Source organism: Marinitoga lauensis, assembly GCF_004135675.1.
GTDB lineage: Bacteria > Thermotogota > Thermotogae > Petrotogales > Petrotogaceae > Marinitoga > Marinitoga lauensis.
Window position 1 is genome coordinate 399,515 of the sequence record NZ_QHLX01000001.1, and the last position, 57,671, is coordinate 457,185.

The window sequence follows — 57,671 nt, forward strand, 5'->3', positions numbered from 1 at the left end:
ATAAAAAAATTAGGAGGAATTTTATGTATTTCAATGATGATTTTGATAATTTTGAAGAAATTGATGATTTTGATAAACTATTTGAAAAAATGAACACGGTCGAACAACAATGCCCCACATGTATACAATGCGGATATTGTTGCAAACATACTCCATGTTATTATGGAAAATGGAATGAAGAAAAACAACAATGTGAATATCTAACAGAAGACAATAAATGTAGTAAATACGATGAAATTGTTGAATATGAAAATAGTATAAACTTAAAGGTAAAAATGTTTGGAAGTGGATGTTGTCTTAATTATTTAAATCCCGTTAGACTAAAAATATTACGTGAAAAAAAGTGAGCAAATTTGCTCACTTTTTTATATTAATCGTCTTACTAATTTTATAGCATCTTGTGGACAAACTTCATGGCAGACATAGCATCTAATACACTTTGAATAATCAATAAATTTATTATTGTCGATATCAATAGCCTGTGCTGGGCATCTATTCTCACAAATTTTACATGCAACACATTTATTTTTATTAATTTTTGGAACCCTTTCAAAGATTCTTGTAAGATTTGTTACTGTCTCAAAAATTGGAGCAGTTAAAGGTAATTTTATTTTCCCTCCTTCCCAATCGCTTTCTAATTCATAATGTGGAATTAAACCTCTTTTCATTGCTTCTTTTGTAATATAAACATACTTTTCTTTTATATTTAAAGCTTTTATTATTGCGTGATCTAAAACATAAGCATTTTCTGAAACACCTATAACATTAAACCTTTTTATAAAACCATTAGCTGGACCATTTCCTTCCATACCAAGAATACCATCAATAACATTCAAAGTAGGATTTACAATGTTATGTATATCAATTAAAACATTAGCAAAATTTGTATTTGTTTTTGCTCTAAAATGCCATGCGGATTTTTCCTTACCTACAACACATCCAAAGGTATTTTTTACTGCTAAAGTCATAATCATTTGCACATGTGTTTTTAACTTTGCAACATTAATGATTTTATCTGCTTCCAATACCTTTTTTGAAATCATAATACCTTTATAATTTTCTCCATCTACTTTAACTGGCTCATCTAATTCAACCAATGGAACATCATATTTTTTGCATATATCATAAATACCATTTGCTTTTGCCGCCTCTAATGCGGTACTTGTTGCAGGACTATCTCCTAAGTATGGTTTAGTACCAAGATCAAGCAGAAATTTTAAAATTACTTCAATAATCTTTGGATGAGTTGTTATCCCTGTTTCTGCCTGTCTTGGAGACAAAAGATTTGGTTTAACCAATACTTTTTCACCTGTTTTGAATTTATCGGAATATTTTTTCAAAAGAGGCAATAATACTTCTTCAGCCTTATTATAATCGGTACATCTTTTTAAATATACATTCATTATTTCTCACCTCTTATTCTTTCAAAAAAGTTAGTGTTTTTCTCAGGATATATTTTCTTAATAAAAATGATGATAAATGTCCTGTTGGAATAGAATACAGTTCTTTTTTCGCATTTATAATATTATATAAATCCATAGTAGAATTTTTTGGTATAAAAATATCAAACAAAGCTCTAAACATAATTGTTGGTGTTTTAATAAACTTTGCGAAAGTCATTGGATCATATTCGAAACAAGCAATTGGGGCTTTGTCTAATTCAATATCTGGTTTATTTAAATTCTTCAAATATTCTGGATATTCATTTTTATGATAGAGCAGACACTTTTCCGGGTTACATTCTTTATTTTCTTCATATTGAACCCTCAAAACACCAGTTACAAAGCTCTTCCACGTAATATGATAAAAATTTCCACCAGTAACAGCCAAAGACAATCCCTTAATATCATTTCTTAAAGAAGTGGCTATTGTTGAAACCATACCTCCAAAACTGAAACCCATTAAATATAAATCTCCTTTAAATCTTTCCTTTAAATAGTTTAACGTGGTTAAAATATCTACAACCGAATGTTCAAAACGGGATCTTAAAATATAGTTATCTGTCGTTGACAAAAACAACTCACCACTTTTATGACCTTTTGGTGTTCTATCAAAATGGTATGGCAAAATCATTAAAGCACTATTATAACCATTTCTAGCAAAACTCTCTGGAAACCATTTTAAGTATTTCAAATTTCTTGTTCCTAATCCATGAATAAATAATAATGTTTTATTGGAATTTGCATTATAAATATATATGGGAATTTTGGAAGATTCAGGATACTCACATGGATAATTAGATTTTAAAACTACAACATTGTCAAACTCTTTCAATACTTTTGGATTATTATCATAATTTTTTGCAAATATCATGTTACACCTCACAAGTTATAGTATTTGTGATAATAATAACTACAATATATAGAAAAATTTAAAGAAAAATAAAGATAAGATACATATTTTTAATATATAATATATTATACCACTTTTGGAGGGGATTATATGGAAAAAATTGCAGAATATTTTAAAGATAAAAATGTCAGAATAAACATCGAAGGAAATATTGGAAGTGGAAAGACAACTTTAGCAAATGCCATTTTTTATAAAATTAATGCTGATGAATTAATACTGGAAGAGTTTGAAAACAACCCATATTTGCCATTATTATATAAAAATGAAGATGTTGGTTTTCAAACTGAAATGTTTTTTTTGGTATCAAGATATAAGCAATACCATAAAAATACATCTTCAAAATTGGTTGTTTCAGACTATGATATGTTAAAAAACAAAATTTTCGCAGATATAACAATTACTAAGCCCAAAGAAAAAGAAAAATTCCTAAAAATCTATGATATATTAACAGAAGATATATCAAAACCAGATGTATTAATATATATAGATACAGACGTTGATACTGTAGTTGAAAGAATAAAAAAGAGAAATAGGGATATGGAAAAAACAATTGCCAGAGAATATCTGGAAATGGTTGATAAAGGTTATAAAAAATATTTTTCCAATTTAAATGACTATATATACATAGATGGAAATAATTTTAATGTTTTTGATGAAAATCAATTAAAAGAATTATTAGAAAATATAGTAAATTATTTGGAGGGGAAAATATGGGTAAAATGATAGTTTTGGCAGGAAATGTGGGGCAGGGAAATCCACTTTTACAAAGGTATTATCAGAAAGATTGGATTTTACACCATATTATGAATCAGTAAGTGATAATCCTTTTTTAGAAGATTTTTATAAAGATCAAAAAAAATGGTCATATCATTTACAAACATTTTTCTTATTTCACAGATTTAACAGCATAAAACGAATTATAGATTCTGATGATAATGCCATCTTAGATAGATCAATATATGAAGATGCAGAAATATTTGCCAGAAATTTATATAATAATGGAAAAATGAGTGAAAGAGAATTCCAAACATATAGACAAATATTTTATACCATGCTCGAATATCTTAAAAAGCCAGATTTATTAATTTATATAAAAACAAGTGTAGATACCGTAGTAAAAAGAATCAAAAAAAGAGGAAGAGATATGGAAATGGCTGTTCCAATAGAATATTGGAAACAATTGGATGATTTATACAGAGATTGGATAAAGGATTATAATCAATCAAAGGTTTATATCGTTGATGGAGATGAAATAGATATTGTTGAAAATCCAGACTATATTGACAAAATAGTTCAGGATATATCAGAATTGTTAGAATTAGAAAATGTAAAATAAATAATATGAATAGCCGCATCACGCGGCTATTCATATTATCTTAAAATTAATCCAAACATTTCTTTTATAATGACAATATGGTTTTTTGCCAGTTTTTTCATAATAATCCTGATGATAATCTTCAGCTAAATAAAATTCTTTTGCTTCTTCTATAAAAGTTTCTACAGTATATTTTTCTTCTAAAATCTTTTTCAATTTTTCAGCAATTTCTTTTTGTTTTTCATTAGTATAAAAAATAACGCTTCTATACTGAGTTCCAACATCTGGCCCCTGCCTATTATACTCAGTAAAATCATGTATTTCAAAAAAATATTTAATTAGTTCCTCTTCAGAAATTTTATCTTTATCAAAAACAACTTTAACAGTTTCTGCATGTCCTGTTCTTTCTGTACATACATCTTCATATGTAGGATTTTCCATTTTTCCACCCATATAACCAACTTCTGTATCAATAACGCCATCTAATTTTTTAAATAAATGTTCTACACCCCAGAAACAACCTGCAGCAAAATAAATAATATCTTTATTCATAAATATCACCTCTATATTTATTATAAAATCAAAATATGTTCTTTTTATTTCTTTAATTTGAATATAATTTATCCTATTTTGTGTGTTATAATCAAAATAGAATATTTCAGGAGGTGGAGAAAATGAAAAAATGCGGAAGAGATGTATTAAAATCAAACTGGAAAATGTTAGAAGTTGAAAAACCAGATAGAGCAAAAAAAATACCTATTCCTCCATATATTAAACCATATAGTGAAAATAGTGAATTTATAGATCTTATACCGCCAGAAGACATATCTTTAGGCAAAGTAGATTTAAAATCCGTTCTAAATAATAGAAAAAGTAGAAGGGTTTTTGAAGATAAGCCATTAAATTTAGAAGAATTATCTTATTTATTATATTACACACAGGGTGTAAAAAGCATTTTAAAAAACAAAGTAACCTTTAGAACAGTTCCTTCTGCAGGAGCAACACATCCATTAGAAACATATTTAATAATTTTTAATATTGAAGGAATTGAAAAGGGAATATATAGATATATTCCAACAATACATAAATTACAATTATTAAAAAAAGGAGATTTTTCAGAAGATGTAATTAAAGCAACATTAGGACAAACGTTTATTGGAAAAAGCGCAGTTGTTTTTGTCTGGACAGCTATTCCGTATAGAACAGAGTGGAAATATTCATTTGAATCACATAAGACAATAGCAATTGATGCAGGACATACATGTCAAAATCTTTATTTAACTGCAGAATCTATTAATTGCGGCACATGTGCAGTTGCAGCATATGATCAGGAATTAATGGATGAATTAATTGGTGTTGATGGTCAAGATGAATTTGTCGTATATTTAGCACCAGTTGGAAAAATAAAATAGAACAAATATACTCTCTTAAAAATCCAGGAATATTTTATTCCTGGATTTTTTATTTATATTAATTAATCTAAGATATATTAATAATATGTAAAAAAAATTTATTTATATAACTATCATATTTGATTTGTTCTTATTAAGTGATATAATTTAAATAAGAGGTTAAAATATCAAAAATAACTACAGTAGTTTTTATGGAAGAGAAATAATTATATTTATATTTTCAATTTTATCCGCATTTTTTATGATAATTTCATAAAAAGTGAAATAAAAAATATCTTGAAGTTTAAATATAATTGGGAGAGCATTAGAATTATTACTAACAAAGCTTAAATAAGAGGTGATATCTTGCTTGGTTTTATTACTAAATTAATTATAGGATTTATGGCTTATAATTTAATTTTAGTAACTGCTTTCGCCTTGTTATATTTATTTTTAAAACCATTTGATAATCTTAATAGCAAAATTTATTATTATATTATTATAATTATATTTTCTTTATTATTCCTATATTTATGGACTTTATGGTCTGCATATTGTAGTACGTTAGTTATTGTTTACTCAAATTTTAGCACTCATAAATGGTTATATATTATATTAGGATATTTAGGTATTATGAGTATATATAATTTGGATTTTGAAGATGATTATTTTAGCACTCCAAAAGGAGAAAAATATAGAAATTTTATAATTATTTTCTTTAGAATATATTTACTTTTTTCATATATAGTATTTCTTAAAAATAATGATTTGGCTAAGTTAGTATCTGGAGATTTATTCAAATATTTTGGATTGTAAATAGCAAAACAGTGGGTTCAAGCAATTACGATTATTAATAATTGGGGGATAATTTATGAAAAAGAACATTTTATTAAAGTTCATTATTTGGGGAATATTAATTTTAGATTTAATTTTTGTTTCTTTTTTATTTTATAAAATAAGTGTTGAAGATGAAGGATTATTCAATTCATATATAAGTCTTTTTTTAAATTATATTCCACCATTAATAACAATTTCTCCATTTATTATTAGTCAACTAATTAATGCATATAAAATAAAAAAACAAATGAAACCCATATTATTTTTAAAAATTCATTCTCAAGAAAAAGAAAATATAAACTTTATGGTATTTAATTATTCTAACAATCCTGCTTTTAATATTGAGGTAGAGATTTTAAAGAACAAGAATGTTGTAAATGCATTAAACAGCTTTAAAAAGCGAAAAAAGAAATTTGAAAAAGCTTTAGAAAAGTTATATAAAAACACTATTTCTCAAGATAATAAATATTTTATTGATGTTGTCGCTAAAGATTTTCCTCATAAATATATTCAAATTAGTATGAGAGATTTGCTAGATTATTTAAAAGCATATTTATATGATTTAATCAATGAAGAAGATTTATTCTTTCCAATTAAGTTCACATATCATAACGAAGATCAAATTATTTTCAAGGAGTTGTTTAAAATATATTTCGAATTTGAATTTTCTGGTAAAAATAATACACCAAATAAAAAAGAAATAATTCATTTAATAGAAAACGAAAACATTTCTTTTAATTTAAAAATAAAAAAAATTTTGAAGGTTGAGTTAAATATGTAGAAGAGGTTTGTAATGATTATATTGAATTTAATAAAAAGATATTAAAAATAATAAAATAGTGGAATAGCTGAGCTATTCCACTATTTTATTAATTCTTTCTATGAAGAAATCTCTGTCTATTGGGGTGAATATTTCTTGAGGGTAAAGATATATGTTGGCGAATATTTCATCAATTGGGTCAATTACTAATTTTATATTTGTGCCATTTATATAATCCACAATTTCTTTAAGAAGTTTTATAGAATCTTTGTTATCTGTGTTTATTTTGAATTTCCATGTTTCTATTTTTTCTCCTTTTATTTCAAGGACTTCCATTTCAAATTTTTCCACAAAATCACTCCTTCAATATGCTGTATACTTCATCTATATTTTCTTTGAATGTAGCTATTATTTCTCCTTTTGAAATATCAAAATCTTTTTGAGATATGCTATATATTTCCATCCCGGATTCTTTAGCAATTAATACACCTGCTGCTAAATCCCATGACCCTAATCCGTATTCCCAATAACCATCAATTTTCCCTTCGGATAACATACACAGTTCTCCTGCTGCACTGCCTAAAATTCTTACTTCATGAATATGTTTTTGAACTTTAGCTATTGTTTCATATGCTTTTTTGAATAATTCTTCTTCATATGGCCAACCAGTTACAAACATAGACTCTGATAATTTTTTATAATCATTTCTGTATAATCTTACTCCATTTAAATATGAACCCTTATCTTTTTTGCATAATATAATTTATTTGTTTCTGGTAAATAAACAACACCGTATTTTACTTCACCATCATCCATCATTGCTATCGAAATGGAATAAAAATCCATTCCATGTACATAATTTAAGGTCCCATCAAGTGGATCAATAACAAAGACTTTTTTTCCGTGTTTTAATATCCTCTTATCGCCATTCCATGTTTCCTCAGCGAGTATTATAGCATCTGAAATTTCATTTAATATAGTATCTACAATTAATTTTTGCGATTCTATATCTGCTTCGCTTACCAGGTCAGATGAAGACTTTTTTGTTTTAACGTTCTTTAATTTCTTCTTTTTTGTTAATAATATATCCCCAGCATCTTTTGCAGCTTTTATCATTACCTGCAAAGTATCCATAATATCACCCGATATTTCCATTTTTATTTTTTGTGAATAAATGTGAGCTAATCTTGTTGGTTCAGGTATTTTATATTTAGAAGTAAATTTTAGTGTTATTTCCTTTGATTCTTCAATGGTAACATAATTACCTGGAGAAACAAATACAGGTTTTATCTTTTCTCTTGTTCTTAATACCACACCTATTTTTTCTTTATTTTTGCCGTATAGATAAGAATAACAGCCTTTTTTAATACATGGTTCATCATATGTACCGTATAATCTTGATTTTGCTATTCCTATTGTAGGTATGTTTATGAAAAAAGAGCCATGTGTTGCAATTCCCATTTTTCTTGGATGTGCTATTCCCTGGCCATCGAAGAATACTAAATCAGGTTTTGTGTTTAATTTTTTCCAGGCTTCTAAGAAAACAGGTAATTCCCTGAATGCTAAAAGTCCTGGAATATATGGAAATTCTATTTTTTGATAATGATATACCAAATCTATTAATTTAAATGTTTCATCAATAACCACAATTATAGCAATACCAAGGTCATTTAAAAAAGATAAATCTACTCCTGCAACAATTTTAGGAGTTTTTTTTAATGGGAATAATTCTAATTTTTCTATTAAATTCTTTTGAATTTCAATACATTGTTTTGGTGTTAAATTATTAAAATCATGTATATTATATATTTTCATTTTTTATTAAAACAACTGCATATGCTTCAATGCCTTCATTTTTCCCGCCGATGCCCAAGCCATTACCCGATTTACCTTTTATGTTTATCTTAGATTCATCGATATTCATTAATTCTGCAAGAACCTTTTTCATTTGTTTTTTGTATGGATTTAATTTTATATAAGATAAGAGGTTATTACTGTGGAGTCTATATTAATTATTTCGATATTTTTCAATTTCTCCATTGTTTTTTTTAGCAGTATTTTACTGTCGATATTTTTATATTCTTCAGTTTCAGGGAATAATTCTCCTATATTTTCCATTCCCATAGCTCCTAATAATGCATCAATAATAGAATGAATAAGGACATCCCATCAGAATGTCCTTTTAATCCTTTATTAGAAGGTATTTCAATACCACCTATATATAGTTTTTTATTTTCTTCAAAAGGATGAACATCATATCCAAATCCTATTCTCACTATTTTAACCTCACTGGCATAACGATATACATGTATGAATCATCACCAACTGGTTTAATCATTGTTTGAGAACTTTCACTTGTAATGTTAAATTCGACTTCAGATGTACCTATATGATCTATTGCTTCTCTTAAATATTTTGGTGAGTATGCTATGATTATATCTTCACCTTCTTTTTCTATTTCTAATTCTTCAACAGCTAATCCAACTTCTGGAGATTTAGCAGTTAATTCCATAATGCTATCTTTTATTTCCATTTTTACCTGATCATTTTTTGCTGCAATTGAAACCCTTTTTAAAACTTTTAAGAACAAGTCAGTTGATGTTATAACCTTTGTTTTAAATGCTTGAGGAATTATTCTTACGTAATCAGGAAATGTTGCATCAACGACATTTAATATAATTTCTATGTTATCATCATCTAAGAAGAACAATACTCTTGCACCATCGAAAAATAATTCAACATTTTCAGTTTTAGAACTTCTTAAAACATTTAGTAATTCTTCCATACTCTTCAAAGATAGTAAAAACGATGGTGGGGTGTTAATTATGTCCATAGACAATTCAGACAAAGCTAATCTATATCCATCAGCAGCAACTAATGTTAAATATCCACCTTCTCTGAAATCCCAGTATATCCCATTTAGATTTCTTGATACGTTTTCAGAATCTCTTAATGCACAAAATATTACCCTTTCAATCATTGACAACAATTTTTGTCTTTCGAAGGTAATTATTCCTTCTTCAACTTTATTCGGCACTATTTCAGGAAATTCTTCTGGATCCATTGTAGGTAATAGGAATTCAGACTTTCCTGCTATTACCTTTATATTTTTATCTTCTAAATATATATCAATACTTTCAAAACTTAAATTTTTAACTATATCCATAAAGTTTGTCGCATCTATAACAAATTCAGGTTTTATTTCTTTTTTACCACTTCTTCAAATAATACTTCATTATTATTATTTTCCTCTATAGTTTCAGTTTCATTTATACTTTCATTTTCTTCTGTTTCAGGTTTAGGTTCAAATAAATCGTTAGTAACTTTTTCAACCTTTTCAAAAATTATATTTTTAATAACCCATGAAACGCTGTTTGTAAATCTGTTGCATACAAATGCAAATCATTTTCTTTGACAGAAAATTTAAAGCCGGAAAGAACTGGATTGGTAGTTTTTTTTGCTACTGCTTTAGATGCCATATCCATTAGTGAATTTAATTTACTTCTTTCTACCTGTAGTTTATATATCATTTTTAAGCCTCCTCTATTATATTTTTTCTTATAATCTATTTTACAATAAAAAGGGCATAAAAATCAAGTTTTTAACAAAATTAAGGTATAATATATTTAAAACTAATGATTTAATTTTATTAAAAGTATATAATTAAAAGGGAGGAATATTAAATGGCTGATCGTCCAGTAATTTTAGGCATAGAGGATACAGAGCAAAATATCCAGAAAATACTATTTTAGCTTATAAGAAAGCTTTGGAATATGGTGCAGATGGTGTGGAATTAGATGTTCAATTATCAAAAGATGGTGCTTTGATTATTCATCATGATGATAATTTTGAAAAAATTACAGGAAATAAAACTAAAATCAATGATTTAACCTCAAAGGAAATTAAAAAAATAAAAATTGAAGGAGAACCTGTTCCAACTTTAGAAGAAGTATTTATAAAACTTCCTGAATATGCATATATAAATGTTGAAATAAAAGATGTTAAAGCTACAGAAATGGCTTATAATACGGTAAAAAGTTTTAATGCTCTTGAAAGAGTGTTATTTTCTTCTTTCAATGTAGAAGCTCTTAAAATCTTAAGAAATATAGATAAAAATATTGATTTAGGACTTTTAATTGAAGAAAAAGAGATGATAGAGAAGATTATGCCATTACACAAAGAATTAAATTTTTATTCACTTAATTTGCCAGTTGAAGGTATAGAGATGCTGGGTTTAGAAAATTTTAAAACTTTTATTTCAAAATATATGGAAATAGGACTTCATATCGTTTTTTGGACTTTAAATGATATAAAAACTCTTAAATGTTAGAAGGGTATTTTGATGGATTAATCACAGATAATGTTGAAACTATGGTGGAATATTATAAATAAATTAGAATTATATCTTTAAAACAATCCGAGAAGTATTTACTTCTCGGATTGTTTTAAAATATATGAAAATTCTACTTTTACTTTATTAATCCATAAATCTGATGATAAACTCTTATCATCACTACTACAAAAAGTCCAGAAAATAACCCTTAAATATTCTGCTTTTTTATTTTTAATAATATCTTTAATGTCAAAAGATATTTCAAATGGTTTATAAACCGAAGCATATAGTCGGTTTATCCATTTATGTTTTTCAAATGGATATGCATTTGTTCCCCAGGCATAAGCAACTCTACCAATTTCTTTCTTATTTTCATCAAGTACAACAAAAATAATTCCTGCAATTGCATATTTATCTTTTGATAACCTCAAGGATTTTGTTGTAAACCCCATAATATCTGAAGAAAAGAAAATCTTCGTATTATTAGAATAAGGCAACTTAAAATCTTTATATAAATTATTTTCTGTATAACCATCCTTATGTATTCTTAACCATTTTTGGTCATCGACTTTATCTACATATATTAAGCTTCCTTCTTTTCTTCTTCCACCAATTTTCCAATCTTTATAATTTTTTGACATTTCATACTCATAATTAAATTTTTCTTTTATAATTTCTACCTTTACAAGATTACTTTTTGGAATTTTGATCAAATTATTTTTTTGTTGAATAGTAAAAATACCCTTTTGATATTGAATCAAATCTCCGGAAATAATTTTTCCATCCTTCAAATAGAATTTTTCTCCAAAGGCAAATAAACTCATAATAAGAATAAATAATATTAATACACGTTTCATCTTCCTCTCCCCCTTTCATTGATATAATTAATTATATCATATATCAAAAAATTTCAGGTCTTCTTTAAGAATATTCATAGCTATATCTTTGTCAATGGTTGAAATTACTCCAATTGGAGCAAAAATATAATTTTTATCATATCCTATTTTTTTGATATCTTTTGGCAATAATTCATGAGGATATTTCCTATGTTGCCATACAATAGAACTCATTATGTCCTTATTAAATCTGGATCTTGTTAACACACCACCTGTTCCAAAAATATACTTTATTGCTGTTAAATCTTTCCCCTGGGCTATTGTTTTTCTTCCAAGTGGAGTATAAATATGCTTTTTCTTTCCGGCGTGTCTTCTAATACCTTCAATAAAACAATATTCAGCTAATACCGACATAAACCTTTCATTTTTTTCACTTTTTGGATATGGTGATATTTCTTTTACAAGTTCATCATAATTTTCAAATTTTTCTCTTAAGTTGTTTTCGCCGATCAAATCTATTACAGTATGAGCATTTACAAATACTCCCATATCTCCTTCAACAGTTCTTTTAGCTACTGGTTCAGGAGCAATCATTATACTTTGTATTTCCGGATCACCTTCTGTTACTGAATCAACATCGGTAGTTGCACCACCAATATCTACCGTCAATACATGGTCATACATTTCACTCAATAATTGAGTGGTTCTCATAACTGCTGCAGGTGTGGGAATAATATTTTCATCAACATATTCTTCAATTTTCTCCATTCCGGGTGCATGAATTATATGTTCCGCGAACACTTCCTGTATTATTTTTCTTGCTGGTTCAACATTTAATTGATCTACTTTAGGATACACATTTTCTGTAATATATAATTTTTTATTTGATAATATTTCTTCAATTTCATCAGCAACGGCTACATTTCCTGCATAAATAATAGGAACATTTATAGGTAAATCTCTTAATAATTCTGCATTATGAATTACAGTTTCTTCTTCTCCATAATCCACACCACCAGCTAAAAATATAAGATTAGGCTTTATTTCCATTATTTTTTTTAAATGTGATTTTCTCATTTTACCTGCAGTGATGTATTTTATAACTCCCCTGCCCCAAGAGCAGCTTCTCTTGACGCTTTTACAGTCATATCATAAACAAGACCATGAACAGTCATTTTTAAGCCACCTGCTGCAGAAGAGGTGGCTAAAAATTTATTCCATGATATTTTTCACCTAATTTTTTTTCAATTATTTTTAGTGCTTTTTCAATACCAATTGTTATATCGCCTTCATTAATAGTCGTATAATGCTCTCCCTGAGATAAAATAATGGGTTTTTTTGAATCGATTTTATCAAATACAGTTACAATTGTCGTTGTACTGCCTATTTCTGCGGTTACCAAATCAACCTTCATTATCCCACCTCGTTAATGTATTCGAATAATCTATTTAATCCTTTCTCTAAAGTTTCTATAGAATTAGCATATGATATTCTTATAAATCCTTTCGCACCAAATCCTCTACCTGGAATTACAGCTAATTTTTTAGTTTTTAATAACTGATTTGCAAAGTTTAAATCATTATTATCATATTTTGAAATATTAATAAACAAATAAAAAGCTCCGTAAGGATATACATATTCTAAATCTGATTCTTTCATTTTTTCAATAACATATTTTCTTCTTTCATTAAATTTACTTATATAATAATCTATATTTACATCAAAAGCAGCAAGAGCACCATATTGTGCAGGTGTGTTTATATTGGATGATATATGACTTTGTATTTTCTTAATTTCTTTTGTTATATATTTTGGAGCTACAGAATATCCGACTCTCCAACCAGTCATTGACCATGTTTTAGAAAATGCATTTATAATAATAGTTTTTTCTCTCAATTCCTGTATTTGAGTTGGTGAAAAAAATTCCCCTTCAAAAACTAATTTTTCATATACCTCATCACTAATTAAATAAATATTTTTATCCTTTATCAATTCATATATTTCAAAAAATGTTTCCTTTGGATATACTGCGCCTGTTGGATTATTTGGAGAGTTTATTATAATTGCCTTTGTTTTTTCACTTAAATATGGTTCAATGTCAGAAGCCTTTGGAATAAAATTATTTTTAAATTTCAACGGAACATGTATAGGAATTCCTCTTGCTAATTTGATTTGTGCTTCATAACTTACCCATGATGGGTCTAAAACTATTACCTCATCACCTGGATTTAATATAGCTAATAATGTATTATATAGCGCCTGTTTCCCACCATTTGAAACCACAATATTTTCTGCATCATAATCTGTTTTTCTTGAAGTATTAATGAATTCAGCAATTTTTTCTCTTAACTCTAAAATACCTGCGGAATTAGTATATTTTGTTTTTCCTTCTGTCATAGCTTTATAAGCACTCTCAATAATTTCTTTAGGAGTTATAAAATCAGGTTCACCTGCTGTTAATTTTACAACATCATATCCAGCTTTTTCCATTTCAATTGCTTTAGCATTTAATTCCAGAGTAATAGATGGTTGAATACTTTTTACAATTTTAGAAATCAAAATAATCCCTCCATTTATAAAGTGTCATTTTTATTTTACTCTATTATGAAAAAAATTTCAATATCAAAATTACCTCATTTTTGTTAAAAAATGTACATCACTTCGTGGAAAAACACTTCATATTATAAAGCAAACAATTTTTCTCCAAGTGAAAAAATTCATGATTCTTATTTATAAAATATAGAAATATAATAATAAAAAATAAATGAGCAATTAATTGCTCATTTATTTTCATTTATTCATAATATTCTATTTCTAATCCTAATTTTTCTAATTTTTCAAACAACTTTTCATATCCTCTAAAAATATGGTCCACATTATTTATAACTGTTTCCCCATCTGCTATTAAAGAAGCTATCAATAACGCTGCTGATGCTCTTAAATCTGTTGCTTCTAAAGGCGCACCAGATAATTTAGCAACGCCTGTTATAATAGCTGTATTGCCTTCAACAAATATTTTAGCTCCCATACGGTTGAGCTCATCGACATGATTAAAACGAGTTTTAAAAACATTTTCTGTAATCGATGACCTTCCTGGTATAAGACTTAAAAGAACCATTAATTGTGGTTGTAAATCCGTTGGAAATCCCGGAAATGTTGCGGTTTCCACATCTACAGGAGATAATTCTAACTTCGAAATTCCTTCTATTTTTAACTTATTATTTTCCATAACATAATTGATACCAATTTTTTCAAATATATCCAATAATGAAAATACATGTTCTTCAATAACATTATTTAATATCACTTTTTTACCTAATATAGCTCCTAATATTGCATAAGTACCGGCTTCTATTCTATCTGGAATAATCGTATACTCGGTTCCATATAACTCTTTTACGCCACATATTTTTATATTAGAAGTTCCATGTCCTTCGATTTTAGCTCCCATTGATATTAAAAAATTACATAAATCAACAATTTCCGGTTCCTGAGCACAATTGGTTAATATTGTCTCAGTTCCATCTAATAATACTGCTGTTGTAATAAGATGTTCTGTTGCTCCAACACTTGGGAACGGCAAGGAAATATGCACTTTTTCTGGTGCTCCTATAAATTTTGAATGTGTAAAACCATGTTCTATTTGTGATTCAATGCCTAATTTTTTTAATCCTTCAAGATGAAAATTAACAGGTCTAACCCCTATTGAACATCCGCCGGGTAATGCAACTTTTGCATAACCATTTCTTATGGTTAACGGCCCTAAAACATTAAACGATGCTCTCATACGTCTTACAGGCCCATATGGTAAAACTGAATTCATATCTGAATACCTTTCAATAGTTAAAGAAGATTCATCCCAATTTATTTTTTTTCCAGCATTTTCTAAAATTTCTATCATGGTGTTCACATCAGCTAAATTAGGTATATTATGAAGTATTATTTTTTCATCTGTTAATAACGTGGCTGCTAAAATAGGTAAAGCAGAATTTTTTGATCCTGATATTGTTATTTCACCATTCGCCGTCTGAGGCCCAAAAACTTTAATTTTCCCATAGTCTCTATCTCCAATCTGTGTTCCATTTCTTATCCTCCAATCTAGATCTAATCAAAAAATTTTAATATCTCCTCCGTCGATGTCAAATCCTTTGGTAAATAGAAAGAATAAAATTCTAATGTTTCAGGTAATCTGGTAAAATTCTTTAATTGATATTTTAGTCTATCTGAAATTTTAAATAATATTTCTTCATCTATATCCGGAATTATAATAGTAAATGTAATTTTCGAATATCTCATTACAAGATCTAATGGCAGCCTTACGTTATTTCTCAAAATTTTTCCTATTTCCATTTCTGGACCTTTATGATATTCTCCTTTGTAATCAAGATCTTTTAATTCCGGTATTTTTATTATTAACAACCCATAATTATTTCCACTTTCAAATGCTTTTTCCAACAATAAAAAGAAAACTTTATCGAAAAATTCTCTTGAGTAGACTCTACTTGCCGGATCTATAAATTTTCTCTCAATGAATCCTTCTACAAAATCACTATACGCATTTACTTCTTCTTTCGTGAATTTATTATATTCTTCTAATAACCTGTTTGTTTCATTTATTATTTCTTTCATATTTTTTATTTCTTCTTCAAGTTTTTTATTATTTCCTTCAATTTATTATTCTCTTTTTCTAACATATTTACCTTATTTTCATATTCTCTATTCATTATTTTTATCCCCTTTACCAATCCCAATTTTTTTTCGCCGAATATATTGTAATTTTTTTATTTAAAAAATCATCTATCTTATTTTTAACGCCTTTCGAAAAATAAATTATGCTTTTTTCTTTACTATTTTTTGGCAATTTTCTATAATAGACTTTATAATCGTTACCCATCCATCCAGTAATAATAATAGAGTTTTCAAAGATTTTGGATACTATTGCTTTTATATTTTCTTCCGGCGAAATCTTCCAACCTAATTTCGGCAAATAAGAATCGTTTAAATATACCTTTTTATTTATTTTATCATAAAACATATAATTTTGGTTATCAAAATCTGAAAAGTAATTAATTCTCCGCCTTTTTGTTCAAGAGAATTTTTTATATCATTGTTAAAATCTTTTTCTAAATATATAATAGGAAAGATACCAGAAGCTTCAAACCCTCTAATCATAGTATATAATATCTGAGATACAATATACGGAGAACTTGCTATATAATCTAAAAAATTTTTAGAATCTTTTTTTAATGTTTTTAAATTGCCAAAAATTATAAAATCGTATCCTTTATCTAAAAGATAACTCCCTAATTCCTCACTAAATTTATAAATCAAGTCATATGAGTTTAATGTCCTAAAATAAAATAATCCAGCTCTTCGTTTATTTCTTGCAAATTTAGCCAATAGCCATTTAATATCTCTTTATTAGGAGAATCTTTTAAAGATGTATTAATGTATCCAATGAAATTTTCTTCTTTAAATACTGGAATTTTTTCTGAAAATAGTAGTATAGAAAAACTAATAACGAGAAATATCAGATAATATCTTTTCAAGAACAATGGCAACACCCTCTTCATTGTTTGATGGGCTATATATTTGGCCACAGATTTTACTTTTTCTGAAGCATTATTCATTGCATATGAATTTTTGACAAAGATAACATTGAAATATCATTTTCACTATCTCCAAAAATATAAGCGTTTTTTAAATCAATATTATATATTTCTGAAAGTTTTTTAAGTGCTATTCCCTTTGAAGAATTTTTATTTAAAAAATCCAAATATATGTTAAAAGATCTCACAATATTTAATTTATGTTCATATTTAGAAATCATCTTTTTCTGAAAAATATCCAATTTTTCTTTTTTGGCTACAGTAAGCACCTTGGTGGGACCATTATAGCTTTTCAAAATATATTCTTCCAGATTATTCGCTATTTTATAATCAACACCAGAATGCCTTGAATATTGTTTTATTTCCTCATTATCATTGTCGCCTATTAACTCATCATTTAAATATATTTGAACATGTATATTTTCATTTTTAGCTTCTCGAATAATTTCTATTGCATCATCTTTTTCAATATCTGATTCAAAAATTACTTCACCACTATGGGATACAACATAAGCACCGTTATATGATATAATGGGAATCTTATCTAAAAAAGGTAAATATTTTTCTATAACTAACTTTGTTGATTTATACATTCTTCCACTTGCAATTACTATAAAATAGCCTTTTTCATGAATGGTTTTGATAGCATTTATAGTTCTTGATGTTATTCCTTCTTTAGAAGTTAGTAATGTGCCATCTAAATCAAATACAAATACTTTTTTGTTCATTATTTCCCTCCAAGAAATTATAACATAAAAAATTAAAAAACAAAAAAATGGGAATAAAATTCCCATTTCTGGTGGAGTCGATGGACTTGAACCACGACCTCTACCGTGCCATGGTAGCGCGCTCCCAGCTGCGCCACGACCCAAACCATGATTATTATATAATAAATTTTGTTAAATGTCAATATACATTATTTTTAATTTCTATATAATCAATAACTTTATCTACAGGTTTTACATTATGAATATCATAATTTTTTGACTCACCTACACTTTTAACTATAATTTTTATTTTATCTTTTGTTAATTCTAAAACAACATATTCCAAAACTCCATATACAACCTTTTTGGTATATGGAACAAATTTTTTTCTCATACCCTTATCAAATGGTGCGCCACCACCACCTGTAGTAATATAGACTATACCATTTTTTTCAAATCTTTCGTAACCATGAACATGACCATTAAATACAATTTTTACATTATATTTTTCAAATATTGGTCTCCATATTTTTTCTAATTCTGTATTTTGTTTTCGCCAGATATATGAAGAATTATTCCAGAAAGGATAATGGTAAAAAATAATACTATATTTTTCTTTATTTTTTCTAAGTCATTCATAAGCCACTGTGTTTCTTCTTTAAATAATTTAGAATTCAATGAAACTATTGAATCCAGAACAATAAAATGATAAATTCCATAAGAAAAGCTATACCATCTTTTGTTATAATCACCGCCACCCTGCGGCAAATCAAAAGCCTCGTAATATGTTTGGGAATTTTTTTCATGATTACCTAATACGGATAATAAAAAGCATTTATACCTTTTATAACATTAAAAAATTATTCCAATATCTTATATCATTTCCATTTTCTACCATATCTCCTACATTTAAAACAAATTCCGGTTTTTCTTTTATTATTTTTTCAACTAACATCCTGTGAAGTTTATCATAATATCTGGTATCTCCATATACCACAATTCTAAACTTTTTTACATTATTATTTTTTGTATGAAAATATCCTTTATAATAATCATCAGTAGTAATAACTTCATAATAATATTGTGTATCTGGTTTTAAATCTTTTAATTTTAAATGAATTAAACCACTCTTTATATTGTTAAATACATTAATTAAAACATTTTCTTCATATAATTTGACTTGAATATTTTTATCTAATGTTTTAAAATTAATAGTAGCATATGTTTCACCCTGATTTGTTAAATATGGAGGCCATACAAACTTTGCTAATAATAAAGTTGAAAAAATAACGTATATTAAAAATAAAAAATAAACCTTCTCATTCTATCACCAACCTATACAATAAAATTTTTAGGAGGATATTATGAAAAAACTATATATATTTATTTTTCTTTTTTTTATTTTGTGGATTTTCCCTATTGGTAATTTGATATCCCAATTTTTTGATTTTAACTCTTTTCTATCTGTATTAACAAAAAATAGGACATTAAGAATACTGAAATTTACATTTTTACAATCATCTTTATCTGTTTTATTTTCCTTTTTAATTGGTATTTTTCCCGCATTTTATGTTTCTAATAATAAAAATTTTTTAAGTAGGTTATTAGAAGACTCATTTTTTATCCCATTCTTTTTTCCACCAATTCCTACTATTATAGCTTTTTCACTATTATATGGTTCAAATGGTATAATGAACAAATTATTTCATATTAATATTTTATACACTTTGACAGCTATAATTTTGGCCCATTCTTTTTATAACTCTCCAATATTCGTAAAATATATATCTGACTCTTTAAAGGCTATTCCAAAAAACTATATCGAAAATGCTATTATTGATGGCTCAAACAAATGGAATATCTTTAAAAAAATAACATTTCCACTTATTTTTCCATCTATTTTAAAAGCATCATTTTTAGTATTTACATATTCTTTTGTTAGTTTTGCTATTGTTCTTTCGTTAGGTGGAATAAAATATTCAACATTTGAAGTAGCTATTTTCACTACCTTAAGGAGTTCTTTAGATTTTTCAAAAGCTTTAACATATGCAATAATTCAATTTTTTGTTTTATTGATATTAAATTATATCATATCAATACCAAAAATTTATGAGTTACACATTGAAGAGAATTATAAATATAAAAACAATATTTTTATAATAATATTCTCCTTTTTTTATTTATTATACGAATATTCTATTGTTTTAACTGGAACATTGGCCGGTTTTTTTGATTTTATAAACGTCAGATTTACACTTAAAGGATTTATAAATCTTTTTTCAAAAGATTTAAATTCATTTTATCCTATAATAAAATCTTTTTATTATACTTTTTTGATATCATTTATTGTAAGTATTATATCCATAATATTCACATATATTATTTTAAGAAATATAAAAAGTCACGATCAAATGATATTTTCAAACATTTTTATACTTTCATCATTGGGAATATCCTCAGCATTTCTGGCAATGAGCCTTTTAAACTTAAATATTAATTTTTCAATTCCATATCCAATACTTTTAGGTATAGGATATACAATTATCAGTATTCCATTGGCTTATACGTTCATGCAACAAAGAATTTTATCATTTGACTATTCATTAGTCGAAGCATCAAAAATGGATGGTGCAAGTACATTAAAAACATTTCTCTTTATAGAATTACCTCTTTTAAGAAATACATTATTATCTGTTTTTCTCCAAATATTCGCTGTTGTTTTTGGTGAATTCACAATATCATACACAATGCAATCAATTGATTATTTCCCATTAATCTCAAATGTAAATTATTCCCTTTCAAACGCACGATATTATTTAGAAAGTCAGGCACTGGCATCCATAACTATAATTATAATTTTTATAATCTTTAATATTTCTACATTTTTAAACAAAGAAAAACATTAATTTTTTGAAGAAAAAATGAAAATATGATATAATACCAAAAAAAGAATAAGGAGTGTTTATATGGATATATTATCTTTTAAAGATAAAGTTCTCGAAAAATTAAGTGATGTAGAAAAAAAACTTGCCGATACTAACGTAACTTCTGACCTTGAACAACTCCAGCATTTAGGAAAAGAACATAATAGACTTTCTTCTTTAAAAGAACTCTTTGAAAAACTGGAAAGCGCTATAGAAGATAAAGAAACATTAGAAGAATTGAAACATGCTGATGAAATAGATGATGAGGAATATACTACAATGCTTGAAGAAGCTGAAAAAAATATAAAAAAATATAACTTAGACATATTGAGTTTATTAATTCCGGGAAATGAAATCAATGAAAGAAATATAATCATGGAAATTAGAGCAGGAACAGGTGGTGAAGAAGCTGCATTATTTGCTTCTGATTTAATGAGAATGTATTTAAGATATGCAGAAAATAATGGCTGGAAACATGAAATAATGGAGTTAAGTGATACCGGAATAGGTGGAACAAAAAATGCTGTGATTAAAATAAAAGGAAAAGGCGTTTTTGGAAGATTAAAGTATGAAAGCGGTGTTCACAGGGTACAAAGAGTTCCTGTAACAGAATCTGGTGGAAGAATACATACTTCTACTGCTACTGTAGCGGTTTTACCAGAAGCTACCGATGTCGATGTAAAAATTGATTCAAAAGATTTAAGAATTGATACATATAGAGCAGGTGGGCTGGAGGACAACACGTTAATAAAACAGAATCTGCTGTAAGAATCGTTCATTTACCAACTGGAATAGTTGTTACATGTCAAAATGAAAGATCTCAACATCAAAACAAAGAAGCTGCAATGTCTATATTAAGGGCTAAATTATATGAAGAAGCTTTAAGAAAACAACAGGAAGAATTAACTTCTAAAAGAAGGTCTCAAATAGGCACCGGTGAAAGAAGTGAAAAAATCAGAACATATAATTTCCCACAAAACCGCGTTACTGATCATAGAATAGGCTTTACCTCTTATAGGCTAAATTTTATTTTAGATGGAGATCTTGACGAAATAATAGATAAGCTTATTGAATGGGACCTGGGAGAAAAATTGGAAAATCTTGAAATATAACAACAAAAAGAGGGGGAAAGCTATGAAGATTTATCTGGATATATTTTATAAGCTTTCATGGATATTAACAGCAATGACGGGTTTTGCTTCTGTTACGACTACTCAAAGGGTCAATGTATTTTTTCTTTTTTTCTTTACATTAACTACATTAACACAGTTAATTGGTACTTATATGCTTTCAAAAGAAAAAGATGGATTGAAAATTTTTACTCATTATTTTAGTATTGTTATTGTAGCAATGGCTTTTTTAATCTCAATTTCTTTAATAAAAATGAATGTTATTGCCTTTATTTTATATTTTATTATTTATAATTTAATGTTATCATTTGTTTTAAACAATTATTTTATTTACTTTGAAGATAAAAATCATCTTACAAAGCTCATTAAAACTTTGAATTTAAATTATTTTGATTTCTTTGATACCCAAATACATATAAAACTATTTAATAATAAAAAAGCTATAATACCTGAAGGAGTCTCAGCTGTTGGACCATATTCTCCAGCTCTTCAAAAAGAAAATGAATTATATGTGTCTGGACAAATTCCAATAAACTTTGAAACCGGAGAAATACCTGAATCATTTGTTGAACAATCAAAACAAGCTATGGAAAACTTAAAAGATGTATTGAATGCTGCAGGATTTTCTTTTAAAGATATAGTACAGGTAAGTGTATATATAACGGATATGTCTAAATTTGGTGAATTTAATGCTATATATGAAACATATTTTAAAAAGCCATATCCTGCAAGATTTGTTGTTGAAGTTTCAAAATTACCTAAAGGCGTAGATGTAGAAATAGCCTGTATAGCGAAGAAATAATATTAAAGGGGTGATATATATGGATATGATTAAAATCATTCTTCCTGATGGTTCAGAAAAGGAATATAAAAAGGGAATTTCAGCTGGAGAAATTGCAAGAGAAATTTCAGAAGGATTATTTAGAAAGGCTTTAGGTGCATTAGTAAACGGCGAATTATATGATTTAAACAGACCAATAGAAAGTGATTCAACTGTAAAAATTATTACAGATAAAGATCCAGAAGCACCTGTTATATTTAGACACACTATTGCTCATATTATGGCACAAGCTGTTGTAAGATTATATGGGAAAAATGTAAAATTGGCTATAGGTCCTGTTATAGAAAATGGTTTTTATTATGATTTTGATTTAGAAGAAAAAATATCAGAAGATGATTTACCAAAAATAGAAGCAGAAATGAAAAAAATAATAAAAGAAAATTTACCTATTGAAAGATTTGTAATTTCAAAAGAAGAAGCAAAAGAGCTATTTAAAGATCAACCATATAAATTAGAATTATTAGAAGATATTGAAGATGAAACAGTTACATATTATAAACAAGGTGAATTTTTTGATTTATGTAGAGGACCCCATTTACCTTCTACCGGTAAGATAAAGCATATTAAATTATTATCGGTTTCTGGAGCATACTGGAGAGGAAACGAAAAAAATAAGATGCTACAAAGGATATATGGAACAGCATTTGCTAAAAAAGATCAATTAGATGAATATTTAAAAATGTTAGAAGAAGCCAAAAAAAGAGATCATAGAAAAATAGGTCCGAAATTGGAGTTATTCATGTTTGAAAATGAATTAGCTCCAGCTATGCCTTTCTTCTTACCAAGAGGAGCAAAAGTTATAAATGAATTATTGGAATTTTCCAGAGAGTTACATAAAAAATATGGATACGAAGAAGTAATTACACCATTAATCATGAATATTAAATTATGGCATCAATCTGGACACTGGGATCATTACAAAGAAAATATGTATTTCACAGAAAAAGACGATGTTCAATATGCAGTAAAACCAATGAACTGTCCTGGTCATATATTAATTTATAAATCTAAAGTATATAGTTACAGAGATTTGCCAATTAGAATGTCTGAATTTGGTAAAGTTCATAGATATGAAAGAAGTGGAGTTGTTCATGGGTTATTCAGGGTTAGATCATTTACTCAGGACGATGCTCATATTTATTGTACAAAAGAACAAATTGAGGATGAAATTATTAAAGTAATGGACTTCACAAACGAATTATATAGTGCATTTGGTTTTGAATATGAGGCTGATTTAAGTACAATGCCTGAAGACCACATGGGAGATGAAAAAACGTGGGAAGTTGCAACAGAAGCATTAAGAAAGGCATTAGAAAAATCTGGGATTAATTATAAGATTAATGAAGGAGACGGAGCTTTTTATGGTCCAAAAATTGACTTTCACATTAAAGATTCATTAGGTAGAAAATGGCAATGTGCAACAATTCAATTAGATTTCCAGATGCCAGAAAGATTTGATATTCATTATGTAGATAATAACAATGAACTGCAAAGACCTGTTATGATTCACAGGGCGATTTACGGATCTATAGAAAGATTCTTTGGCATTTTAATTGAAAACTTTGCTGGTGCATTTCCAACATGGTTATCTCCAGAACAGGTTGCAATTATTCCTGTTTCTGATAAATATATTGATGCTGCAAAAGAACTATATGAAAAATTAGACTCTGAGGGATTAAGAGTAAAATTAGATGCTTCAAATGCAACCGTGGGATACAAAATTAGAAATGCTCAGATGCTAAAAATACCATATATGATAGTTATCGGTGAAAAAGAATTAGAAACAAAAAAATATAATGTAAGAACCAGAGAAGGAAATACTGTAGAAGATTTAGAATTAGAAGATTTCATAAAAACAGTAAAAGAAGAAATAAAAAATAGAAGTTTGAAATTAAGTTATTAAAATATTAATCAATTATTAAGCAGCGATATAAATATCGCTGCTTAAGTTTTTATTCTGCTTCAAGGGAAGGAGTAAAATCCATTTGATCTATTTTTTTTGAAAATATAGCAATATCTAATATTATCAATAAACTTATTGTCAAGAATATCCAATGAACTTCCACTCTATCTACAAGCATACCTACAACAAGCATTCCAATCGGAGTTGCTGCCTGAAATAATACTCCAAGAGCAGAAAAAATTTTTGATCTATTCTCATTCGGAATTGTTCTCTGGAAATACACGCTTATAGGGGTATTTATAAAAGCATTTGTTATTCCCATAACCATTAATAAAATGCCTACTGCTAAAAAAAGTGCCCATATACTATTAAATATATTTCGAATTTGTGGAAACAATACTATTGATATTAAAGTATTTAAAAAAACCATTCCATATATCCCGTTTTTAAATAACTTTTTACTTTCTCGTTTAGAAAAAAATATAGCTAACAATATATTTCCTATTAATATTCCTAATGTCCACATTGTTTCCAATAAACCATATTGTTGAGCTGAAAATCCTAACACTTCCCTAAATGTATAAGGAAATAAAACAGCAAACATTGGATTAAATAAAAGATTTAAAAATATTGCCATAAGTATCATACTTCTTAAAACATAATTATTAAAAATATAAGCTATTGATTTTTTTAAATCACTAAATATTATCTTTGCATTTATTTCTGATTTTAAATCACTGATTTTTCTGTAACTTATAAACATCTCACTAAAAGCAGATAAAACAAATGATATTCCATTTAAAATAAAAACCCATTGCATTCCTAAAAGTCCATAAATAACCCCACCTAAAACAGGACCAGCAATCATAGAAGCGCTACTAATACCTTCAGTTATAGAATTCGCTTTCATTAAATCTGATTCTGGAACAATATCTGGAAGCATTGCGCTTGTAGCAGCTCCAAAAAAGCTATCAAGTATAGATATTAAAACTTGAGTTGAAAATAATATAGTTAAATTTATTTTTCCTATGTAGGTTAAATACGCAAGAAATATTATTATTATTCCCCTGACATAATCCATAGAAATCATTATATTCCTTCTATTATATCTATCTCCCAAAACCCCCGCAAAAGGTGCCACTATTAGAGCAGGTATCATACTTATCATTGCAAATAATCCCATTTTTGTTCCAGAACCAGTCAGATCAAGAATGAATAACGGCATTGCCACCATTTGAATTCCGCTTCCTAATAAAGAAACCATTCTTCCTACAACAAAGAGTATAAAATTCTTCTTTTGAATTTTATTCATATTTTCACTCCTTAAATTTGACATCTTTTTAATTCAATTAAGAGTTCTTTTATATTTTCCATTTCATCAAATCCTTTGTAATATGATTCTTTTCTATTTCTAGATTCTTTTTTAATATTTTTAACATATACCCACCCTTTCGTTTTTTTTATATTATACTTTAATATTTTTAAGTTCCCTTTTACATTTTTTAGTATATCATATTTTTTTATTTATGTCAAGTGTTTTTTTAATATTTTTTATATCAAACTTAAAATTTTTAATATCAAACAAAAAAATTGTATATTCTCTCAAAACTAAATCAATTTTATGATAAAAAATAAGCCGCAGTAAATCTGCGGCTTATTTTTTTATTATCCTCTCAATTTTAGCTGTTTATTTGCTATTGTTTCATTTAGTCTTCTTACTGGAGTATTTCTTGGTGCTTCTTTTAAGATTTCTGGATCAGTTTTTGCTTCTTCTAATATTTTATGCATTACTTCTACAAAGTTATCCAATTCCTCTTTAGATTCAGTTTCAGTTGGTTCAATCATCATTGCTTCATGTACAATTAATGGGAAATAAATTGTTGGTGGATGAATACCATAATCTAATAACCTCTTTGCAAAATCCAATGTTTTTACACCATATTCTTTCAAGAAAGATCCATCTATAACAAATTCATGTTTACATACTTCATCATATGCAATATCAAATTCTTTTTCTAATCTCTTTCTTAAATAATTAGCATTTAAAACAGCCATTTCACTTGCAAATTTTAATCCTTCTTTTCCCATCATTAAAATATAAGTATATGCTCTTACCATAACAGAGAAGTTTCCATAGAATGTTCTCAATCTTCCACAACTCTTTGGAATATCATAATTAAAGAAATATTTTCCTTCTTCATTTATATCAACAATAGGCTTTGGTAAATAATCTTTTAATTTTGCTTTTACGCCTACAGGTCCGCTACCAGGACCACCCATTCCGTGTGGAGTTGAGAATGTTTTATGTAAATTCAAATGAACGATATCAAATCCCATATCTCCTGGTCTAACCTTACCCATAATTGCATTTAAATTTGCACCGTCATAATATAATAATGCATTATGTTCATGAGCTAATCTGGCAATTTCTAATATATCTTTTTCGAACAATCCCAATGTGTTTGGATTGGTTAACATAATTGCAGCAACCGTATCGTCCATTACTTTTTTAAACTCTTCTAAATCAACTCTTCCATCAGCTCCAGATTTTACTTCTACTACATCAAAACCCGCCATTTTTGCAGACGCAGGATTTGTGCCATGAGCAGAGTCAGGCAATATTACTTTTGTTTTATTAGTAAATCCATTATCTTCTATGTATTTCCTTACTATAAGCATACCTGTTAATTCACCATGAGCTCCTGCTGCAGGTTGTAATGTAACTGCATCCATTCCTGTTATTTCGCCGAGATAATTTTGTAAATTATACATCAATTCTAAAGCACCTTGAACATGTTCTTCTTCAAGATATGGATGAATGTAATTAAATAAATTTGCCATTTCTTCGTTTAACATGGGATTGTATTTCATTGTACATGAACCTAATGGGTAAAATCCACTATCTACAGAATGGTTTTTTCTTTCTAATTCATTATAATGTCTTACAACCTCTAATTCATTCACTTGAGGTAAATTTGGAGCTTCTTTTCTTAATAATTCATCTTCTATTTCAATTTTCATTTCTGGAACATCTAATTTTGGTAGAGAAAATGCTGTTCTTCCCTCTTTAGATTTTTCAAAGATTAATTTCATCTATTTCACCTACCTTAGAAATCAAATAATCTATTTCTTCTTTTGTGTTTAATTCAGTTGCACAGAATAAAGCATCATTTTTCATATCTTCAAAGAAATATCCTAAATTAAGAGGTCCAATGAATTTTTCTTCATATAGTTTTTCATTAAATTTGTCAAGATCAAATTTTGGTTTTATAACAAATTCATTGAAGAATTCACCTTCGAAAATAGGCTCAAACTTTTCTGATTCAATTAATTTTTTAGCTAAATAATGAGCTTTTTGATAGCTTTGATAAGCAATTTCTTTTAATCCTTCTCTTCCTATAATACTCAAATAAATAGATGCTATAACAGCCATTAACGCATGGTTAGAACAAATATTGGATGTGGCTTTGGCTCTTCTTATATGTTGTTCTCTTGTTTGTAATACCATTACAAAACCTCTTTTGCCATCAGCATCTACTGTTTCACCTATAATTCTACCAGGCATTTGCCTTATGTATTTTTGTTTTGATGCGAAGAAACCAAATGTAGGACCGCCAAATGACATGTAATTTCCTAATGATTGTCCTTCGCCAACTACAATATCAGCACCTAATTTTCCTGGTGCTTCTAATAATCCTAATGCTATAGGATAAGCATTGACTATTAATAATACCTTTTCAGGTAAAATTTCTTTTATTTGTTTTATATTTTCTATAATTCCAAAGAAGTTTGGATATGATATAACAACAGAACTTGTATTTTCATCGATTTTTGATTTTAAATCTTCTAAATCTATTCTTCCTGTTTTTTCATTGAAGTTTATTAAATCAATTTCTAATCCTTGAGATTCTGTGTATGTTCTGGAAACTTCTATATACTCAGGATGTATTGATTTTGCCACCAATGCTTTATGCTTTTTATTTACCCTTGAAGCCATTAATATAGCTTCTGCAACTGCTGTTCCACCATCATACATTGAGGAATTAGCTACTTCCATTCCCGTTAATTCGCAAATTGCTGTTTGAAATTCATATAATGCCTGTAATGTTCCCTGTGAAACTTCTGCTTGATATGGCGTATATGCTGTTAAGAAGTTTCTTTTTGTAGCTAATTGATATACAGCTGATGGAACATAGTGTTTATATATCCCGGCACCTCTAAACATTGCATAATCTTCTAAATTTATAGTTCTTTTTGATAATTCTAATAATTCTCTTTTTACTTCTATTTCAGATTTTGATTCTGGAATATTTAATTCTCCTTCAAATAACTTAGGAATATCTTTATATAATTCTTTTATATCATTAATTCCAATTACATTCATCATTTCTTTTATATCTTCCTCTGTATGCGGAATATACGGAAATCTTTTCACCTATTTCACCTCACTCTTAAAATTTCAAAGACCCGGAGAACCGGGTCTATGATTATAATGAGTTTTTGTATTCTTCTTCTGTTAATAAACCATCTAATTCACTTTCGTCAGAAAGTTCCAATTTAACTATCCAACCTTTACCTTCAGCATCTTCATTAATAATTTCTGGTGAGGCATCTAATTCTGTATTAACTTCAATAACTTTTCCTGATACTGGAGAGTAAACATCACTTGCAGATTTAACTGATTCAACAGCACAAAGAGCTTCGCCTTTTTTTACTTCTTTTCCTTCTTCAGGTAATTCAACAAATGTAACATCACCGAGTTCTTCTGCTGCGTGTTCTGTAATACCTATTGTAGCAATTTTGCCTTCTACTTCAACCCATTCGTGTGTTTTTGTAAATTTCTTCATTTTCATACCCTCCTAAGTTATTTTCTTGTTTTTACACTACCTCTGTAAAATGGTGTTTTTATTACTTTTGCTTTTACTCTTTTCCCTCTAATTTCAACTTCAATTTCTGTATCTTTTTTATAATACGGCTTATTTAACATTGCCAATGCAATTGGTTTATCTAATGTTGGTGAAACAGTTCCGCTGGTTATAAATCCCACTTCTTCGTCACCAACAAATACCTTATAACCATGTCTTGGAATTCCTCTTTCTAACATTTCTATACCCTTTAATCTTCTTCTAATTCCAGTTTCCTTTTCTTTTAATAATACATCTTTACCTATAAAATCTTTTTCCATATCTACAGCCCATTTAAGCCCGGCTTCAAAAGGTGTAATATCATCGGTCATATCATTTCCATATAATAAATATGTAGCTTCTAATCTTAATGTATCTCTTGCACCTAATCCTGCAGGTCTTCCATCATAATGTGAAATCAATTCCATTAATTTTCTCCACATTGGAACTGCTGCTTCTTTATCCAAATATATTTCAAATCCATCTTCTCCAGTATAACCAGTTCTGGATATTAAACATTGTATTCCATTTATTCTTCCTTCAGTGAAATTATAATATGAAATTTTTTTCAAATCAACCCCTGAAATTTCTTGTAACATTTCTTCTGATTTTGGACCTTGAACTGCAATTTGAGCTATTTCATCAGAAATATTCTTTACTTTCACATCAAAATTTTCTGCTTGTTTTTTTATCCAATTATAATCTTTATCAATATTTGAAGCATTTACAACTAATAAAATATGTTCGTCTGAATATTTATAAGCTAATAAATCATCTATAATTCCACCATTTTCATTTAACATAGGTGAATAAACAATTTCTTCAGTTTTTATTTTTTCTACATTGTTTGTTATTAAATAATTTACAAATTTTACTGCTTCTTTACCTTTTATATCAATCTCACCCATATGAGATACGTCGAAAATGCCAACATTATTTCTTACAGCATGATGTTCTTCTTTTAAAGAAGAATACCATACTGGCATTTCCCAACCGCCAAAAGGTACCATTTTTGCACCTAATCTCACATGTTCATCGAAAAGTGGTGTTCTTTTTAAATTTTCCATTAATCTGCCTCCTTATTTTCTAAAATTTCTTTTGCATTTTCAAAATCTTCTTCATTAACATATACATTCATAATTGTTCCATTACCAAAAAATTCTCTACCTATGCCAATTTCTTTAGGTGCTTTTAATAATGCATTTATACCTTCAGATTCTAATAATTGTTTTATCATTTGAGCTTCAAAATCATTAACATGGGATTTTAAAATTTTCCACATACTTTCACCTCTTTTCCAATTGTATTATACATCTAAAATTTGTATTTATAAAGAAAAGAAATTTTATAAAAAACGTGGTATAATACCAATAAATGGCAATAAATGAAAAAAATTTCATATATTCATAGATTTTCGCGTTTAATAATATAAGGAGGGAGAGTTTTATGCCTGAAATTAAAAAAATAGGAATTATTACCAGTGGTGGCGATGCTCCAGGAATGAATGCTGCCGTGAGAGCTGTTACAAGAACTGCTGCATCAAAAAACATAGATGTTATAGGTTTTTATAAAGGATACGCCGGAATTTTAGATAAAGATTATGTTGAATTAACCTACTCTTCTGTTGGTGGGATTATGGAAAAAGGTGGAACAATATTAAGAACTGCGAGAGTTCCTGAATTTAAAAATCCAGAAATTAGAGCTGAAGCTGCTAAAAATTTAAAAGAATTAGGCATTGATGGATTAGTTGTCATTGGTGGTGAGGGTAGTTTAACCGGGGCTAAATTATTATATGAAGAACATAATATTCCAGTCATTGGAATTCCAGCATCTATTGATAATGATATTCCTGATACAGATATGGCTATTGGTGTAGATACATGTTTAAACACAGCAGTGGATGCAATGCAAAAATTAAAAGATACGGCTTCCTCACATGAAAGAGCATTTATTGTTGAAGTTATGGAAGAGGTTCAGGATATATTGCATTAATGTCAGGTCTTTCTGTTGGCGCAGAAGCTGTAATAATTCCAGAAGTTCCTGTTGATTATAATGAACTAACAGATAGAATATGGCAGGAAAGAAAAAGAGGAAAAATAAATTGTATAGTAGTTGTGGCGGAAGGTGCTGCAAGTGCTTATTCTGTTGCAAGACATTTTGAAAATAAAATTGGTTATGAAACAAGAATTACTATATTAGGACATATTCAAAGAGGTGGTTCTCCTACTGCATTCGATAGAATTTTAGCTTCAAGAATGGGATATTCAGCGGTTAATTTCTTATTAGATGGAAAATTTGGAACAATGGTTGCTTTGGAAAAAGGACAAACTGTAACGGTACCTCTGGAAAAAGTATTAAGTGAAAAGAAAGTTCTAGACCCACAACTAATTGAATTAGTAAATACATTATCTTAAGGAGTGATTATATGAGAAGAACAAGAATTGTTGCTACTATAGGACCAGCTACTGAATCAGAAAAAATGGTTAGAGAATTAATAAAAGCTGGTGCTGATGTTTTAAGATTAAATACATCACATGAAAATCCTGAAGTTCATCAAAGAAGAATTGACATAATAAAAAAAGTAAGAAAAGAGTTTAATAAACCTGTAGCAATTTTATTAGATTTAGCGGGACCTAAAATTAGAACAGGAAAATTCAGTAAAGACGAGGTAACTTTACAGGAAGGTCAGGAGTTCATATTAACAGCTGAGGATGTTATAGGAGACGAAACAAAAGTTTCAATAAATTATAAAGGATTACCAAAGGATGTCAAACCTGGCGATTTAATTTTAGTAAATGACGGCAAATTAAAATTAGAAGTTATAGAATCAGATGGTATAAATATAAAGACAAAAGTTAAAAATACGGCAACTATTACCCATAGAAGAGGCATTAATGCTCCTGGAGCAGATATTAGAATTCCTGCACTAACAGAAAAAGATAAGGAATATATTAAATTTGGTATAGAAAATGATGTAGATTATTTTGCTTTGTCTTTTGTAAGAAAACCTGAAGATGTTAAGGAAATGAGAGAAATTCTTAATTCCTTAAATGCAAAGGATGCTCAAATAATTAGTAAAATCGAGACAAAACAGGCTATAGATAATGATCTTGAAAAAATAATAGAATTATCAGATGCTGTAATGGTTGCAAGAGGAGATTTAGGTGTTGAGGTAGAAGCAGAAAAAATACCTGTATTACAAAAAAGAATTATCAGTATAGCAAATAAAAAATCTAAACCTGTAATCACAGCAACTCAAATGCTTGAAACAATGATAGAAAATCCGGTTCCAACAAGAGCAGAAACTACAGACATAGCTAATGCAATTCTCGATGGAACAGATGCGGTAATGTTATCAGGAGAAACTTCAATTGGTAAATATCCATTAGAAGCAGTAAGAGTTATGGATAGAGTAGCAAAGGAAACAGAACCATATATCAATCATTATGGAGCATTATTTTTTGATTTTGATGAAGAAGATTCAACAACAAATGCTATTTCAAAAGCAGCAAATGAAATTGCTATATCAGCAGGAATAAAGACAATAGTAGCAGTCACAGACAAAGGATATACTGCAAGAGCTGTTTCAAGATACCGAGAAAATGTTAATATTATAGCTGTTACACATTCAGAAAAAACATATAACAGATTAGCTCTTGTTTGGGGAGTTAGACCTATGATTGTAAATGAATTTGTAAGTACAGATACTATGCTTTATATAGTAAAACAGAGTTTAAAAAATGAAGGATTGGTTCAATCTGGTGAAAAAATTATTTTCACTGCTGGAATACCTTATGGTTTTTCAAGTAAAACAAACTTCTTACATATAACTGAAATAAAATAAAATGGCGGAGATTATTCTCCGCCATTTTATTTTACTCTGGATTTTTTAATAATATTATTCAACACAACAACTCATTTTGGTTATATCCCTTTTAAAATCCTGTGCTCCCAATTTTATTATTTCAGATAACGTTGGAAATATATGAACTGTATCTATAATATCATCTATTTTCATTTTATTTTTCACAATCATCGTTGCTTCATGAATAATATCAGCTGCAATAGGAGCCATTAATTGAATTCCTATAACTTTTTCACTTGTATTTTCAATAACTATTCTAATTGCACCTCTAGTATCTTTTATAGCGAGTGCTTTTGGTAAACTTTCCAATTTTACAAAATTACACCTAAAATCTATGCCTCTTTTTTTAGCTTCATTTTCAGTTATTCCAATACTTGCAAATTGTGGATCTGTAAATATTGCGTATGGAACCATATCATAATCAATTCTTTTCTTGTCTTCTAAAAACATATTATTTACAGCAAAATTACCTTCTTTGGCAGCCACTGTTTCAAGCATAGGATTACCTATTACATCTCCTGCTGCCAAATATCTTTATCTGCTTGGTAATATTTATCAACTATAATTTCTTTCTTTTTTCCAATTTTCACTTTTGTATTTTCCAGACCCAATTTATCTGTATTCGCAATTCTTCCGGTAGCTACCAATATTTCACTAAATTCTATTGTTTCATCATCATTTATTAAAATTCTTTTATCTACAATTTCATTTATTTTTACATTTCTAATGATTTTAATTCCTCTCTTTTAAAATAAATATTCATCATTTTTTCAAAATCATTATCTACTCCACCCATTATATGTTCTGTGGCCTCAAGTATTGTAACTTTAGAACCAAATCTCGAAAACATCTGGGCAAATTCCAATCCTAAAGCACCTGCTCCAATAACAACCAATTTCTCTGGCACTTTCTTTAATTCAAGCGCAGTTTTATTTGTTAAATATTTAACTTTTTCTATACCTTTGATTGGAGGTATAAATGTTTTTGAACCAGTTGATATCAAAAACTTATCTCCATATAACTTCTTTTCATTCACCATAATAGTATTATTATCTACAAATTTCGCTTTTCCATTAATAAATTCAACATTTTTTAAATTATCAAGAACCTTTTTATATTTTTCTTCTCTTGCTTTAAATACTAATTTATTTTTTTCTTCAACTATTTTAGAATAATCTATTTCTATTTTAGCGGATATTCCTGCAAAAATATTGCTTGATATTTTATGTATTAAATCCGCTTTATATAACATATGCTTTGTTGGAAAACAGCCAACATTTACACATGTTCCACCTATTTCCACGTTTTTGTTATCATTAATCATCAAGACTTTTTTATTTAATTCATTTGCTTTCATTGCAGCAGCAAAACCTGCAGCTCCACCACCTATAATAATTAAATCATATTTCATAACCTCTCCTCCTTACCCCACCCATATAGGTATCATCAATTAAATTATAAACCTTTAATATTTCATTTAAATAACATTATAAAAATAATATAATAAAAATCAACCTCCAGTTTTGGAGGTTGATTAAAAAACTTAATTATTTATTTAAGAAAAATTCTAAATCTTTTTCTACTGTAGTTATTGGAGATAAATCAAATTTTTCAACAATAACTTTTGCTACATTAGGTGATAAAAATGCTGGTAGCACTGGACCAAGCTTAATACCTTTTACACCTAAATATAATAATGCTAATAATACAGCTACTGCTTTTTGTTCATACCATGCTATATTATATTCAATTGGTAGTTCATTAATATCATCTAATCCAAATGCTTCTTTTAACTTTAATGCTGTTACTACTAATGAATAAGAATCATTACATTGACCAGCATCTAATACTCTTGGAATTCCATCAATATCTCCTAAATCAAGCATATTATATCTATATTTTGCACAACCTGCTGTTAAAATTACATTATCTTTTGGAAGTTTTGCAGCAAACTCTGTATAATATTCTCTTTCTTTAAATCTGCCATCACAACCTGCCATTACAAAGAATTTCTTAATTGCACCTGACTTTACTGCTTCAATAACTTTATCAGCAACTTGAGCTACCTGTTCATGAGCAAAACCAATAACTATTTTTTTACCTTTTCTTTCTGGAATTGGTCCTAATTCTAATGCTTTTTTTATTACAGGTGAAAAGTCTTTTGGTTTTCCATCTGTTCTATTAGGAATATGTGTCAATTTGTCAAATCCAACCAAACCTGTTGTAAATACTCTATCCTTATAACTTTCCTTTGGTGGAACTAAACAGTTTGTTGTCATTAATATTGCTCCGCCAAACTCTTCAAATTCTTTATTCTGTTTCCACCATGCACTACCAAAATTACCAGCTAAATGTTTATATTTCTTTAACTCAGGATATGCATTTGCAGGTAACATTTCACCGTGTGTATAAACCATAATACCTGTACCTTCTGTTTGTTTCAATAATTCTTCTAAATCGAGTAAATCATGACCACTTACCAATATTCCAGGTGCATTATATGTTCCTGTATATACCTCCGTAATTTCCGGGTTTCCATATGTAGATGTATTTGCTTTATCTAATAATGCCATTGCTTCTACTGCATATTTTCCTGCTTCCATTATTAATTCCAATAACTCATCAACTGTAATATCTTCTCTTAATGTCTCAACTAATCCTTTTTGTATAAAATATAAAATATCATCATTGGCATATTTTAAAACATATGCATGATCGGTATATGCAGCTATCCCTTTTAATCCATAAGTTAAAAATTGTTTCAATGATCTTATATCTTCATCTTTATCTACCATAACTCCTTCTTCTGCACCCTTTAATTCATATATCTCTGCTCCTCCAGGTTTGTACCATTCTGCAGCTTCTGGAACTTTTTCATCAAAAGGTTTTCCTTCTTTTGCAACATATGCATCGAGAAATTTATGTTTTACTCTATCTCTTAGTTCAATAGCTCTTTCTATAAATTCAACCATTCTTTCAACTGAAAAATTAACATTTGTTATTGTACTGAATAATGCCTCAGCAACATATAAGTTTGCTTCATCATCTTTAACCCCATACTCTTTCGCTTTTAATGCCCAGTAAGACAAACCTTTTGTTACCCAAATTAACATATATTGTAAATTTGCCACTTCTGGCGTTTTTCCACAAACACCCCTAATAGTACACCCTACACCTCTTGCCGTCTCTGAACACTGATAACAAAACATACCCATATTCACACCTCCACAGTTTTATTAGTTTTCATCATAAATCCTTTTTTCACCAGTAATTTCCTGAATAGGTTTTATATCCTGGGTTACTTCCAGAGTTCCTAAATATTCACCTTTTTCATTCCTTACTGCAAAATATCTAATATATACATATTTTTCTCCAACTTTTAACCAAAAATCTGCGTGATCCCTTTTTCCAGACTTGAAATCTTTTAATATTTTATTTACTATATCTATACTTTTTGATGGATGACAGTTTTGTACTGTTCTTCCAATAATTGCTCTACTTCTTACAAAAATCCTATCTTTTGTTTCACTAAAATATCTAACCTCATCATTTTCATCCACAAAAGTTATATCAATAGGTAAAGTATTTAACATACATTTTAATTGTTCAATGGTTAATTCTCCACTTGGCAATTTAACCTTTCCTTCAGTTAATTCTTCAACGTCTTTTTTTTCAATATTTAATGGTTCTGGATCAAAACAACAATATCCAATTTCATCAAATTGATGCCTGATATCAATCCATTCTTCATCATCTATAAGTTTTAAAGCCGTGGGAAATAATACAGAATGTTCTTTATGTACATGATTCATAAAAAATTCCAATAATGCTAAAGATATATTGTATAACTCTTTTTTAGCTTCTTCAAAATTCTTTTTATCTTTTATTTTTATGAGCTGTTTTCTGAATTCTCTTACTTGATCATGTTCTTTCCACATTATTGCTGGTGGTTTAGTTATTCCATGTTTTTCAATGTATGGAAATAAAACATTTTCTTCTTTCAAAAAATAATTTTCTGCAGCCATTAAATCGTCAAAATGAATATTTAATTTCATAAATAATGGAAATGCTTCTTGAATTGTTTTTTTATTTAAAACCTGTTTTGCAATATCTCTAATTTTTTCTGCTGTTTTTATTATATATTCATGTTCTTTCATTAATATGTAAATAGGGTGCCATGATTCTACATCGATTTTTTCCTGTTCTATATATTCTTTAAACAATCCTAGATGAACATCACAAACTGATTGTATCTGTTCAATTGATACACCTTCCTGATCCATTAACTCCTGCTCAACTATTGCTATTTCTTCTGCAGATAAATTCTTTATTACACTTTGAAGCTCTTTTTTTAATTTTTCATTTTCTTTTTCACTATTTATTCTTTTTATCAAATTCTTTAGATACTCTTTTTTATTAAAAAGTTCACTCATATTATCTCCTCGCTTTGTGAAAAATATTATTTATTTACATTTAAATTATAACCTTTTTTATCCTATTTGTCTGTAACCCAGGTTACACAATAACGCTTTTTTATAATTTTTACAATCAAAAAATCCTCTTGTAAAAAACAAGGAAATTCAAACTGTTGAAAAAATAAAATAAGAAAAAATAATACGAGCGAATCCTAAACATTTCGCGGAGCAAAGAGTTTAAGAATTTTCACCGGATGAGTGTATATTATTTTGATTGTGTTATTTTGCATTTTACTTAGAAGCAAAAAATCCTCTTGTAAAAAACAAGAGGATTTTTAGAGACTGTTTATTGTGTCTTTGTTTAAAATATATATTTTATTACCTTCTTTTTTTATAATTCCTTCTTGCTCTAATTTTGAAAATGCTCTTGATAATGCAGGTCTTGTAACTCCAAACAAATGAGAGAGTTGTTCAATTGAATAATCCAAAACTATTACATCATCATCTTGAAAACTTCTTTTTTCTTTTATATAAAGAAGAATTTTATCTTTTAAATTGTTTAAAGTTATAAACCATAATTTTTGCGAGATAAAATTAAATTTTGTTCCAAGATATGTTATCAATTCTTTTAGAAAATCTTTATTACCTATACACAAATCAAATATTTTTTCTTTTGGTATATAAGCTATTGTCGATTTTTCCTCTGAAATAATATCCACTGGAATTCTTGCATCTTTTGAAAATGTTGCTCCTACTGCAAGCAATGAAGGGGCCTTCATATCTTCGATTTGAATTACTTTCCCATCTAATTCAGTCATTTCAGCTTTTACTTTTCCATGCAATAATATCATTACTTCACTTATTTTTTCACCTCTGGATTTTATTAATGTATCTTTTTCAAATTCTTTTATAATCATAAAATTTTTCTCTACTAATTCTTCAATTTCTGATAATTTTAATTTTCTAAATATTTCTAACTTTGAAAATTGGCCAACCAATGGATGCATAATATCACCTCATAATTTATTATATAGTATTTCGATTAATTTTGTCAAATTTTTTTATTAATATTAAATGTGATAAAATAAAATTAGACTATTAAAAGGAGGCATTTGTATGCATATACTAACTGCTGAGGAGATGAAGAAAATTGATGACTCCACTTCAAAGGAATATGGAATTACTTCTGAAGTTTTAATGGAACAAGCTGCTATTTCAATTTATAATGAAATCACAAAAGAATTTAATAAAAATACGCATTTTTTATTTGTTTTAGGAACCGGAAATAATGGTGGAGACGGATTAGCTACTGCAAGATTATTATATAATGATGGATATAAAAACTTAAAAATTGCTATTATAGGGAAAAATCAAAGTGAATTATTCAAAAAACAATTAATAACTATAAAAAAATTTGGATTTGATAATTTTATTGAAATTAATAATGATTTTAAAAATCATGTTAGTGTTGCAGATTGTATAATTGATGGTTTAATAGGAATTGGATTAAAAGGAGAACTAAAAAAAGAAACGCAGGAAATAATTGATATAATCAATTCAAAAAAGCGTGGAAAGATTATCTCTATAGATATACCTTCTGGAATAGATGCAAATACGGGAAAAATACTTGGAAATGCTATTAAAGCAGACAAAACTATAACCTTTGGAAGTTATAAACTTGGACACATTTTCTTTCCAGGAAGGGAATACTCAGGTTTAATAACAGTAGCTCCGCTTTCTTTTCCAAAAAAATTATTTAGTATTTCCCACAGAGAATTAGTAACCTCAGACATGGTAAAAAAGCTTTTACCTAATAGACCTAAATTTTCTCAAAAATATGATTTTGGTAATGTTTTAATTCTTGCTGGTTCAGCAGAATTCCCTGGTGCCTCTGTATTATCTGCTATTGGTGCTCAAAAAATTGGAGCAGGATTGGTCAGATTGATAACTCCATGTTCTTTATCTTCATCTGTTTTAGAACATGAACCAGGAATCATATACAAGTCACTGAATAAAGATAAATTTTCATTAAGAGATATTGATATAATTTCAAAAAACATAAAAAAAGCATCTGTAATAGTTATAGGTCCTGGATTGGGACGTTCTAATGAAACAATGCAATTTGTAAGGGGTGTAGTTGAAAATTCCAGAACACCTATTGTTGTAGATGCCGATGCATTATATGCTGTTGATGCGTTAACATTACGAAAGAATATCGTTTTAACCCCACATGTTGGAGAAATGCAAAGAATTGTAAGAACAGATGAAATAGAAATAAGACAGAACTATGAATATACTGAATTTTTTGCTAAAAACAAAAAAGCAACTATTGTATTTAAAGACGCTACAACCATAATTACAAACGGCGAAAAAACTTATTTCAATATTACCGGAAACACTGCTTTATCAAAAGGTGGAAGTGGAGATTTATTGACAGGAATAATAGCTGGATTAATAGCTCAAGGATTAAATGTTATGCAGGCAAGCATTATAGCTTCCTATCTATCTGGAAGAACTGCTGAAATAGTTAGCTCTGAAAAATCTGAATATTATACTACACCTCTTGATATTGCTAAGAATTTATATAGAGCGTTATTGGAGGTTATGAATGATTAAACGGAAACTTCTTCAACAATTAAAACAAAAACAATTATTAACCCAAAAACAAATTCAGGCATTAAATATTGTTCAAATGCCATTAAATAAACTTGATAATGAAATAAATAATTTTATTTTAGAAAATGTTTTTTTAAAATTTGAAGAAGAAAACTTTAGTCTATATAGCCTGGATTATATGGATTATCTTTTAGAAACAACTACATATAAAAGGAGTTTTTTGGAAGAAATAAAGCCTATATTCCTTGCCATTGTTCCCGATGAGCTTGAAACAATAGCAGAAACTTTATTTGATTATCTTGATAATAATGGTATACTAACTATTTCAAAAAAAGAATTCATAAAAAAATATAAATTAAAGAAAAAGGATTACGATTTATTAATAGAAACACTCAAAAATCTTGGACCTTCTGGATTTGCAGAAGAATCTCTTGAAAAAGCTCTAAAAATCAGAGAAAAAGAAGGGGAAAGCGGTACGCCTCTCTCCAGTTTAGAAACAAATGAAAATATTGTATATATAAATTCAAAACCGGATATTGTATTTTTTAAAGAAGATAATAATATAAAATGGGAAATTAATACTCCTAAAATCCCAGAGATTGATGAAGTCTACTTAAAAAGTTTAAAATCAATAAAAGAAAAAAATTTAAAAAAATATATAGAAAAAGAAATGGAAAAATTGTATATTTTAAAAAATGCGATTAAAAAAAGAAAAGAATATTTAAATAAGCTAGCTGAGTTAATGGTAAAAGAAAATAAAATCTTTTTAGAAACTGGCACAAACCCCAAAAGGCTTGGAATACGAGCTGTAGCAAAAATTCTTGATCTTTCGCCATCAACTGTCAGTAGAAGTGTATCATCAAAATATTTTGTCAATCTAAAAAAAACAATATTACCTTTTTCAAGTGTTTTTAATACAAAAGAATCTCAAAAAAATGAAAAGGAAATTATTATTAATTTTATTAAGGAACATATGGAAATATCAGATAATAAATTATCCAAACTAATTGAAGAGAAACTTAATATAAAAATTTCCAGGAGAACTGTAAATAAATATAAAAACCAATTAAAGAGGGCTGATACAATGCAATCATTTATTATGTCTGGCGGAGAACCAAAAAGTTCCTTAAAATTTTATAAAAATATTATTGATAATTCTGATATTTTAATTGCTGTTGATAAAGGTATTGAATTATTTAAAAAAATTGATATAGAGCCTGATTATTTAATAGGCGACTTAGATTCTGCATCTCAAGAATCAATAGCCTGGGCAGAATCTAATGGTGTTGAAATAATAAAATATAGACCTGAAAAAGATTTCACCGATATTGACCTTGCTATTGATTTTGCAATTAATAAAAATTCGGATAATATTATTATTTCAGGTTTTTTAGGTGATAGATTAGATCACATTTTTGGTGCATTATTATTATTAAAAAAATACAATACTTATATTATGTTCAAAGAGGAATTGTTAGAAATTTCTAAGATCTCAAAAAATTTCGATAAAAAAGTAAAAATTGGTGAAATATGGTCTATTTTATCCTTAACAGAAAAAACTGAAGGAATATATCTTAAAGGTTTCAAATATTCTTTGAAAAATGGTACATTATTTTTTAACAATCCTATAGGTATTAGTAACGAAACTATAGAAGAAAATATAGAAATTTCATATAATAAAGGTTGTCTTATGTATTTTAGATGGAAAAATGGCGTTTAACGCCATTTTTTATTTGATTCTAAAAAATTTTTATATTTCCAATAACTTTCTTTAGGAATCCTTTTTAAATTATTATTTCTATCTATATAGATTAAACCAAATTTTAATGTATATCCTTTTATCCATTCAAAATTATCCATTAATGACCAATAAAAATAACCCTTTATTTTTATACCTTCTTGAATAAGTTCTTTCAACTTTTCAATATGTTCCAAAATATATTCAAATCTTTTTTTATCATTAATGTCTCCATTTTTATCTGGTATATCTTCAAGATCTATTCCATTTTCTGTAATATATATATCTTTTTTTCCATAGTTATAATATATTTCCTTAGTTATTTTTTTTATTCCTTCAGGATAGATTTCAGCACCTCTTTTTGAAAAACTTCCATTTTCAGGTTTAACTATTCTAAAATAGAATAAATTTTCTTTATCATACTTAACAATCAATCTTGAATAATAATTCACTCCCCAAAAATCTATTTTTGAAGAAATTATTCTCATATCTTCTTCAGAAAAATCTGTAATATATCCTTTACTATATAAAATTTTATACATTTCTTCAGGATATTTAGATTTAGATATTGGATTATAATACCAACCGTTAAAAAATTGATATGCTATTTTTGCTGCATGAAAATCCTCTCTTTTTTCCGAATATGGGTATATTGGAATAGCTGAATTTGAAATTCCTATTTTACCATTTTTTATAATATCTCTAAATATTTTAACCACTTTACCATGCGCAAGTAATAAATTATGAGCTACTTTATATGCCTTTTTATAATCCTTCTCTTTTTTTGGTGGAAAAACTCCATCTATATATCCTCTTTGAACTATTCTTAAAGGTTGATTTAATGTAATCCAATATTTTACTTTTTTACCATATTCTTCAAATAAAAATGAACTATACTTACTAAAAATATCTGAAAATTTTTTTGATTCCCATCCACCATATTTTTCCACAACATATAACGGAATATCATAATGAAATATAGTTATAAATGGTTCTATATTATATTCTAATAATTTATCAATAATTTCATGGTAAAAATCTACTCCTTTTTGGTTTATTTCTCCAATACCTTTTGGAAATATTCTACTCCATGAAATGGAAAATCTATAAGCATTTACATTTAATTTTTTCAAAAATACCAAATCTTCTTTAAACCTTTTATAATAATCACACGCTATTTTACCTGAAGAATTATCTATAATATTACCTTTATTCTTAGTAAAAATAGTCCATATAGATGGACCTTTACCATCTTCAATATCACTTCCCTCTATTTGATATGCTGAAGTTGCTACTCCCCAAAGAAAATCATTTGAAAAATCTTTTTTTGAAATTCTCATTTAACCTTTTAATCCTGTAGAAGTTATGCCTTCAATAAACTGTTTCTGCATTAATAAATATACAACCAATATAGGAATTACAGAAACAACTGCTCCTGCAAGTAAGTAATTCCACTGCGCAGAATACTCTCCCTGAAAATTTATTAATGCTAATGGTAAAGTAAACTTCTCAACACTATTTATATATATCAATGGACGTAATAAATCATTCCAATTTATCAGAAATGAAATAATAAATAATGCTGACAGTGGAGTTCTTGACAAAGGAACAAATATTCTCCAATAGACCTGAAAAGGTGTTGCTCCATCAATTACTGCAGCTTCTTCAAGTTCCATGGGAATATTTTCATAAAAGCTACGCATCAAAAATATACCTGTAGTTCCTATTAAAAATGATGGAACAATTAACGGTAAATATGTATTTATCCATCCAAACCATTTCATCAATAAAAATTCCGGAATTATAACAACCTCAACAGGAACCATAATAGTAGCAAGTATCAATCCAAAAAGTAATTCCTTACCTTTAAAATGCATTCGTGCAAATGCAAAACCTGTAATAGAACATGTAAATAATTGTCCTAATGCTGCAAGTGTTGCAACAAAAAGACTATTTAACGTGTATCTCATGAAATTAAATTTGGTGAAAATTTCTTTATAATTATCCAGCGTTGGTTTTTTAGGAAAAAACTCTGGTGGATATTTATAAACAGCTTGTAATGGCTGCAATGATGTTATAAACATCCAATAAAAGGGAAATATCATAACAATTGCTATTAATATCAAAAGCAAATAAAATAAAATTTTAGAAAAAAATGTGTTTTTTTCCATATCATCACCTCAATATCGGTATTGTACCCATTTTGATTTATACTTAAAATTAATATACGTTATTGTTGCAACAATTGCAAGCAATACCATGGCTATACTGGAAGCTGTTCCCATTTGAAATAACTCAAAAGCATTCTGATAAACGTAATATGATAATGTAGTAGAAGCTACACCTGGTCCACCTTTTGTCATAGTATAAACTATTTCAAAACTTTTGAAAGAATCTATTGTAGACATTATCAAAACAAAAAACATTGTTGGTGTAATTAAAGGCAATGTTATATATTTAAATTCAGTAAATTTCGTTGCTCCATCAACTCTTGCAGCTTCTATTAAATTTCTTGGTATATCCTGCAATCCAGCAAGATATATAATCATATAATAACCTACTCTTTTCCAGGCATATACAAAAGCTACTACAAACAAAGAATATCTCCCATCAGAAAGCCACGATGGTGGATCATCTATTCCCAAAGTCCTTAATGTGAAATTTATAAATCCTATATCAGTACTAAAAATCCATTGCCACACAATACCAATTGCGACGGTTGAGGTAATAACCGGTGCAAAAAACATAACTCTAAATATAGTTGTACCTTTTAATCCTTTATTCAGCAACACTGCCAGTAATAATGAAAACACAACAATAGTTGGTACAAAAACCGCACTAAATATTATTGTATTTTTAAATATTGTCCAAAATGTTGGTGAGGTAAATAGATCTATGTAATTTTCAATTCCTACCCACTCTGGCGATCCAAATGGACTCCAATCAGTAAAACCCATTATTAAGGCTAAAACTATAGGTCCAAGCCTGAAAACAAAAAGTCCTATTAAAGCCAGAAAAATAAAAAGATAGGGCACATACCATTTATATCTCATCATTCCCTCCTCACTTTATCAAAAATGCGGTTTCCTTTAACAGGAAACCGCTATATTAATTATTTCCTATATGCTTTTTTAAGCATGCGGTTTATCTCTTTATCTGCTCTTTCATAAAATGTATTAAGATCTATTTTCTCGTTTAATAAATCATCAATTAAAGCACTTAATCCTGAACCTTCTGCACTTGCATAACCTCTCCAGAATTTCCAATATTTTGTAAAGAAATGTTTTGCATTTTCACCATAATCCAAGATTATTGGTTTATGAACAGGTAGCTTACCAGCTGATGCATATTCATTCCATTCATATGAATTTGCTTCACCTTTATAAAATGGAACTTTACCTGGATAATATTCTGCTGCTTTTCTTTCATTAATCAAGAATTTTATAAATTCCCATGCTTCTTTTGGATGTTTTGTATTTGCAGAAATTGCTAATCCATCAGCCCATGCATGCATTACATTTTCTTTCCAATGTGGCCCCTTGGGAAATAGTTTATATCCCAATTAAAGTTTGCAGGTATATCTTCTCTCATAAACTTAATATTCCATGTACCTTCGCTAATCATTGCAGCTTTTCCTTGTGAAAAAATAAGTTTTATCTTTTTCTTATCTAAATCATAATCCTTTGGATGTGGAGATACTTTATGAACATGTACTAAATCATATAAAAATCTAATTGTTTCTTTAGCATTATCATCTGGATCCCATCTCATATTTTCTCTATCAAGATAATCACCATCATTTTGTAAAATCCAACCATCAAAAACAGCATATCTACTAAAGAATGCATATCCCCAAATATCTATCTTTCCATCACCATCTTCATCAATTGTCAATCTTTTCGCAGCTTCTAAAAATTCATTCCATGTCCAATCTGGTCTCGGATAAGGAACGTTATATTTATCAAATAAATCCTTGTTATAATATATAACACTTCCAACCCATGCAAATGGAACACCATAATACTTTCCTTTAATATTAAAACTTGATTCCATAACACTCCAGAAATAATCATCTTTACTAAAATCTCTGTTTACAAAATCTGTTAAATCCATTAATGCACCTTGATCAGCAAGATCTTCTACGCTATTTGGATGCATAGCCATAACGTCTGGCATTGATTTAGCAGCAGCCATAGCAGCTAATTTTGTCCAATAACTTCCTGGATCTAATGCTGTTAGTTTTACTTTAATATCTGGATGTAATTTTTCAAACTTATTAATCATTTCTTGCTCTTTATCCCTGAAGTTTGGATCCCAGAACCAATATTGCAATGTTACTGCACTAAATGCTGTTGAAACAATAACAACAAACAATAAAAACATAAAAATACTCTTTTTCATAAATATCCCCCTTTTTAAAATAAAAAGTTTTCTTTATTTTATTATCTCATAAATATGGAATTAATACAATATTAATAACTATGGATTTCATCTAAATATATGGCATAATCAATATATAACTCCTTTTATCAATATTTTTCATATTTTTTATTTAATGTTAATATTGGTATAATTATTTAATGAAATAATATTTAATAATATACTTAAATTAATGTAAGGGAAGGTATTTATGAAAAAATATATAATTCTAATATTTTTATTCTTGATAATTTTCTCTTTTTCAAATGTCAAAATTACACAAGAAAATGTTGTAAATGAAAAAAATATCCAGATTTTCCTGAATATGCTTCTTTCTTTAATGTTGCTTCAAAATGGGCTATTATCCCTGGATTAAAAGAAAATTATGTTCCCCAGGGATTATGTTATTTGCCAGAAAAAAACTGGTTTATTTTATCTCATTATAATCGAAATAAAAAACCAAGTATATTATCAGTAATTGATTGTAAAAATGGGAAGATGGTAAAAACTTTAGAAGTTTATTATAATGATGGGACACCATATACAGGTCATGCTGGCGGAGTTGCTGTAAGCAAATCAAATCTCTGGATTTCTTCAAATAGTTATCTCTGGAGAATTCCATTACAAAACATAATCAATGCAAAAAATGGAACAAAAATCAAAATAATAGATGGTTTTAATACCGGAACCCGTGCATCATTTGTAGAATATTCAAAAGGCATATTATGGTCTGGAGAATTTTATCATGCAGGAAATTACCCAACAAACTTTTCTCATCATTTAAATTCACCAGATGGCAATATGCATTATGCCTGGATTGCTGGATTTAAGCTAGATCCAACAACTGATAAACTACCTGAAAATAAATCAAACAAGCTTAATTCACCAGTAACCCCGGACATAATTATTTCAATACCAGATATTGTACAGGATATTGAATTCCTTAACGATGGTAGAATTGTTTTGAGTCGTTCCTACGGGAGGAGAAATAATTCGTCCTTACAAATATACTCATCAATACTAAATAAACCAGGTCATGCAATAATTCAGATATCAGGAAAAACTATTCCCTTATGGTTTCTTGATAAGAAAAACATTGAAAAAGAGATTATTATACTTCCTATGTCTGAAGGAATAACTCAAAAAGATAATTCACTTTATATCCTTTTCGAATCTGCAGCTACTAAATATATCTCAACTGGCAAATATCCTACAGATCATATATGGAAATTAAAATTAAACAAGAAAAATTTTTAAATATATATAAACTATATAAGCAAAAAAACCAGCTTTTGAACTGCCCCTTGTCAAGTAGACAGGTAATTTAATTAAAATTAAGCGAGAACTTAAATAATTTTGTGTAAATAAAAAGAAAACCTCTTGAGACCTTAAATAATTTTGTGTAAATGAAAAAAAAATAACCCTCTTCTTGGTATGGTAAAATAAAACCAAGAAGAGGAATTATACAAGATGTTACATATTATTGGTCCGCGGTGTCTTTTATATGTTCTGTATTAATATAATTCTTTAAATCAAATATTTCTATTAGTTTATTTATTATATTTTTTACTTCACTTTCACTAAAAGAATCAACCCTCCCCAGATTCGCAATAGTTTTTTGTTTTATTTTCCCATTTTCTCTATAGTTTTCAACAATTCTTAAATATTCTACACCTTTACTATTTTTAACAACTCTTAAAAACATAAATATCACCTCATGATTTCATAATACCGTTACATATTATATGACAAAAATATTATGAAAACAAAATATATCTTTATTAAATGGTTTTTGTACTTGTTTTAATAAGCTACCAAATCTATTTTGAATATCCTTTAAAATGCCATTTTGGAGCAATTCGTTTAAAATCATTTAGCAGTGTTTTCAACCATGGGCGTTCTATAATTCCATTAGAAACTAAATATTCGTTTATTTGATTATTCGAAACATTGTGATTTATATACACAAATATATCTTTTATTATATCAATTGTATTTATTGTATCCATATTTATCATATTTTGCATTAGTAACATATGTTTTAATTCACGCTCTAAACGTTCAATTATATTATTTGAATAAAACCCTTTATCAACCATTTCTCTTATATAATCCGCTGAAAAAATTTTATAATCATTTTCTATATATTTTTTTCTATAATCCAGTATTTCTTCAAAAATATCATATGCTGCTTTATGAACTATATAATCTACTCCATTTCTCTTTACTATTGCTAAATCTATAATCTCAGGTAAATCGTTATTAGTTTTTTCAAAAAATTCTAAATCTTTTTCTGTTATTGGAACTTCCAGAATATCTTTATATTTTTTTCTATTAATTATCTTTAACAATTTTTCTTTTTCTATAACTCCATATAAAAAAACTAAATTCTCTATAAAATTTCTTTTGTTTTCTAAAATCTCCATTTTTTCAAGGAAATTTTGTTGCTTCTTTACATATTTTTTTACTTCTTCATAAAATATAAAATGTGTAAATGCTTTTTTCATTCCAATATATCCCATTCCTGTATATTGTAATAACTTAGCTATAGCAAAATCATAGACATTCTCTAAAAGATATGACCCCTCTTCTTCGAATATATCATAAAAATATCTTACCTCATACAAACAAAATACCTGTTCTATATATTCCGGGAGCTTTTGCAACATTATATTTTTTAGTTTTACTATTGAGAAATTTTCAGGAACTTTGTATGTATCTTTTATTACATTTAATTCACCTGGAGATAAAAGTTTTAGTCCTTTTTCTATATTAATATTATTTATTATTTTTCTCTTTAACATACTTTTTACAAATTTCTTAATACTATTATTGTTTACGAATTCAGAACCAGCATACCAAAAAGGTGTTTGTTCAAGGATTTTAGCTTTAATATATGTTTTTTCTTCATTTGTAAATCCCTGGCCTAAATATGATTCTTTTATAAACATATCAATTGCTTTTGTTATTCCTTTTATTCCTTCAGATTCATATGCTGTTTCTAAATATTTAAGTAAATAATCTTCAGAATCATAATAATATTCCCCATTTTCTTCAAAATTTTCTCGCATTGTAAATACATTTTTCAATTCTTCATTTAATTCTTCAATATCAAAGTATTCTGGATCATAATCTCCAATCCATTCAAGAAAATCTTCATCTGCATTTGCAGGATCGTTTAATGCTTCTAAAACAGAATAATATCCCCACACTCCACCACAATCTTCTAAAGGACCTGCTCTTTTACCATCAATACATTTTCCTGAGTTTGACAGTATTTATTTCAATAAAATTTGGAAAAGCTGTATTATTCTAAAAAACAGTTATTGTTAATTTTTTATTAAATACAAAAGTGTCATTACACCCCCTAAATTTTATATTTTTCTTTGAATTCTGTATAGGGTGAAATTATTTTTGGTACAGGAATATTTAATGTATTTAATATTCTTTGCCCTAATTTATTTAAATTCATTCTCGCTACAAGATGTTGCTTTTGTGTTTTAAATTCAATGTATTCCATATTTTTAATAGCTTCTCTTATTTTTTCATGAGAGTATTCAACATTATTTTTTTCCAGTTCTAATTCTAGTGTTCTTTGAATTATGTAAGATATGAAACTCATTACAATATGTCCTTTTATTCTTTTTGGTGTCCAATGAAATACCGGTCTTGTTTCAAGATAATTTTTTAATGTTCTAAATGTTTCTTCTACTTTCCATAATGTATGATATTGTTCTAATATTTCTTTTGGAGATAGTTTTGTGTTTGTTATTATTCCATAGTATCCATCGTATTTTTCATCATTTTCTATTTTTTCTATGTCCAGTATATAATTTTGTTTATTCTGTTCTTTTAAATATTTTTTCGCTCCTCTTTTACTTTTTGAATCTATATTTCCTTCTTCTAACATTTTTTTCGCTTTTTCTATTAATCGTAGTCTATCTGCTCTGTCTTTTTTGGCTCTTTCTTCTGAATATATTATGAGTAATCTTTTATTTTCATATTCTACTTCTCTATATTTTATTCCTTTTGCTATTTCTATGAATTCTCCTTCAAATATATTTACTTTTTTTAACTGTTTTATTGATTTTCCTACTATGAATTCATAATTAGAATTTTCTACTACTTCTATATTTTTTTTACTCATCATTCCTCTATCTGCTACTACTATTACTTTTCCTAATTGATATTCTTTTTTCATTTTTTCTATTGAATCTTTAAATGTATGCCCTTCAAATGTATTTCCTGCATATATATCAAAACTAACTGGCATTCTATCCTGATCTATTGACATCCCTAATACTATTTGTGATTCATTAAATTTCTTATCTTTTGAATATCCCATTTGTAATATTTCATTTGTTTGTTGTGTTTCAAACGCTAATGTCGTTACATCGTAAAATACTAAATCTACCGTTGTATTAAACAAACTTATCCTTTGATTATACATATGTTTTTCTATCGACTCTTTATTATCTGCCAATATATCCAATGTTCTGTATAACCAGTGCAGCATTACATCTTTTTCTTCCAGGTCTTTTTCTTTTTTAACTTCCACTTTGTTATATCCAAAATACTCTAAATTATTAAATATTCCCAATTTACTTTTCGGTTCTACTATTCTATTCATCACCATTATTTTTAGCATCTCTTCTGCATTGTATTTTATTTCTTTATCCAGTCTTTCAAAATATCTTTTCATCTCATATCTTTCGAATATCTTATTTACTATTACTTTGGCTCCGTAATTCTTTTTATCCGGTGCCTTTTTTATATCTTCTGTATCAATATAATTTTTTAAATCAAATATTTGTATGAGTTTATTTACTATATTTTTCGCTTCATTTTCGCTAAAAGAGTCAATCCTTCCTAAGTTTGCAACAGTTCTTTGCTTTATCTTACCATTTTCCCTATAACTTTCAACAATTCTTAAATATTCAACACCTTTGTTATTTTTAACTACTCTCAAAAACACAAAAATCACCTCTTGATTTCATAATACCATTACTTATTATACCACAAAAATATTATGAAATCAAGAATATAACGCTATTGTTAAAAATATTTGTGTCACTACAAAAATTTTTCAACCCCAATTTTCACCCTTTTCATCGTCGCAAACCCGCATTCTACCGTTTCGATTTTTCAAAAATCTTGAATTTGCTGTCAAACTCAGGTGCATTTGCAGGATCGTTTAATGCTTCTAAAACAGAATAATATCCCCACACTCCACCACAATCTTCTAAAGGACCTGCTCTTTTACCATCAATACATTTTGGATATTCATCCTCTACATTTTCTTCTTTTAATACTTCGATGTTTATTAACCAATTATCTCCAAAATCATATTTATACTTTATTTTACTTTTAACTTTTAATTTTTTTCTAATTTTGTTTTTTATCAATATATTGTTTTTTAATAATATAAGGTGGTATTTCAAATTGTACTTCATATTCATCTTCTGAAATGATTCTTACACCATTTGTAAGTTCAAATTCATAAAGATGATAATCATCCCAATTAAATGCTAATTGTATAATCTGATGCAAATCAAAAAAAGTAAAATTTTTTCTCACCGAAATTATTCTATAAATTTCTGGTTCTATATTTTCTAATTTAATTTTTAAAACAAAGTTATTTCCCATATTCTTCTCCTCTCCTTTAAAATAATCTTTGTTTATTCTATTTATATTGAAAAAAATATCTACAAAAATTTTTGCTATACTTTACAGATAACATGCATCTTCTACATCTTCTAATATCCAATTAATTATTTTACCAAAATCTCAACATTCTTTTTATCAAATGCAATTGCTACTTTTATTATTTTTTCTATTCCATAACTTTTTATTTCTTTTTCATATCCTTTTTCTTCTATCTGTTTTATTCCCATTTCTGCACTGTTTTTTAAATCTTTATCAAAATCTATACTGTATTTTTTGAATTCAAATATTATTCCCGGTTCTTTTTTTTCTTTGGGTATTAATATTACATCTGCTCTTCCATATCCCGCTTCTCTGTTACTTTTTACTATGTATTTTTTGCTTAATCCCACTACCATTCCAAGTATTAACCCATGATAAAACCTTTCCGGTTCTTCTCCACTTATGTCAAAATAACTTAATGTTTCTTCTACTATCCTTTTGAATTTATTTGCAAATTCTTTGTATTTCCCAAGTATTATATCTAATATTATATTTTCCAGATTTATTTTTGTTTCTTTTATTATATCCACCACTGTTTTTTTGAAGAATTGTAGTGTTTCTTTGTTTGTTATTCTTAAACTGTATCTTGGTTCTCCTTCTTCTCCTGTATGTTCTACCCAGGTTAAGTATCCTGTGAATAGAAATAATGTCCATATGCTTTCTTCTGTGCTTTTGTCTAAGTCTCCATATACTAAGTTTTCGTCTATACTGCTTTCTATTGTTTTTCCTTCTATTAATTCTTCTATTTTTGTTTTTACTTCTGCTGTACTTTGTTTTATCAACCTTTTTATTAATTCATTTCCACTACTGTTTATCCAGTAATACGCTATTTTTCCTTTATTTCTTGCCAGGTTTATTATTGAATATGGATTGTATATTTCCATTCCTCCAAAGTTATATCCGTTATACCATTCTATTACTTTTTCTTTTTCATATTCCAATCCATAGTATTTTAATGTTTCTTCTACTTCTTCCCAGGTTAATCCAAATTTGTCATTGAATAATTCACCCAATACCGTTGAGACATCAAGATTATTTACTCCTGTGAATATGCTTTCTTTTGCTACTCTTGTTATTCCTGTTAATACTCCTTTTTCTAAATACTCATTGTCTTTTAATGCATTTCCCAACATGTTTCCCATGAAATTTATGAATTCTTTATAATATCCATTTAAGTATGATTGTTGTATTGGTGTGTCGTATTCGTCTATTAACAGTATTACTTTTTGGCCGTAGTAGCGGTATAAATATTCACTTAGTTTTTTTATGCTATTTTCGTATTTTACATTATCCGCTATACCTCTTGCTATTTCTATATAATCTTCTTTTTCAAATTCTTCCAGTATTTCCATTATCTTCTTGTGTTCTCTATATATATCTGTTATAGTATATTTTACTGCTTTTATTATCTCTTCATAATTATTCTGTTTTAAATCTTTAAAGGTTATATATATTACAGGATATTTATTTAAATACCTTTCTATTATCTCTTTTTCTTTCCATATCTTTAGATTTTCAAATAAATGTTTGTTATCCTGGTCATTTCTGAAAAAATATTTCATCATGCTCATATTCAATGTCTTTCCAAACCTTCTTGGTCGGGTTATTAATATTACTCTTCCACCGGATAAAATTTCTTTTATTAATAAACTTTTATCTATATAATACATATCTTCCTCTATTATACTTTTAAAATCACTTTCTCCTATCGGTAATTTTTTTAATTTCATCAGTTTCACCCCCGCAATTAAATTATATCATATTTTAATAATAAAACTTTTCACAATTTATAGTTTAAAATTACATATAAAAAAAACCCAGCTTTCGCTGGCTTTTAATTATGGCTCCGGCGGAGGGATTCGAACCCCAGCCTAGTGGTTAACAGCCACCCGCTCTACCGTTGAGCTACACCGGAACAACTCCAAAACATATTATAACATAACTTTCAATAGAAATCAAGAAAAATTTTTGCTACAAATATTAAATCTTGTTTTATTTTGCATAAATAAGTTTTGATATTTCTAACCATCTTATTCTTTTTTCTTTTATAGAATAAACAAAATGAGCATAACCAATCCTATCTGCATGGTATATTCCTGATATGCTTATTACGCCTTTTAATTCATAAATTCCATCATGACCGAAATCAAATGGTTCTAATTCTCCTATTCCGCCTACAAATAATTCTTTGAATTTACCAATAAATTGCCCATATTTATTATAGGTTTTTGTTTTTATATATTCATCTTTTCTATCTGATAGATCTATATATGTATATGCATTTTTATATTTAACCAGAGCTTTGAAATTATCCATGAATGCAGTCTCTAAATCTAATATTGTATCATCTGAACTTAATAATTTTCCATTTGTATAGGAGTAAATGTAATAATAAAGATAATTTCCGCTTCCTCCAGAATATCCTTTAACAAAAACATCTAATTTTTTGTCTCCGTCAAAGTCATAAAATTCCATTTCTGGATTATATGCTCCAAAACCTAAATTAATAGAAGTAGAATAATTGGTTGAATTAGAAATATTTAATGTTAGTCCATCGATATAAATAGAACTGATATATGTTCCTTCTAAAGTAATTTTTTCATTAATACCATCGCCATTTAAATCAATACTTTTTTGATCGATAATTTCTGAAAACATAAGAATAGAAATAATGAGAAACATAAATATTAATGTTTTTTTCATATTAGTCACCTCCAAAAAAATGATTGTATAGTTTTATAGACAATTGTTCCTGTTTATGCCAGTAACCAGCAAGTTTTTCGTTTCTGGATAAATCGCCTAATTTTTTATAATATTTCCTATTCAATTTACCCGGGCCTACATTAAATAATGGTGTGCCTGGTAATGGCATAAATGTATGTGAATGTATAACAGCGTTGTATTTTTCTGTGATTTTATCCATAAATTCAAATGTTTTCTTTATATCTTTTTCAGTTTCAAATGGAAAACCAAATATAAAATCTACGTATGGAATGAATCCATGTTCTTTGAGTAATGATAAAGCTCTTTCTACAGTTTCTAAATTATGTCCTCTTTTTATTTCTTGCAATATATTTTCACTACCGCTTTGGGCTCCAATTATTATCATTTTATTATTCACATATTTTTTTATTGTTTTTAATATCTCAGGGGTAACAGATTCCGGTCTTACATCTGATGGAAATGAGCCAAAATAAATTTTTTCCATTCCTATTTTTTTCAGATTAAATAATAATTCTTCTATTTTTTCTACATCAGGAATTACACCGTTTTTAGAGCCATATCCAAATGAATTCGGAGTAATAAATCTTGCTATTTTTCTATTGTGTTTTATACCTTCTTTAGCGTATTCTAATATGATATCAATATTTCTATGTCTTACAACTCTTCCAAAGAGATTTGGTGTTTGACAATAACCACATAAGAATGGACATCCTCTGGTGATTTCCATAGGCATAAAATGTTTGTTTTTTATCGCATACGGTGGATAATGGTTTAAATCTACCATTTTTTTAGAATATATAATTTTTTCAGTTGAACCATTTTTCAAAAAATTGGTGAAGGTTTCTTCACCTTCACCAACAAATATATGGTCAAATCTTATTTTTAATGTTTCTTCTGGCATAGCGCTTGGATGTGGTCCACCTGCTATAACGGTAAATCCTTTTTCTTTTAATATAGGAATTTCCTTTTCAACGTCAAAGATATCAAAACTCATGAAAGAATATACAATTAATGTTTCTTCTGGATTGTATTCTAATATCTTATTAAAGTTTTTTTCTAATATTGTTTCTATATTTATTCTTTCTTTCTCCATTGCAGCAATTAAAGCGACTATTGAATATCTATTGGATTTGAAAAGTCTAAATATTATCTTTTTCAACTGAATCCTCCTCGACTTTTTTCTTTGGCAATATATCTCTTAATCCAGAAGCGAATATTAAAATTCCTATTATTATTGCAGATGATGCAGATACATTTATATATATATATGTTCCTATTGCTATAGCGTTTAAAATCCATGCAAGAGCTATAAATATTTTTTTGTTTTTGTAATTATATAATGATGAAAAAATAGTTGATAATAATACTAATAATATGAACAAATTAATATCAAAACTTCTTATTATTCCAAATACTGAAAGTAATAATCCTATAAATAAATATACTATTGTAAGTTTATCGTATTTTTTTGATAGAAAGGAGAATATCGCTGTGATTAATCCTGATATTATAACTAAAATCATAAAAAGCATATTTGGTTTTAAATAATAAGCGGCCAGACCTGATAAAAGTAATGAAAATGCTACGGAATATATCATTTATTTCACTCCTTACATTTTATCCACAACGTTTATACCTAATAAGTTTAATCCTTTTCTTAAAACTTCACCAGCTAAGTGTGAGAGTAATAACCTTGATTTCAATACATCTTCTGATTCTTTTAATACTGGTAGGTTGTTATAGAATGAGTTATAAGTTTGAGCCAATTCAAATAGATAATCTGCAATTAAATTCGGTTTATAATCTTCTGCAGCTCTTAAAACTATTATTGGTAATTGAGTGAGTAATAATCCGAGTTTTCTTTCTAATTTTTCGTTTATTAATAAATTCGCATCATCCATTGTATAACCATTTTCTTTTGCTTTTCTTTTTAATGATTGTATTCTTGCGTAAGTATAAAGTAAGTAAGGTGCGGTATTTCCATCAAATGCCAACATTTTATCCCAATCAAAGATAATATGACTTATTCTATTTTGACTTAAATCAGCATATTTTACTGCACCAATACCAACAACTTCTGAAATTTGCTGTTTTTCTTCTTCTGTTAAATTTGGATTCTTTTCTTCTATAATTTCTCTGGCTTTTTCTACTGCTTTGTTTAATAACTCTTCTAATTTTATTACATTCCCTTTTCTTGTGGAGAATACTCCATCTGCAAATCGCATTAAACCAAACCAGATATGTTGATAATTATCGTCCCAACCTAATTTTCTTGCAATATTAAATACCTGTTTAAAATGTGTTTGTTGTCTTTCATCTGTGACGTATAATATTCTATTTGGATTG

Annotated in this window: 52 protein-coding genes, 1 tRNA gene and 11 pseudogenes (1 of these 64 cut by a window edge); 17 read left to right on the forward strand and 47 right to left on the reverse strand. The window is 27.6% G+C overall.

Annotated elements, in window-relative coordinates; translation table 11 throughout:
* Window positions 1-23 precede the first annotated feature (23 nt).
* Window positions 24-347 carry a hypothetical protein gene (locus DJ007_RS02210; protein WP_129408132.1) on the forward strand — a complete coding sequence of 108 codons (324 nt, stop codon included), beginning with the start codon at window positions 24-26 and terminating at the stop codon, window positions 345-347.
* A gap of 18 nt (window positions 348-365) precedes the next feature.
* On the opposite strand, the gene DJ007_RS02215 is transcribed toward DJ007_RS02210, so the two are convergent.
* Window positions 366-1,403, reverse strand: coding sequence for a DUF362 domain-containing protein (locus DJ007_RS02215; RefSeq protein WP_129408133.1), 1,038 nt, complete (start codon window positions 1,401-1,403; stop codon window positions 366-368).
* 13 nt (window positions 1,404-1,416) lie between these two features.
* The gene (locus DJ007_RS02220) at window positions 1,417-2,313 is read right to left on the reverse strand and encodes an alpha/beta hydrolase (protein ID WP_129408134.1); all 897 of its coding nucleotides are present in this window, start codon (window positions 2,311-2,313) and stop codon (window positions 1,417-1,419) included.
* 129 nt (window positions 2,314-2,442) lie between these two features.
* On the opposite strand from DJ007_RS02220, the gene DJ007_RS02225 reads away from it, so the two are divergent.
* Window positions 2,443-3,075, forward strand: coding sequence for a deoxynucleoside kinase (locus tag DJ007_RS02225; RefSeq protein WP_129408135.1), 633 nt, complete (start codon window positions 2,443-2,445; stop codon window positions 3,073-3,075).
* Between the two features lie 61 nt (window positions 3,076-3,136).
* Window positions 3,137-3,688, forward strand: coding sequence for a deoxynucleoside kinase (locus DJ007_RS02230; RefSeq protein WP_206076045.1), 552 nt, complete (start codon window positions 3,137-3,139; stop codon window positions 3,686-3,688).
* 30 nt (window positions 3,689-3,718) lie between these two features.
* Here the strand turns inward: DJ007_RS02230 and msrA are convergent, their stop codons facing one another.
* Window positions 3,719-4,219: a peptide-methionine (S)-S-oxide reductase MsrA gene (msrA, locus tag DJ007_RS02235; protein WP_129408136.1), complete on the reverse strand. Its 501-nt coding sequence runs from the start codon at window positions 4,217-4,219 to the stop codon at window positions 3,719-3,721.
* Window positions 4,220-4,341: 122 nt separating this feature from the next.
* Between msrA and DJ007_RS02240 the strand changes: the two genes are divergently transcribed.
* The 3 genes from DJ007_RS02240 to DJ007_RS02250 all read left to right on the forward strand — a co-directional run bounded on the left by DJ007_RS02240 (window position 4,342) and on the right by DJ007_RS02250 (window position 6,676).
* Window positions 4,342-5,079 (forward strand): SagB/ThcOx family dehydrogenase, encoded by a 738-nt coding sequence (locus DJ007_RS02240; protein WP_129408137.1) that lies wholly within the window; start codon window positions 4,342-4,344, stop codon window positions 5,077-5,079.
* 345 nt (window positions 5,080-5,424) lie between these two features.
* A complete protein-coding gene (locus tag DJ007_RS02245) occupies window positions 5,425-5,874 on the forward strand; it encodes a hypothetical protein (RefSeq protein ID WP_129408138.1) in 450 nt (149 codons plus the stop codon).
* Between the two features lie 55 nt (window positions 5,875-5,929).
* On the forward strand, window positions 5,930-6,676 hold the full coding sequence (locus tag DJ007_RS02250; protein ID WP_129408139.1) for a hypothetical protein: 747 nt from the start codon (window positions 5,930-5,932) through the stop codon (window positions 6,674-6,676).
* Window positions 6,677-6,748: 72 nt separating this feature from the next.
* Here the strand turns inward: DJ007_RS02250 and DJ007_RS02255 are convergent, their stop codons facing one another.
* From DJ007_RS02255 to DJ007_RS02280, 6 genes and pseudogenes are all read right to left on the reverse strand, one after another.
* Window positions 6,749-7,006: a hypothetical protein gene (locus DJ007_RS02255; RefSeq protein ID WP_129408140.1), complete on the reverse strand. Its 258-nt coding sequence runs from the start codon at window positions 7,004-7,006 to the stop codon at window positions 6,749-6,751.
* Between the two features lie 4 nt (window positions 7,007-7,010).
* A pseudogene (locus DJ007_RS20720) lies at window positions 7,011-7,810 on the reverse strand (inositol monophosphatase family protein).
* Window positions 7,811-8,470 (reverse strand): annotated as a pseudogene (gene nfi, locus DJ007_RS20725) (endonuclease V); the annotation flags it as partial.
* Window positions 8,457-8,934: pseudogene (ispF, locus tag DJ007_RS19830) on the reverse strand (2-C-methyl-D-erythritol 2,4-cyclodiphosphate synthase). The pseudogenes nfi and ispF, both read right to left, overlap by 14 nt.
* Window positions 8,931-9,857: a DNA polymerase III subunit beta gene (dnaN, locus tag DJ007_RS02275; RefSeq protein ID WP_368359329.1), complete on the reverse strand. Its 927-nt coding sequence runs from the start codon at window positions 9,855-9,857 to the stop codon at window positions 8,931-8,933. The pseudogene ispF and the gene dnaN overlap by 4 nt, the downstream one beginning before the upstream one ends.
* Window positions 9,858-9,999: 142 nt before the next feature.
* Entirely contained in the window at window positions 10,000-10,185 is a 186-nt protein-coding gene (locus tag DJ007_RS02280; protein WP_129408144.1) for a hypothetical protein, read from the reverse strand.
* Window positions 10,186-10,376: 191 nt separating this feature from the next.
* On the opposite strand from DJ007_RS02280, the pseudogene DJ007_RS02285 reads away from it, so the two are divergent.
* Window positions 10,377-10,985: pseudogene (locus DJ007_RS02285) on the forward strand (glycerophosphodiester phosphodiesterase family protein); the annotation flags it as partial.
* Window positions 10,986-11,083: 98 nt separating this feature from the next.
* Here DJ007_RS02285 and DJ007_RS02290 read toward each other — a convergent pair.
* The 12 genes and pseudogenes from DJ007_RS02290 to DJ007_RS14505 form a co-directional block, all read right to left on the reverse strand.
* On the reverse strand, window positions 11,084-11,845 hold the full coding sequence (locus tag DJ007_RS02290) for a hypothetical protein (RefSeq protein ID WP_129408146.1): 762 nt from the start codon (window positions 11,843-11,845) through the stop codon (window positions 11,084-11,086).
* 36 nt (window positions 11,846-11,881) lie between these two features.
* A pseudogene (locus DJ007_RS02295) lies at window positions 11,882-13,238 on the reverse strand (GlmL-related ornithine degradation protein).
* Window positions 13,238-14,383 (reverse strand): aspartate aminotransferase, encoded by a 1,146-nt coding sequence (gene aspC, locus DJ007_RS02300; RefSeq protein WP_129408147.1) that lies wholly within the window; start codon window positions 14,381-14,383, stop codon window positions 13,238-13,240. Before aspC ends, DJ007_RS02295 begins: the two are co-directional and overlap by 1 nt.
* Window positions 14,384-14,618: 235 nt before the next feature.
* Window positions 14,619-15,896 (reverse strand): UDP-N-acetylglucosamine 1-carboxyvinyltransferase, encoded by a 1,278-nt coding sequence (gene murA, locus DJ007_RS02305; RefSeq protein WP_129408148.1) that lies wholly within the window; start codon window positions 15,894-15,896, stop codon window positions 14,619-14,621.
* Window positions 15,897-15,928: 32 nt separating this feature from the next.
* Window positions 15,929-16,453 (reverse strand): diguanylate cyclase domain-containing protein, encoded by a 525-nt coding sequence (locus DJ007_RS02310; RefSeq protein WP_129408149.1) that lies wholly within the window; start codon window positions 16,451-16,453, stop codon window positions 15,929-15,931.
* Between the two features lie 109 nt (window positions 16,454-16,562).
* Complete coding sequence (locus DJ007_RS02315; protein WP_129408150.1) at window positions 16,563-16,859, reverse strand: hypothetical protein; 297 nt, start codon at window positions 16,857-16,859, stop codon at window positions 16,563-16,565.
* The gene (locus tag DJ007_RS02320; protein ID WP_165973956.1) at window positions 16,841-17,224 is read right to left on the reverse strand and encodes a hypothetical protein; all 384 of its coding nucleotides are present in this window, start codon (window positions 17,222-17,224) and stop codon (window positions 16,841-16,843) included. Before DJ007_RS02320 ends, DJ007_RS02315 begins: the two co-directional genes overlap by 19 nt.
* Window positions 17,167-17,454 carry a hypothetical protein gene (locus DJ007_RS02325; RefSeq protein WP_129408152.1) on the reverse strand — a complete coding sequence of 96 codons (288 nt, stop codon included), beginning with the start codon at window positions 17,452-17,454 and terminating at the stop codon, window positions 17,167-17,169. The genes DJ007_RS02320 and DJ007_RS02325 overlap by 58 nt, the downstream gene beginning before the upstream one ends.
* Entirely contained in the window at window positions 17,451-18,161 is a 711-nt protein-coding gene (locus DJ007_RS02330) for an HAD family hydrolase (protein ID WP_165973957.1), read from the reverse strand. The genes DJ007_RS02325 and DJ007_RS02330 overlap by 4 nt, the downstream gene beginning before the upstream one ends.
* Window positions 18,162-18,339: 178 nt before the next feature.
* Window positions 18,340-18,534, reverse strand: a complete 195-nt coding sequence (locus DJ007_RS16840) for a hypothetical protein (protein WP_240739164.1) — start codon at window positions 18,532-18,534, stop codon at window positions 18,340-18,342.
* A gap of 140 nt (window positions 18,535-18,674) precedes the next feature.
* Entirely contained in the window at window positions 18,675-18,908 is a 234-nt protein-coding gene (locus tag DJ007_RS02345; protein WP_129408154.1) for a hypothetical protein, read from the reverse strand.
* Window positions 18,909-18,984: 76 nt separating this feature from the next.
* The gene (locus tag DJ007_RS14505) at window positions 18,985-19,137 is read right to left on the reverse strand and encodes a hypothetical protein (RefSeq protein ID WP_165973958.1); all 153 of its coding nucleotides are present in this window, start codon (window positions 19,135-19,137) and stop codon (window positions 18,985-18,987) included.
* A 367-nt stretch (window positions 19,138-19,504) separates the two neighbouring features.
* Here DJ007_RS14505 and DJ007_RS02350 point away from each other — a divergent pair, with 367 nt between their 5' ends.
* The 4 genes and pseudogenes from DJ007_RS02350 (at window position 19,505) to thrS (ending at window position 24,938) form a co-directional block, all read left to right on the forward strand.
* Window positions 19,505-21,046 (forward strand): ABC transporter permease, encoded by a 1,542-nt coding sequence (locus DJ007_RS02350; RefSeq protein ID WP_129408155.1) that lies wholly within the window; start codon window positions 19,505-19,507, stop codon window positions 21,044-21,046.
* Window positions 21,047-21,106: 60 nt separating this feature from the next.
* Window positions 21,107-22,176, forward strand: a pseudogene (gene prfA, locus DJ007_RS02355) (peptide chain release factor 1).
* 22 nt (window positions 22,177-22,198) lie between these two features.
* Window positions 22,199-22,996, forward strand: a complete 798-nt coding sequence (locus DJ007_RS15315) for a RidA family protein (RefSeq protein ID WP_206076027.1) — start codon at window positions 22,199-22,201, stop codon at window positions 22,994-22,996.
* A 25-nt stretch (window positions 22,997-23,021) separates the two neighbouring features.
* On the forward strand, window positions 23,022-24,938 hold the full coding sequence (thrS, locus tag DJ007_RS02365; RefSeq protein ID WP_165973972.1) for a threonine--tRNA ligase: 1,917 nt from the start codon (window positions 23,022-23,024) through the stop codon (window positions 24,936-24,938).
* Window positions 24,939-24,987: 49 nt separating this feature from the next.
* On the opposite strand, the gene DJ007_RS02370 is transcribed toward thrS, so the two are convergent.
* The 6 genes from DJ007_RS02370 to DJ007_RS02395 all read right to left on the reverse strand — a co-directional run bounded on the left by DJ007_RS02370 (window position 24,988) and on the right by DJ007_RS02395 (window position 31,124).
* Entirely contained in the window at window positions 24,988-26,250 is a 1,263-nt protein-coding gene (locus DJ007_RS02370; protein ID WP_129408157.1) for an MFS transporter, read from the reverse strand.
* Between the two features lie 353 nt (window positions 26,251-26,603).
* Window positions 26,604-28,031: an aminomethyl-transferring glycine dehydrogenase subunit GcvPB gene (gene gcvPB / locus DJ007_RS02375; protein ID WP_129408158.1), complete on the reverse strand. Its 1,428-nt coding sequence runs from the start codon at window positions 28,029-28,031 to the stop codon at window positions 26,604-26,606.
* The gene (gene gcvPA / locus DJ007_RS02380) at window positions 28,015-29,373 is read right to left on the reverse strand and encodes an aminomethyl-transferring glycine dehydrogenase subunit GcvPA (protein ID WP_129408159.1); all 1,359 of its coding nucleotides are present in this window, start codon (window positions 29,371-29,373) and stop codon (window positions 28,015-28,017) included. The genes gcvPB and gcvPA overlap by 17 nt, the downstream gene beginning before the upstream one ends.
* A 52-nt stretch (window positions 29,374-29,425) precedes the next feature.
* Window positions 29,426-29,791 carry a glycine cleavage system protein GcvH gene (gene gcvH, locus DJ007_RS02385; protein ID WP_368359275.1) on the reverse strand — a complete coding sequence of 122 codons (366 nt, stop codon included), beginning with the start codon at window positions 29,789-29,791 and terminating at the stop codon, window positions 29,426-29,428.
* Window positions 29,792-29,802: 11 nt separating this feature from the next.
* Window positions 29,803-30,909, reverse strand: coding sequence for a glycine cleavage system aminomethyltransferase GcvT (gcvT, locus tag DJ007_RS02390; RefSeq protein WP_129408161.1), 1,107 nt, complete (start codon window positions 30,907-30,909; stop codon window positions 29,803-29,805).
* Window positions 30,909-31,124, reverse strand: a complete 216-nt coding sequence (locus DJ007_RS02395) for a putative signal transducing protein (protein WP_129408162.1) — start codon at window positions 31,122-31,124, stop codon at window positions 30,909-30,911. The genes gcvT and DJ007_RS02395 overlap by 1 nt, the downstream gene beginning before the upstream one ends.
* Window positions 31,125-31,297: 173 nt before the next feature.
* On the opposite strand from DJ007_RS02395, the pseudogene pfkA reads away from it, so the two are divergent.
* Window positions 31,298-32,256 (forward strand): annotated as a pseudogene (gene pfkA / locus DJ007_RS02400) (6-phosphofructokinase).
* Between the two features lie 11 nt (window positions 32,257-32,267).
* Window positions 32,268-33,686 carry a pyruvate kinase gene (gene pyk, locus DJ007_RS02405; protein WP_129408163.1) on the forward strand — a complete coding sequence of 473 codons (1,419 nt, stop codon included), beginning with the start codon at window positions 32,268-32,270 and terminating at the stop codon, window positions 33,684-33,686.
* Window positions 33,687-33,740: 54 nt separating this feature from the next.
* Here the strand turns inward: pyk and DJ007_RS02410 are convergent, their stop codons facing one another.
* From DJ007_RS02410 to DJ007_RS02435, 5 genes and pseudogenes are all read right to left on the reverse strand, one after another.
* Complete coding sequence (locus tag DJ007_RS02410; RefSeq protein WP_129408164.1) at window positions 33,741-34,235, reverse strand: oxidoreductase dimerization domain-containing protein; 495 nt, start codon at window positions 34,233-34,235, stop codon at window positions 33,741-33,743.
* Window positions 34,217-35,118, reverse strand: a pseudogene (locus DJ007_RS02420) (FAD-dependent oxidoreductase). Before DJ007_RS02420 ends, DJ007_RS02410 begins: the two are co-directional and overlap by 19 nt.
* A 136-nt stretch (window positions 35,119-35,254) precedes the next feature.
* Window positions 35,255-36,916 (reverse strand): hydroxylamine reductase, encoded by a 1,662-nt coding sequence (hcp, locus tag DJ007_RS02425; RefSeq protein WP_129408256.1) that lies wholly within the window; start codon window positions 36,914-36,916, stop codon window positions 35,255-35,257.
* Between the two features lie 27 nt (window positions 36,917-36,943).
* A complete protein-coding gene (locus DJ007_RS02430; protein WP_129408166.1) occupies window positions 36,944-38,140 on the reverse strand; it encodes a DUF438 domain-containing protein in 1,197 nt (398 codons plus the stop codon).
* Window positions 38,141-38,457: 317 nt separating this feature from the next.
* Window positions 38,458-39,129, reverse strand: a complete 672-nt coding sequence (locus tag DJ007_RS02435; RefSeq protein ID WP_129408167.1) for a Crp/Fnr family transcriptional regulator — start codon at window positions 39,127-39,129, stop codon at window positions 38,458-38,460.
* A gap of 109 nt (window positions 39,130-39,238) precedes the next feature.
* Between DJ007_RS02435 and DJ007_RS02440 the strand changes: the two genes are divergently transcribed.
* The gene (locus DJ007_RS02440) at window positions 39,239-40,738 is read left to right on the forward strand and encodes an NAD(P)H-hydrate dehydratase (RefSeq protein WP_129408168.1); all 1,500 of its coding nucleotides are present in this window, start codon (window positions 39,239-39,241) and stop codon (window positions 40,736-40,738) included.
* A complete protein-coding gene (locus DJ007_RS02445) occupies window positions 40,731-42,458 on the forward strand; it encodes a thiamine diphosphokinase (RefSeq protein WP_129408169.1) in 1,728 nt (575 codons plus the stop codon). Before DJ007_RS02440 ends, DJ007_RS02445 begins: the two co-directional genes overlap by 8 nt.
* On the opposite strand, the gene DJ007_RS02450 is transcribed toward DJ007_RS02445, so the two are convergent.
* From DJ007_RS02450 to DJ007_RS18690, 4 genes and pseudogenes are all read right to left on the reverse strand, one after another.
* Window positions 42,455-43,816, reverse strand: coding sequence for a GH1 family beta-glucosidase (locus DJ007_RS02450; protein WP_129408170.1), 1,362 nt, complete (start codon window positions 43,814-43,816; stop codon window positions 42,455-42,457). The genes DJ007_RS02445 and DJ007_RS02450 overlap by 4 nt on opposite strands.
* Window positions 43,817-44,647, reverse strand: coding sequence for a carbohydrate ABC transporter permease (locus DJ007_RS02455; RefSeq protein ID WP_129408171.1), 831 nt, complete (start codon window positions 44,645-44,647; stop codon window positions 43,817-43,819).
* Between the two features lie 9 nt (window positions 44,648-44,656).
* Window positions 44,657-45,532 carry a carbohydrate ABC transporter permease gene (locus DJ007_RS02460; RefSeq protein ID WP_206076029.1) on the reverse strand — a complete coding sequence of 292 codons (876 nt, stop codon included), beginning with the start codon at window positions 45,530-45,532 and terminating at the stop codon, window positions 44,657-44,659.
* A gap of 56 nt (window positions 45,533-45,588) precedes the next feature.
* Window positions 45,589-46,877: pseudogene (locus tag DJ007_RS18690) on the reverse strand (ABC transporter substrate-binding protein).
* Between the two features lie 229 nt (window positions 46,878-47,106).
* Here DJ007_RS18690 and DJ007_RS14510 point away from each other — a divergent pair.
* Window positions 47,107-47,271: a hypothetical protein gene (locus DJ007_RS14510; protein WP_165973959.1), complete on the forward strand. Its 165-nt coding sequence runs from the start codon at window positions 47,107-47,109 to the stop codon at window positions 47,269-47,271.
* 32 nt (window positions 47,272-47,303) lie between these two features.
* The gene (locus tag DJ007_RS02475; protein ID WP_129408175.1) at window positions 47,304-48,152 is read left to right on the forward strand and encodes a hypothetical protein; all 849 of its coding nucleotides are present in this window, start codon (window positions 47,304-47,306) and stop codon (window positions 48,150-48,152) included.
* A gap of 226 nt (window positions 48,153-48,378) precedes the next feature.
* Here the strand turns inward: DJ007_RS02475 and DJ007_RS02480 are convergent.
* The 11 genes and pseudogenes from DJ007_RS02480 to argS all read right to left on the reverse strand — a co-directional run.
* Window positions 48,379-48,600: pseudogene (locus DJ007_RS02480) on the reverse strand (IS1634 family transposase N-terminal domain-related protein); the annotation flags it as partial.
* Between the two features lie 115 nt (window positions 48,601-48,715).
* Entirely contained in the window at window positions 48,716-50,173 is a 1,458-nt protein-coding gene (locus tag DJ007_RS02485; protein ID WP_129408177.1) for an IS1096 element passenger TnpR family protein, read from the reverse strand.
* An 89-nt stretch (window positions 50,174-50,262) separates the two neighbouring features.
* Window positions 50,263-51,870, reverse strand: a complete 1,608-nt coding sequence (locus DJ007_RS02490) for an IS1634 family transposase (protein ID WP_129408178.1) — start codon at window positions 51,868-51,870, stop codon at window positions 50,263-50,265.
* Window positions 51,871-52,024: 154 nt separating this feature from the next.
* Entirely contained in the window at window positions 52,025-52,336 is a 312-nt protein-coding gene (locus DJ007_RS18695) for a plasmid pRiA4b ORF-3 family protein (RefSeq protein WP_206076030.1), read from the reverse strand.
* Window positions 52,281-52,541, reverse strand: a complete 261-nt coding sequence (locus DJ007_RS18700) for an IS1096 element passenger TnpR family protein (RefSeq protein ID WP_129408180.1) — start codon at window positions 52,539-52,541, stop codon at window positions 52,281-52,283. The genes DJ007_RS18695 and DJ007_RS18700 overlap by 56 nt, the downstream gene beginning before the upstream one ends.
* A gap of 125 nt (window positions 52,542-52,666) precedes the next feature.
* Window positions 52,667-54,331, reverse strand: coding sequence for an AAA family ATPase (locus DJ007_RS02505; protein ID WP_240739167.1), 1,665 nt, complete (start codon window positions 54,329-54,331; stop codon window positions 52,667-52,669).
* A 111-nt stretch (window positions 54,332-54,442) separates the two neighbouring features.
* Window positions 54,443-54,516 (reverse strand) — tRNA-Asn (locus DJ007_RS02510).
* Between the two features lie 77 nt (window positions 54,517-54,593).
* Entirely contained in the window at window positions 54,594-55,304 is a 711-nt protein-coding gene (locus tag DJ007_RS02515; protein ID WP_129408181.1) for a YybI family spore inner coat protein, read from the reverse strand.
* Window position 55,305: 1 nt separating this feature from the next.
* Window positions 55,306-56,484, reverse strand: a complete 1,179-nt coding sequence (locus DJ007_RS02520) for a TIGR04013 family B12-binding domain/radical SAM domain-containing protein (RefSeq protein ID WP_129408182.1) — start codon at window positions 56,482-56,484, stop codon at window positions 55,306-55,308.
* Entirely contained in the window at window positions 56,465-56,923 is a 459-nt protein-coding gene (locus tag DJ007_RS02525) for a hypothetical protein (protein ID WP_129408183.1), read from the reverse strand. The genes DJ007_RS02520 and DJ007_RS02525 overlap by 20 nt, the downstream gene beginning before the upstream one ends.
* Before the next feature lie 12 nt (window positions 56,924-56,935).
* Window positions 56,936-57,671 (reverse strand): annotated as a pseudogene (gene argS, locus DJ007_RS02530) (arginine--tRNA ligase) (it continues 971 nt past the right edge of the window).

What these genes read in the sequence shown, in the direction of transcription:
- DJ007_RS02210 (WP_129408132.1), top strand. Translation starts at nt 24, where the DNA reads ATGTATTTCAATGATGATTTTGATAATTTTGAAGAAATTGATGATTTT.
- DJ007_RS02215 (WP_129408133.1), bottom strand. Translation starts at nt 1,403, where the DNA reads ATGAATGTATATTTAAAAAGATGTACCGATTATAATAAGGCTGAAGAA.
- DJ007_RS02220 (WP_129408134.1), bottom strand. Translation starts at nt 2,313, where the DNA reads ATGATATTTGCAAAAAATTATGATAATAATCCAAAAGTATTGAAAGAG.
- DJ007_RS02225 (WP_129408135.1), top strand. Translation starts at nt 2,443, where the DNA reads ATGGAAAAAATTGCAGAATATTTTAAAGATAAAAATGTCAGAATAAAC.
- msrA (WP_129408136.1), bottom strand. Translation starts at nt 4,219, where the DNA reads ATGAATAAAGATATTATTTATTTTGCTGCAGGTTGTTTCTGGGGTGTA.
- DJ007_RS02240 (WP_129408137.1), top strand. Translation starts at nt 4,342, where the DNA reads ATGAAAAAATGCGGAAGAGATGTATTAAAATCAAACTGGAAAATGTTA.
- DJ007_RS02250 (WP_129408139.1), top strand. Translation starts at nt 5,930, where the DNA reads ATGAAAAAGAACATTTTATTAAAGTTCATTATTTGGGGAATATTAATT.
- DJ007_RS02280 (WP_129408144.1), bottom strand. Translation starts at nt 10,185, where the DNA reads ATGATATATAAACTACAGGTAGAAAGAAGTAAATTAAATTCACTAATG.
- DJ007_RS02290 (WP_129408146.1), bottom strand. Translation starts at nt 11,845, where the DNA reads ATGAAACGTGTATTAATATTATTTATTCTTATTATGAGTTTATTTGCC.
- DJ007_RS02310 (WP_129408149.1), bottom strand. Translation starts at nt 16,453, where the DNA reads ATGAAAGAAATAATAAATGAAACAAACAGGTTATTAGAAGAATATAAT.
- DJ007_RS02315 (WP_129408150.1), bottom strand. Translation starts at nt 16,859, where the DNA reads ATGTTTTATGATAAAATAAATAAAAAGGTATATTTAAACGATTCTTAT.
- DJ007_RS02325 (WP_129408152.1), bottom strand. Translation starts at nt 17,454, where the DNA reads ATGAATAATGCTTCAGAAAAAGTAAAATCTGTGGCCAAATATATAGCC.
- DJ007_RS02330 (WP_165973957.1), bottom strand. Translation starts at nt 18,161, where the DNA reads ATGAACAAAAAAGTATTTGTATTTGATTTAGATGGCACATTACTAACT.
- DJ007_RS16840 (WP_240739164.1), bottom strand. Translation starts at nt 18,534, where the DNA reads ATGAGAAAAAAATTTGTTCCATATACCAAAAAGGTTGTATATGGAGTT.
- DJ007_RS02350 (WP_129408155.1), top strand. Translation starts at nt 19,505, where the DNA reads ATGAAAAAACTATATATATTTATTTTTCTTTTTTTTATTTTGTGGATT.
- DJ007_RS15315 (WP_206076027.1), top strand. Translation starts at nt 22,199, where the DNA reads ATGAAGATTTATCTGGATATATTTTATAAGCTTTCATGGATATTAACA.
- thrS (WP_165973972.1), top strand. Translation starts at nt 23,022, where the DNA reads ATGATTAAAATCATTCTTCCTGATGGTTCAGAAAAGGAATATAAAAAG.
- DJ007_RS02370 (WP_129408157.1), bottom strand. Translation starts at nt 26,250, where the DNA reads ATGAATAAAATTCAAAAGAAGAATTTTATACTCTTTGTTGTAGGAAGA.
- gcvPB (WP_129408158.1), bottom strand. Translation starts at nt 28,031, where the DNA reads ATGAAATTAATCTTTGAAAAATCTAAAGAGGGAAGAACAGCATTTTCT.
- gcvH (WP_368359275.1), bottom strand. Translation starts at nt 29,791, where the DNA reads ATGAAAATGAAGAAATTTACAAAAACACACGAATGGGTTGAAGTAGAA.
- gcvT (WP_129408161.1), bottom strand. Translation starts at nt 30,909, where the DNA reads ATGGAAAATTTAAAAAGAACACCACTTTTCGATGAACATGTGAGATTA.
- DJ007_RS02395 (WP_129408162.1), bottom strand. Translation starts at nt 31,124, where the DNA reads ATGTGGAAAATTTTAAAATCCCATGTTAATGATTTTGAAGCTCAAATG.
- pyk (WP_129408163.1), top strand. Translation starts at nt 32,268, where the DNA reads ATGAGAAGAACAAGAATTGTTGCTACTATAGGACCAGCTACTGAATCA.
- hcp (WP_129408256.1), bottom strand. Translation starts at nt 36,916, where the DNA reads ATGTTTTGTTATCAGTGTTCAGAGACGGCAAGAGGTGTAGGGTGTACT.
- DJ007_RS02430 (WP_129408166.1), bottom strand. Translation starts at nt 38,140, where the DNA reads ATGAGTGAACTTTTTAATAAAAAAGAGTATCTAAAGAATTTGATAAAA.
- DJ007_RS02435 (WP_129408167.1), bottom strand. Translation starts at nt 39,129, where the DNA reads ATGCATCCATTGGTTGGCCAATTTTCAAAGTTAGAAATATTTAGAAAA.
- DJ007_RS02440 (WP_129408168.1), top strand. Translation starts at nt 39,239, where the DNA reads ATGCATATACTAACTGCTGAGGAGATGAAGAAAATTGATGACTCCACT.
- DJ007_RS02445 (WP_129408169.1), top strand. Translation starts at nt 40,731, where the DNA reads ATGATTAAACGGAAACTTCTTCAACAATTAAAACAAAAACAATTATTA.
- DJ007_RS02450 (WP_129408170.1), bottom strand. Translation starts at nt 43,816, where the DNA reads ATGAGAATTTCAAAAAAAGATTTTTCAAATGATTTTCTTTGGGGAGTA.
- DJ007_RS02455 (WP_129408171.1), bottom strand. Translation starts at nt 44,647, where the DNA reads ATGGAAAAAAACACATTTTTTTCTAAAATTTTATTTTATTTGCTTTTG.
- DJ007_RS02460 (WP_206076029.1), bottom strand. Translation starts at nt 45,532, where the DNA reads ATGATGAGATATAAATGGTATGTGCCCTATCTTTTTATTTTTCTGGCT.
- DJ007_RS14510 (WP_165973959.1), top strand. Translation starts at nt 47,107, where the DNA reads ATGAAAAAATATATAATTCTAATATTTTTATTCTTGATAATTTTCTCT.
- DJ007_RS18700 (WP_129408180.1), bottom strand. Translation starts at nt 52,541, where the DNA reads ATGGGAAATAACTTTGTTTTAAAAATTAAATTAGAAAATATAGAACCA.
- DJ007_RS02505 (WP_240739167.1), bottom strand. Translation starts at nt 54,331, where the DNA reads ATGAAATTAAAAAAATTACCGATAGGAGAAAGTGATTTTAAAAGTATA.
- DJ007_RS02515 (WP_129408181.1), bottom strand. Translation starts at nt 55,304, where the DNA reads ATGAAAAAAACATTAATATTTATGTTTCTCATTATTTCTATTCTTATG.
- DJ007_RS02525 (WP_129408183.1), bottom strand. Translation starts at nt 56,923, where the DNA reads ATGATATATTCCGTAGCATTTTCATTACTTTTATCAGGTCTGGCCGCT.